The organism is Neoalteromonas arenosi (genome assembly GCF_030362855.1).
GTDB lineage: Bacteria > Pseudomonadota > Gammaproteobacteria > Enterobacterales > Alteromonadaceae > Alteromonas_E > Alteromonas_E arenosi.
Window position 1 is genome coordinate 1 of record NZ_JAUCBP010000011.1, and the last position, 57,671, is coordinate 57,671.

Annotated in this window: 56 protein-coding genes and 1 rRNA gene (1 of these 57 running past the window's edge); 22 read left to right on the top strand and 35 right to left on the bottom strand. The window is 45.3% G+C overall.

The features are described 5' to 3' along the window. Positions 1-347 (bottom strand): 16S ribosomal RNA (locus tag QTP81_RS12535); the annotation flags it as partial. 496 nt (positions 348-843) lie between these two features. Here QTP81_RS12535 and QTP81_RS12540 point away from each other — a divergent pair. Beyond that, positions 844-1,308 carry an RNA recognition motif domain-containing protein gene (locus tag QTP81_RS12540; protein WP_289365923.1) on the top strand — a complete coding sequence of 155 codons (465 nt, stop codon included), beginning with the start codon at positions 844-846 and terminating at the stop codon, positions 1,306-1,308. A gap of 56 nt (positions 1,309-1,364) precedes the next feature. On the opposite strand, the gene QTP81_RS12545 is transcribed toward QTP81_RS12540, so the two are convergent. Beyond that, positions 1,365-2,654, bottom strand: a complete 1,290-nt coding sequence (locus QTP81_RS12545) for a DUF5610 domain-containing protein (protein WP_289365925.1) — start codon at positions 2,652-2,654, stop codon at positions 1,365-1,367. Between the two features lie 128 nt (positions 2,655-2,782). On the opposite strand from QTP81_RS12545, the gene trmA reads away from it, so the two are divergent. Then, on the top strand, positions 2,783-3,871 hold the full coding sequence (gene trmA, locus QTP81_RS12550) for a tRNA (uridine(54)-C5)-methyltransferase TrmA (protein WP_289365927.1): 1,089 nt from the start codon (positions 2,783-2,785) through the stop codon (positions 3,869-3,871). Here the strand turns inward: trmA and fabR are convergent, their stop codons facing one another. Continuing rightward, entirely contained in the window at positions 3,872-4,465 is a 594-nt protein-coding gene (gene fabR / locus QTP81_RS12555; protein ID WP_289365930.1) for an HTH-type transcriptional repressor FabR, read from the bottom strand. Positions 4,466-4,608: 143 nt separating this feature from the next. Between fabR and QTP81_RS12560 the strand changes: the two genes are divergently transcribed. Beyond that, positions 4,609-5,748: an acyl-CoA desaturase gene (locus tag QTP81_RS12560; RefSeq protein ID WP_289365933.1), complete on the top strand. Its 1,140-nt coding sequence runs from the start codon at positions 4,609-4,611 to the stop codon at positions 5,746-5,748. Positions 5,749-5,821: 73 nt separating this feature from the next. On the opposite strand, the gene QTP81_RS12565 is transcribed toward QTP81_RS12560, so the two are convergent. Next, entirely contained in the window at positions 5,822-6,130 is a 309-nt protein-coding gene (locus QTP81_RS12565; RefSeq protein WP_289365935.1) for a pyridine nucleotide transhydrogenase, read from the bottom strand. Positions 6,131-6,313: 183 nt separating this feature from the next. Beyond that, positions 6,314-8,548 carry a bifunctional diguanylate cyclase/phosphodiesterase gene (locus QTP81_RS12570; protein ID WP_289365937.1) on the bottom strand — a complete coding sequence of 745 codons (2,235 nt, stop codon included), beginning with the start codon at positions 8,546-8,548 and terminating at the stop codon, positions 6,314-6,316. 98 nt (positions 8,549-8,646) lie between these two features. On the opposite strand from QTP81_RS12570, the gene QTP81_RS12575 reads away from it, so the two are divergent. Next, the gene (locus tag QTP81_RS12575; protein WP_289365938.1) at positions 8,647-9,561 is read left to right on the top strand and encodes a TIGR03899 family protein; all 915 of its coding nucleotides are present in this window, start codon (positions 8,647-8,649) and stop codon (positions 9,559-9,561) included. Here the strand turns inward: QTP81_RS12575 and QTP81_RS12580 are convergent, their stop codons facing one another. The 10 genes from QTP81_RS12580 to dusA all read right to left on the bottom strand — a co-directional run bounded on the left by QTP81_RS12580 (position 9,562) and on the right by dusA (position 18,594). Further along, positions 9,562-10,326, bottom strand: a complete 765-nt coding sequence (locus tag QTP81_RS12580) for a phosphoadenylyl-sulfate reductase (RefSeq protein ID WP_289365941.1) — start codon at positions 10,324-10,326, stop codon at positions 9,562-9,564. It lies immediately after the preceding gene. Beyond that, entirely contained in the window at positions 10,319-12,025 is a 1,707-nt protein-coding gene (gene cysI / locus QTP81_RS12585; protein ID WP_289365943.1) for an assimilatory sulfite reductase (NADPH) hemoprotein subunit, read from the bottom strand. The genes QTP81_RS12580 and cysI overlap by 8 nt, the downstream gene beginning before the upstream one ends. After that, on the bottom strand, positions 12,025-13,815 hold the full coding sequence (locus QTP81_RS12590) for an assimilatory sulfite reductase (NADPH) flavoprotein subunit (protein WP_289365945.1): 1,791 nt from the start codon (positions 13,813-13,815) through the stop codon (positions 12,025-12,027). Before QTP81_RS12590 ends, cysI begins: the two co-directional genes overlap by 1 nt. A 161-nt stretch (positions 13,816-13,976) precedes the next feature. Beyond that, positions 13,977-14,732 carry a TIGR04219 family outer membrane beta-barrel protein gene (locus tag QTP81_RS12595; RefSeq protein WP_289365947.1) on the bottom strand — a complete coding sequence of 252 codons (756 nt, stop codon included), beginning with the start codon at positions 14,730-14,732 and terminating at the stop codon, positions 13,977-13,979. Positions 14,733-14,740: 8 nt separating this feature from the next. Then, positions 14,741-15,733 carry a DUF2333 family protein gene (locus QTP81_RS12600; protein ID WP_289365949.1) on the bottom strand — a complete coding sequence of 331 codons (993 nt, stop codon included), beginning with the start codon at positions 15,731-15,733 and terminating at the stop codon, positions 14,741-14,743. Between the two features lie 101 nt (positions 15,734-15,834). Continuing rightward, positions 15,835-16,161, bottom strand: coding sequence for a hypothetical protein (locus QTP81_RS12605; protein WP_289365951.1), 327 nt, complete (start codon positions 16,159-16,161; stop codon positions 15,835-15,837). Between the two features lie 3 nt (positions 16,162-16,164). Next, positions 16,165-16,365, bottom strand: a complete 201-nt coding sequence (locus tag QTP81_RS12610) for a PspC domain-containing protein (RefSeq protein ID WP_289365954.1) — start codon at positions 16,363-16,365, stop codon at positions 16,165-16,167. 32 nt (positions 16,366-16,397) lie between these two features. Continuing rightward, complete coding sequence (gene pspA / locus QTP81_RS12615; protein ID WP_289365956.1) at positions 16,398-17,111, bottom strand: phage shock protein PspA; 714 nt, start codon at positions 17,109-17,111, stop codon at positions 16,398-16,400. 14 nt (positions 17,112-17,125) lie between these two features. Next, positions 17,126-17,407, bottom strand: a complete 282-nt coding sequence (locus QTP81_RS12620; protein ID WP_289365958.1) for a hypothetical protein — start codon at positions 17,405-17,407, stop codon at positions 17,126-17,128. A gap of 212 nt (positions 17,408-17,619) precedes the next feature. Then, complete coding sequence (dusA, locus tag QTP81_RS12625; protein ID WP_434532988.1) at positions 17,620-18,594, bottom strand: tRNA dihydrouridine(20/20a) synthase DusA; 975 nt, start codon at positions 18,592-18,594, stop codon at positions 17,620-17,622. A 285-nt stretch (positions 18,595-18,879) separates the two neighbouring features. Between dusA and QTP81_RS12630 the strand changes: the two genes are divergently transcribed. Continuing rightward, the gene (locus QTP81_RS12630; protein ID WP_289365962.1) at positions 18,880-20,331 is read left to right on the top strand and encodes a RimK family ATP-grasp domain-containing protein; all 1,452 of its coding nucleotides are present in this window, start codon (positions 18,880-18,882) and stop codon (positions 20,329-20,331) included. After that, the gene (locus QTP81_RS12635) at positions 20,321-21,472 is read left to right on the top strand and encodes a GNAT family N-acetyltransferase/peptidase C39 family protein (protein WP_289365966.1); all 1,152 of its coding nucleotides are present in this window, start codon (positions 20,321-20,323) and stop codon (positions 21,470-21,472) included. The genes QTP81_RS12630 and QTP81_RS12635 overlap by 11 nt, the downstream gene beginning before the upstream one ends. Here the strand turns inward: QTP81_RS12635 and fghA are convergent. Next, entirely contained in the window at positions 21,458-22,309 is an 852-nt protein-coding gene (gene fghA, locus QTP81_RS12640; protein WP_289365968.1) for an S-formylglutathione hydrolase, read from the bottom strand. The genes QTP81_RS12635 and fghA overlap by 15 nt on opposite strands. Positions 22,310-22,315: 6 nt before the next feature. Next, positions 22,316-23,446: an S-(hydroxymethyl)glutathione dehydrogenase/class III alcohol dehydrogenase gene (locus QTP81_RS12645; protein WP_289365969.1), complete on the bottom strand. Its 1,131-nt coding sequence runs from the start codon at positions 23,444-23,446 to the stop codon at positions 22,316-22,318. 104 nt (positions 23,447-23,550) lie between these two features. Between QTP81_RS12645 and yihG (QTP81_RS12650) the strand changes: the two genes are divergently transcribed. Genes yihG (QTP81_RS12650) through QTP81_RS12660 form a run of 3 tightly spaced genes read left to right on the top strand, consistent with a single transcriptional unit; the run spans position 23,551 to position 26,606 of the window. Further along, positions 23,551-24,450 (top strand): 1-acylglycerol-3-phosphate O-acyltransferase, YihG family, encoded by a 900-nt coding sequence (yihG, locus tag QTP81_RS12650; protein ID WP_289365971.1) that lies wholly within the window; start codon positions 23,551-23,553, stop codon positions 24,448-24,450. An 8-nt stretch (positions 24,451-24,458) separates the two neighbouring features. Beyond that, positions 24,459-25,349: a 1-acylglycerol-3-phosphate O-acyltransferase, YihG family gene (gene yihG / locus QTP81_RS12655; protein WP_289365973.1), complete on the top strand. Its 891-nt coding sequence runs from the start codon at positions 24,459-24,461 to the stop codon at positions 25,347-25,349. Between the two features lie 3 nt (positions 25,350-25,352). Beyond that, entirely contained in the window at positions 25,353-26,606 is a 1,254-nt protein-coding gene (locus QTP81_RS12660) for a mechanosensitive ion channel family protein (RefSeq protein ID WP_289365974.1), read from the top strand. Here the strand turns inward: QTP81_RS12660 and QTP81_RS12665 are convergent. Beyond that, positions 26,603-26,794, bottom strand: coding sequence for a hypothetical protein (locus QTP81_RS12665; protein ID WP_289365976.1), 192 nt, complete (start codon positions 26,792-26,794; stop codon positions 26,603-26,605). The genes QTP81_RS12660 and QTP81_RS12665 overlap by 4 nt on opposite strands. A gap of 263 nt (positions 26,795-27,057) precedes the next feature. Between QTP81_RS12665 and QTP81_RS12670 the strand changes: the two genes are divergently transcribed. Beyond that, positions 27,058-27,879 (top strand): DUF2884 family protein, encoded by an 822-nt coding sequence (locus QTP81_RS12670; protein ID WP_289365978.1) that lies wholly within the window; start codon positions 27,058-27,060, stop codon positions 27,877-27,879. Between the two features lie 61 nt (positions 27,880-27,940). Next, the gene (locus QTP81_RS12675; RefSeq protein ID WP_289365980.1) at positions 27,941-28,777 is read left to right on the top strand and encodes an SDR family oxidoreductase; all 837 of its coding nucleotides are present in this window, start codon (positions 27,941-27,943) and stop codon (positions 28,775-28,777) included. Here QTP81_RS12675 and QTP81_RS12680 read toward each other — a convergent pair. From QTP81_RS12680 to QTP81_RS12690, 3 genes are all read right to left on the bottom strand, one after another. After that, on the bottom strand, positions 28,766-30,187 hold the full coding sequence (locus QTP81_RS12680) for a sodium-dependent transporter (RefSeq protein ID WP_289365982.1): 1,422 nt from the start codon (positions 30,185-30,187) through the stop codon (positions 28,766-28,768). The two genes, QTP81_RS12675 and QTP81_RS12680, sit on opposite strands and share 12 nt — an antisense overlap. Before the next feature lie 150 nt (positions 30,188-30,337). After that, positions 30,338-31,072, bottom strand: coding sequence for an SDR family oxidoreductase (locus QTP81_RS12685; protein ID WP_289365983.1), 735 nt, complete (start codon positions 31,070-31,072; stop codon positions 30,338-30,340). After that, positions 31,072-31,470: a thiol-disulfide oxidoreductase DCC family protein gene (locus tag QTP81_RS12690; RefSeq protein ID WP_289365984.1), complete on the bottom strand. Its 399-nt coding sequence runs from the start codon at positions 31,468-31,470 to the stop codon at positions 31,072-31,074. Before QTP81_RS12690 ends, QTP81_RS12685 begins: the two co-directional genes overlap by 1 nt. A gap of 127 nt (positions 31,471-31,597) precedes the next feature. Between QTP81_RS12690 and msrA the strand changes: the two genes are divergently transcribed. After that, positions 31,598-32,134: a peptide-methionine (S)-S-oxide reductase MsrA gene (msrA, locus tag QTP81_RS12695; RefSeq protein WP_289365985.1), complete on the top strand. Its 537-nt coding sequence runs from the start codon at positions 31,598-31,600 to the stop codon at positions 32,132-32,134. On the opposite strand, the gene QTP81_RS12700 is transcribed toward msrA, so the two are convergent. Continuing rightward, on the bottom strand, positions 32,135-33,361 hold the full coding sequence (locus QTP81_RS12700) for a hypothetical protein (protein WP_289365989.1): 1,227 nt from the start codon (positions 33,359-33,361) through the stop codon (positions 32,135-32,137). A 151-nt stretch (positions 33,362-33,512) separates the two neighbouring features. Here QTP81_RS12700 and QTP81_RS12705 point away from each other — a divergent pair, with 151 nt between their 5' ends. The 4 genes from QTP81_RS12705 (at position 33,513) to QTP81_RS12720 (ending at position 37,326) form a co-directional block, all read left to right on the top strand. Continuing rightward, on the top strand, positions 33,513-35,438 hold the full coding sequence (locus QTP81_RS12705; RefSeq protein ID WP_289365990.1) for a metallophosphoesterase family protein: 1,926 nt from the start codon (positions 33,513-33,515) through the stop codon (positions 35,436-35,438). Positions 35,439-35,454: 16 nt separating this feature from the next. Next, positions 35,455-35,997, top strand: a complete 543-nt coding sequence (gene fldB, locus QTP81_RS12710) for a flavodoxin FldB (RefSeq protein ID WP_289365992.1) — start codon at positions 35,455-35,457, stop codon at positions 35,995-35,997. Between the two features lie 19 nt (positions 35,998-36,016). Beyond that, positions 36,017-36,799 (top strand): CLCA_X family protein, encoded by a 783-nt coding sequence (locus QTP81_RS12715; protein WP_289365994.1) that lies wholly within the window; start codon positions 36,017-36,019, stop codon positions 36,797-36,799. Between the two features lie 122 nt (positions 36,800-36,921). Next, complete coding sequence (locus QTP81_RS12720; RefSeq protein WP_289365995.1) at positions 36,922-37,326, top strand: ExbD/TolR family protein; 405 nt, start codon at positions 36,922-36,924, stop codon at positions 37,324-37,326. Between the two features lie 70 nt (positions 37,327-37,396). Here QTP81_RS12720 and QTP81_RS12725 read toward each other — a convergent pair whose 3' ends face one another. Genes QTP81_RS12725 through QTP81_RS12740 form a run of 4 tightly spaced genes read right to left on the bottom strand, consistent with a single transcriptional unit; the run spans position 37,397 to position 39,684 of the window. After that, entirely contained in the window at positions 37,397-37,927 is a 531-nt protein-coding gene (locus tag QTP81_RS12725) for a YgjV family protein (RefSeq protein WP_289365996.1), read from the bottom strand. Between the two features lie 9 nt (positions 37,928-37,936). Further along, the gene (locus QTP81_RS12730; RefSeq protein ID WP_289365997.1) at positions 37,937-38,302 is read right to left on the bottom strand and encodes a hypothetical protein; all 366 of its coding nucleotides are present in this window, start codon (positions 38,300-38,302) and stop codon (positions 37,937-37,939) included. A 13-nt stretch (positions 38,303-38,315) separates the two neighbouring features. Next, a complete protein-coding gene (locus tag QTP81_RS12735) occupies positions 38,316-39,038 on the bottom strand; it encodes a tRNA1(Val) (adenine(37)-N6)-methyltransferase (protein ID WP_289365998.1) in 723 nt (240 codons plus the stop codon). 16 nt (positions 39,039-39,054) lie between these two features. Next, positions 39,055-39,684, bottom strand: a complete 630-nt coding sequence (locus QTP81_RS12740) for an NAD(P)H-binding protein (RefSeq protein ID WP_289365999.1) — start codon at positions 39,682-39,684, stop codon at positions 39,055-39,057. Between the two features lie 60 nt (positions 39,685-39,744). Here QTP81_RS12740 and QTP81_RS12745 point away from each other — a divergent pair, with 60 nt between their 5' ends. Then, positions 39,745-41,964, top strand: coding sequence for a S9 family peptidase (locus QTP81_RS12745; protein ID WP_289366000.1), 2,220 nt, complete (start codon positions 39,745-39,747; stop codon positions 41,962-41,964). A gap of 52 nt (positions 41,965-42,016) precedes the next feature. Here the strand turns inward: QTP81_RS12745 and QTP81_RS12750 are convergent, their stop codons facing one another. Continuing rightward, positions 42,017-42,391, bottom strand: a complete 375-nt coding sequence (locus QTP81_RS12750; protein ID WP_289366001.1) for a PH domain-containing protein — start codon at positions 42,389-42,391, stop codon at positions 42,017-42,019. 123 nt (positions 42,392-42,514) lie between these two features. Here QTP81_RS12750 and QTP81_RS12755 point away from each other — a divergent pair, with 123 nt between their 5' ends. Both QTP81_RS12755 and QTP81_RS12760 read left to right on the top strand, forming a co-directional pair. Next, entirely contained in the window at positions 42,515-43,525 is a 1,011-nt protein-coding gene (locus QTP81_RS12755; protein WP_289366273.1) for a serine/threonine dehydratase, read from the top strand. A gap of 20 nt (positions 43,526-43,545) precedes the next feature. Next, complete coding sequence (locus QTP81_RS12760; RefSeq protein WP_289366002.1) at positions 43,546-45,201, top strand: amidohydrolase; 1,656 nt, start codon at positions 43,546-43,548, stop codon at positions 45,199-45,201. Here the strand turns inward: QTP81_RS12760 and QTP81_RS12765 are convergent. From QTP81_RS12765 to QTP81_RS12780, 4 genes are all read right to left on the bottom strand, one after another. After that, on the bottom strand, positions 45,198-45,986 hold the full coding sequence (locus tag QTP81_RS12765) for a substrate-binding periplasmic protein (protein WP_289366003.1): 789 nt from the start codon (positions 45,984-45,986) through the stop codon (positions 45,198-45,200). The genes QTP81_RS12760 and QTP81_RS12765 overlap by 4 nt on opposite strands. Before the next feature lie 15 nt (positions 45,987-46,001). Beyond that, the gene (locus QTP81_RS12770; RefSeq protein WP_289366005.1) at positions 46,002-46,856 is read right to left on the bottom strand and encodes an MBL fold metallo-hydrolase; all 855 of its coding nucleotides are present in this window, start codon (positions 46,854-46,856) and stop codon (positions 46,002-46,004) included. Positions 46,857-46,955: 99 nt separating this feature from the next. Then, positions 46,956-47,693 carry a LytR/AlgR family response regulator transcription factor gene (locus QTP81_RS12775; RefSeq protein WP_289366006.1) on the bottom strand — a complete coding sequence of 246 codons (738 nt, stop codon included), beginning with the start codon at positions 47,691-47,693 and terminating at the stop codon, positions 46,956-46,958. Between the two features lie 11 nt (positions 47,694-47,704). Further along, a complete protein-coding gene (locus QTP81_RS12780) occupies positions 47,705-48,622 on the bottom strand; it encodes a sensor histidine kinase (RefSeq protein ID WP_289366008.1) in 918 nt (305 codons plus the stop codon). Between the two features lie 435 nt (positions 48,623-49,057). Between QTP81_RS12780 and QTP81_RS12785 the strand changes: the two genes are divergently transcribed. From QTP81_RS12785 to QTP81_RS12795, 3 genes are all read left to right on the top strand, one after another. After that, on the top strand, positions 49,058-52,036 hold the full coding sequence (locus QTP81_RS12785; protein WP_289366010.1) for a TonB-dependent receptor plug domain-containing protein: 2,979 nt from the start codon (positions 49,058-49,060) through the stop codon (positions 52,034-52,036). Between the two features lie 351 nt (positions 52,037-52,387). Next, entirely contained in the window at positions 52,388-52,798 is a 411-nt protein-coding gene (locus QTP81_RS12790) for a hypothetical protein (protein ID WP_289366013.1), read from the top strand. Between the two features lie 315 nt (positions 52,799-53,113). Beyond that, positions 53,114-54,217, top strand: coding sequence for a sensor domain-containing diguanylate cyclase (locus tag QTP81_RS12795; RefSeq protein ID WP_289366014.1), 1,104 nt, complete (start codon positions 53,114-53,116; stop codon positions 54,215-54,217). A gap of 468 nt (positions 54,218-54,685) precedes the next feature. Here the strand turns inward: QTP81_RS12795 and QTP81_RS12800 are convergent, their stop codons facing one another. The 4 genes from QTP81_RS12800 to QTP81_RS12815 form a co-directional block, all read right to left on the bottom strand. Next, positions 54,686-55,357, bottom strand: coding sequence for a PEP-CTERM sorting domain-containing protein (locus QTP81_RS12800; protein WP_289366016.1), 672 nt, complete (start codon positions 55,355-55,357; stop codon positions 54,686-54,688). A 588-nt stretch (positions 55,358-55,945) separates the two neighbouring features. Next, complete coding sequence (locus QTP81_RS12805; RefSeq protein WP_289366018.1) at positions 55,946-56,161, bottom strand: DUF1653 domain-containing protein; 216 nt, start codon at positions 56,159-56,161, stop codon at positions 55,946-55,948. Beyond that, on the bottom strand, positions 56,158-57,339 hold the full coding sequence (locus QTP81_RS12810; RefSeq protein WP_289366019.1) for an MFS transporter: 1,182 nt from the start codon (positions 57,337-57,339) through the stop codon (positions 56,158-56,160). Before QTP81_RS12810 ends, QTP81_RS12805 begins: the two co-directional genes overlap by 4 nt. Continuing rightward, positions 57,336-57,671, bottom strand: the 3' end of a protein-coding gene (locus QTP81_RS12815; protein WP_289366021.1) for a M17 family metallopeptidase. Its footprint extends 1,230 nt past the window's final position; 336 of the gene's 1,566 nt are visible here — the last part of the coding sequence; its start codon lies off the right edge, out of view; its stop codon occupies positions 57,336-57,338. Before QTP81_RS12815 ends, QTP81_RS12810 begins: the two co-directional genes overlap by 4 nt.

Below are 57,671 nucleotides of genomic sequence, written 5' to 3' on the forward strand. Positions count from 1 at the left end.
GCTGCCTCCCGTAGGAGTCTGGACCGTGTCTCAGTTCCAGTGTGGCTGATCTTCCTCTCAGAACAGCTAGAGATCGTCGCCTTGGTGAGCCTTTACCTCACCAACTAGCTAATCTCACTTGGGCTTCTCTATAGGTGGGAGCCTAAGCCCCCTTTGGTCCGTAGACATTATGCGGTATTAGCCACCGTTTCCAGTGGTTATCCCCCTCCTAAAGGCAAATTCCCAAGCATTACTCACCCGTCCGCCACTCGTCAGCAACTAGCAAGCTAGTTCTGTTACCGTTCGACTTGCATGTGTTAGGCCTGCCGCCAGCGTTCAATCTGAGCCATGATCAAACTCTTCAATTGAATACTTGCGTTGCTCTTTTTAAAAAAAAGCAAAAAATAAATTGTCGTTGTGACACTCTTAACGAGTGCCCACACAGATTGTCTTGTTATAAATTGTTAAAGAACATTGCTTAGCACTTCGTGCTTTGCGTTGCTTGATGAGCGCCTTAGCGACTCTCCTCAAGCGGGATGCGAATAATACGCTGTTTATTCGCGGTGTCAAGCATCTTTTTTAAAAAGTTAGCAATTAAATTTGCCTGCTTAACGTTGTCCGATTCATTTGGCTTGAAGCCCCTCCGAATCGAGGTGCGCATTCTACTGAGAAGGAAAGTAACGTCAACCGTTTTTTTGTTTTTTTTACGGTTTAAACTTTATTTGTCGATAAATCAGTCATTTCTTGTAGATATCCTAATCTATACAGGCTCAAAACCCCTGCGGGGATTGCTTATGACGCTAACTGCAGTAGACTAGGGATTGCCTTTTATCGATACATACATAATAACAATAAGGTACACACATGAACGTAAAACTACTCAACTGCATGATTGTGGCAGCAGTCTTAGCAGTATTAGGCTATTTTTCTCTTACCTTTCTCGCAACAAATGAAGTTTCTCCTCTGCTATTAGCATTAGCGATCTTCCTTTCTGGTGTGATCACGCCAATAGTTGCTAATGCGATTAAACTCAACTCGAACAGTTCAAAAGCTAGTAATAGCTCAGCATCTGGTGAGGTTGCTACATTATATGTAGGCAACTTACCTTATCGTGCCAACGAAGAAGCAGTACGAGCCTATTTTCAGGACTATATCAATGTGCAATCTGTTCGATTGATGAAAGATAAGCGCACCGGCAAGCGCAAAGGGTATGGCTTTGTCGAAATCATCTCTTCAGATGTGAGTGAGGCGATCGATAAACTCAATGACTCGGTTTTTCAAGACCGTACTCTTAAAGTTCGTCACGCGAAGGAAAAAGTCGCGCACTAATCACATAAATTGACTTAAAAAGGCTGACAAATGTCAGCCTTTTTTATTGCTTACATTTATTCAGCTTCTGTTTTCGGTAAACCATCTAACAGTTTTTGATTAAATGTGTGGAAGCGATTAATTGCTTGGACCAAATCGGGTACTTGAACATCAGTCATTTCGTTAACAATACCGTTAATGATCTTGTTGTAGTCTTCGTTACTTTCTAACGTTTGTCGTGATTGTTCAAGAACAGCCAACATGCGTTCCAAATACTGGGCCAACGGTTTCACAGTTTTTGTCTGCTCATTCGCTTCTTCATCGGTGTCAGAATAGTTCTTTACATAGCCGTACGCCTTGACGGCTTCGGTTTGCTCTAGCCGATTTAACTGTAGTGCAAAGCCAACTAACTCTTCATCGTTGTAACCTAGCTTTAATGCTTGCTCAAAAGCTGCTTCCATATCACCACGGTAAAAGGTATCAGCGAGATCGTTGGCGTTACTAATTAAGTCAGTGATAGCCGCAAGCTCACCATCATCAATATCGCCAGTAACTGATACACTGTAGCCAGACAATTGCAACGTTCTAGCATTCAGTGATTGTGCGAATGTCGTTGTCGGAGTATCAGCGCTTTCATTACCGCCTTGTTGATCAGCGGCTAACGGCTGTGGCGTCTGAACGGACTGGCTAGTCACAGAGACCTGCTGCAAATCATTAAAGGTCAAGCGCACTTCATCGCCATCTCTGGTCCGTATAAGTAGCTCGCCACTTTGTTCAGATGTCGATTGCACGGCAGCCACTTCAGCAGTCAATGCATCAAGTATTGGCTTGCCGAGTAATTGGTTTTCTAATTCGCCGATTTGTTGATCGAGTAGCGAGCGACTATTGCTTATCCCTTCCGCTATCTCATCATTCATCAAGCCACCAATGTCTCGCTCAGCCAATTTAATGCCTTTTGCCACACCTTCGCGCGCTTGTTCAAACAGTGAATTTAACTGTTCTTGGTCTGCGCCTGAGTTAGCAGCGCCTTTGATAACCCCGCCGACAAAGCGCATTACATTCTCAGCCACTTTTTCAAAATCAAATAAAGTAGCTGGCTTATCTGTATCGAACTCAGTAGCTTGTTTCGCCCTCTCGCCATTAACCGCAACATTCTGTTGCATCGAGCCACTGTAGATCTTTAAACCGACAGTAGTTTGTGAACTAATTACACTGACTGATGCGCTCGACACGCTGGCAGCCTGATTCGCTTGAAAAGAAGCGGCCTGCTTTAGCCCTTCCGCTTGCAACTGCTTATTTAATGCTGCGCTTGGTTTAGGCTGCTGAGGCTGCTCGTTATGGAACGCCTTTATTTCGCCAAAATTCATGTTAGATACCTCACTATCCTCAACACCTTATCGGCGGCCAATAAATATAGTTTAGCGTTATTTGAATATTACTGCGTTGATTGCAACAAACCGCTACAATGCCGACTTTATTTATGTAGAGGACTCACATGCAACTCGATCCCGCCACTTATGACCAGCAGTTAGCCAGTAAAGTAGCTAATATGTCAGAGCTGTTCGCTGAATTCAGTGGGCCTACACTCAAAGTGTTTGATTCACCGCGCGCTCACTACCGGATGCGTGCTGAATTTAGAGTGTGGCACGATGGTGACGATCTCTACCATATAATGTTCGACCAAGAAACTAAGCAGAAAAAGCGTGTCGATCAGTTTTTACCCGCTAGCGAATCAATCAATAAGGCAATGACCAATTTGATGAAGCTGCTGCGTGATAATGCAGTATTGCGCAAAAAGCTGTTCCAAATTGATTATTTGAATTCGCTGTCCAACGAGCTCGTTATCAGTTTGCTGTATCATCGTCAGCTGGATGAAGAGTGGCAAAACGAAGCCGAAATATTGCGTGAAACGCTAAGTAGAGACTTGCCAGTCAGCATCATCGGACGAGCGCGCAAACAAAAAATAATCATTGGCAATGATTTCGTCATCGAACGATTGCCAATTAAAGGTAAAGAGTACGTCTTTAAACATATCGAAAATAGCTTCACTCAACCCAATGCCGAAGTGAATTGCAAAATGATTGAATGGACACTGGATGCAACAAAAAGCGCGTCTGGTGATTTAGTTGAGTTTTACTGTGGTGCCGGCAACTTTAGTTTGCCGCTAGCACAAAATTTTAATCGCGTTGTTGGCACCGAAATAGCTAAGCCATCTGTCGAAGCCGCGCAATACAATATTGCCGCTAATCAATTAAACAATGTTGAAATTGTGCGTCTTGCTGCCGAAGAATTCACCCAGGCTATGCGCGGTGAACGCAGTTTTACTCGTTTAGGTGCGATCGATTTAACCCACTACGATTTCAATACGGTCCTCGTTGACCCGCCAAGGAGCGGTCTAGATAGTGAAACACTCGCATTAATCGCGCAATTCGATACGATTATTTACATCAGTTGTAACCCAGTTACGCTGAAAGATAACCTTGAGCAACTCATCGAATCTCATCAAATTGATGATTTTGCACTATTTGATCAATTCCCTTACACCGATCATATTGAGTCGGGTGTGTTATTACGTAAAAAGTAGTTAGCGCTTTGACGTCGCACCAAGTTGAATAAAGCGCAGTTGCTGCTTGACGCGCTCGCCAATAACTTTACGCATTGCCGAGTCTACCTCAAGTGCTTCTGCGCCAGCACTAAATACTAGCTTCACCATGGCCTCGGCTTGGACATAAGCTAATTGATGTTGCACCGACTGAACTTCAATAATGTAATCCGTCAGTTCTTCGACAAAATGTTGGATCTCGCGCTGTACTGCAGTTCGATATGCAGCTGAAGTGCCGGTATGTTCACGCAATAACAAACGGAACACATTGGTATTTGCTGTTATAAATTCCATAAATGTGTTGACCGAAGTATCAATAACACCGCCGCCTGACTCTATGCGTCGCCGTGCCTGACGCATTAATTGACGCAGTGCCAAGCCCGCTTCATCGACAAGTGTTAGCCCAAGATCATCAATATCTTTGAAATGACGATAGAAACTCGTCGGCGCGATCCCCGCGGCACGCGCGACTTCGCGCAAACTCATAGCAGACAGGCTTTTGTTGTCATCCAGCAAACCAAATGCCGCATTAATGATGTTTTGCCTAGTTTTGAGCTTTTGTTCCTGTCTGTTCAAAAAAGATCGCCAAATAAAGTAATTAGTAAACAGTATTGTGGCGCATATCGGGCACGAAGCAAAGTTTAGGACCAACAATTTTGCTTGGCGCTTTAGGCCTTTCGCGTTAGAATCAGCGTACAGTTGTACGCCGAATTTTTACTATGAAAAAACCTCGTTTAATCCCATTAAATATTGCAGTGTTCGTCATCACCGGTGCAATTGCCTTTATTGGTGTGCCTTTGTGGGCAGTATTTGTAGGCTTCTCTGCGGCTGAAATAGCCGTCACTATTGCACTATTTTTCTTTACTGGCATGAGTATTACTGCAGGTTACCATCGCTTGTGGTCGCATAAGACATATGAAGCCCACCCTGTTATCAAAGTCATTTTAGCCATTGGCGGTGCAATGGCCGTGCAAAACAGTATATTGCACTGGAGTTCTGATCACCGCATTCACCACCGTCACGTCGACGACAATGACAAAGACCCATACTCGGCGAAAAAAGGATTTTGGTATTCACACATGGGATGGATGTTAAGGGAGTATCAAGCGCATCGTTACGATAATTACGAAAATTGTCGGGACCTGCAAAAAGATAAAGTGGTTATGTGGCAACACAACAATTACCTTACCATCGTTTTGCTGGCTAATTTCGGTATCACCGGCTTGATTGGCTACTTTACCGGTTCTGTACTGGGTATGATCCTGCTCGCCGGTGTATTTCGCCTTGTAGCAGTACACCATGTAACATTCTTTATTAACAGCTTGGCTCATATCTGGGGTAAGCAACCCTATACAGATGCCAATACCGCGAGAGACAATGGTGTTGTCGCCTTGTTTACTTTCGGCGAGGGGTATCACAATTATCACCATATCTTTGAGTATGATTACCGCAACGGCATTCGTTGGTGGCAGTACGACCCGTCTAAATGGCTGATTCGTGGTTTATCTATGCTCGGCTTAACTTGGAACTTACGTCGCACACCAGAAGAGCGAATTGAAAAAGCCAAAGCAAAAATGCAACTACAATCCGCACAAGAAAAGCTTGCTCATTTGCCCAACGCTGAAGAGCTGCTTAACCTAATGGAGCGTGAGTACAACTTATTGATGGAAAAGATGAGTGCCTACTACTTAACCAAGAAGCGCGTGATGGCAATTAAAAAGCGCCATTTAAAACGTTCCCTCGATGGCTTGGAATTAGACTTTAAATACAAAGAATTGAAACAGGCCTTTGCGGTACAAAAAGAAAAGTGGCTGACGATTCAAGCATTGCCGCTACAGCAATTAGGTGCGCAAGCGTAAAATTGCGCGCTTCCTACTGATACAAAAAAGCCCAGCATTGCTGGGCTTTTTTGTTGTTCTCTGACCGAAGCACTTAATTCTTCGGAATTTCTGTATTTTTTGCTAGTGTTGCGTCCTGATGCGCGACTACTTCAATTAACTGAAGCTCGGGGAAATAAGAAACGGTCGCCATAGCGTTGCCCGAATTCTCTTCTGCTGAGAGCACAATGTTTTGCTGTGCAGCAGTGAATGCCAAGTTATTGTTGATCGTATTAGCCATACACTGGCTGTTAATTTCAAACGTCTTTGCATCCATACAGTCGAAAGCTTGTGCTTTGTTCGCATCCGCATGCGCACCAGCTGAACCCAATACAAGGGCCGTGACAGCTAATAGTTTACGCATAGATACCTCCAAATATGGACGAAACTTCGATGCAAAGGGACAATTCCCATATGCACACTCGTCTCATGCAAGAGATATTAACAGTTTAGCACCAGACCTTCAATAACAATCACAGTTATGTGACAGAAATATTACAGTAATGCGATAATTTAATGACAGTTAGGGTTTCTTAGGGCGTACGGCCTAGTCTTTTTCGCGTAAGAACACCATCAATTCGTCAAATGGCATTGGCCTCGCGTAAAGGTAGCCTTGCGCTTCATCACAACCCAGTTTCAGCATATAGCTCGCTTGTTCGCGCTTTTCGACCCCTTCTGCAATAGTTGCCAAACCTAGCTTGTTTCCCAGTGTCACAATCGTTTCGGCAATAAAAGCATTGCCTCCGGGTTGAATATCACTGACAAAGGAGCGATCAACTTTAAGACGGTCTAGCGGTAATTGCTGTAAGTAACTCATTGACGAGAAACCTGTACCGAAGTCATCGATAGCGATTTGTACACCGTATTCTTTTAGCGCTCGTAGCGCATCGATCACAATCTGCGGCTCATCCATTACTACACTTTCCGTAATTTCCAGCTCAAGAGATGTGGGATCGACACCATTTTTCTCGATTGCAGACTTCACTTTTTTCACAAACGTACGGTCACGAAATTGCGGGATTGAAATATTCACAGCAACGCGCAAATGGCTAAAGCCAGCGTCGCAAAGCTCTCGGATGCGTGCGCATGACGCTTCCAGTACCCACTGCCCGATATCGACGATGAGACCAGAATACTCAGCAAGTGGTACAAAAACCGCGGGAGAAATATACTTCCCATCACCATCGGGCCATCGCAACAAACCTTCCATGCCGACAACTTTCTCACTGACCAAATCAACCTGAGGTTGGAACCAAAGCTCTAGCTTGCGATCAGCAAAGTCAGCCCGTAAGCGGCGGATCATATTCAAACGCCACGTGGTTTTTTCCTCAATTTCTGGCGCGAAGTACTCATAGTTATCAGTAAGATTTTTCTTCGCTCGATTCAGCGCAATATTGGATTGCTTCAATACTGTTATACCGCGGTTGCGTTCACTAAGTAGCTTGGTTAAACCTATCGTGACATTTATTGGTAGTGTATTATCACCAGCGACAAATGCATTCTGGAAAACCTCATTGATACGCTCTGGTGTAACGACGTTTTCATCACCAATTAAGCCAAATACATCAGCGCCTATGCGGCCTTTCTTAACTTTCTCGTCGAACTCTTCACTCAGGCGAGTAGAGACCGCACTCAATACCTGGTTACCCACTTCTTGGCCAAGACCATCGTTCACATCCGAGAAGTGATTAATATCGATAAGTGCGACATTAATGCCTGACTGAGACTCAATCTGGTGTGGCCTATCCAACATATTGATAAATTCATTGCGGTTAGGCAGGCGCGTCAACCAATCGCGGAATGCTGCATTGCGCAATTGATGGAAGAGGTTGACGTTTTCGTAACCGACTGAAACGCTTGATAAAAAGATTTCTAGCAATTGTCTATCGAGTTCACCGATCTCTTTACACATATTCACATAGACTGCAGCTTCAAACCCCGAGCTGTTGATGTACAAGACCGAGAAATTAGACTCGAATACGTGCTTTTGAAACTTCAAACAGCGATTAACGTGCTCAACAATGATGTCATCATGTAACTGCTCAATGCGTTCGTTGATATAGTTGGCGAAATCACCCGCTGCCCCAAGCACATAGACGCCGTCGTCGTCGTCTTCTTTATCGAGTACTGAGCCAGCGCGCGCACACACTACCCCTTCCGCTTCTAAACCGATCATCGAACTAATCTGGGTAACAATGCCTTCACAGAAGCCTTTGATGGAATGCTCTTCGAGTAAATTAGCCGCTGATTGGATAATCTTTTGTAAGCCTAAACGACTCTGGTTAATCGTGCGCAACTGTTGATATGAACGAATAGATGCAATAACCGTTGTCATTAACTTACCCCGTGTAAGTTCGGTTTTGGTTTTATAATCGTTGATATCGTAGGTCTTAATGATTTGTTCTTCTGGCGCATAACCCGGTTGGCCAGTGCGCAGAATAATGCGAGGTTCAACTAGCTTCATTTGCTCTCGCATGTGCTTGACAACATTTAAGCCAGCGTCGTCAGTTTCCATCACTACATCAAGCAAGATGATGGCAATTTCGCGCTCATATTCACCCAATATCTCAAGCGCTTGCTTGCCTGTATAGGCATGGAGGAAGTTCAGCTTGCGGTCGCCGACAACCAAGTCCGAGAGGGCTAAACGAGTGACTGTATGAATTTCTTCATCGTCATCAACGATGAGAATATTCCACACGCGCATATTCTCGCTAATCTGTTCTTCGGTGGTGTCTTCTTCCTTGAAAATTAATTCGTCGTTATCGTAGTCGTTGGGAACCATTTAATTGATAAAAATTGCCGAACGTATAAGCTATCCTAACGCCTACCGGTTAATTTGCAAACATATTGACGACCGATCTTGTATCTCTGTGTAATGAAATGAAAGTAACGCCTCAATCTAATGTAAAAGTAGCCACAGTCAAAACCACTGAGGCGAAACCTGAGCAAGCCGTGACTAGCCCCCCGGCAGAAGCGGCAAACACACCTAGAAAAGCAAAAAAAGCTGATAAAAATCAGCAGGTTTTGCGTAGGTTGTTTGCACAAATTGGAATCAGTGACTCGCATGCGATTGGTAACGACTTGGATTTAGTAAAGCACACCAGTAGACGGGAACAGATTCTCGCAGCCAATCGCTTGAGGAATTTGCAAAAGGTTTTTGATCACGCGCTAGAGGTCAACATCGATACCGAGCATGCCGAGGGTATAGATCCTGATTGGTTTTTTAGTTTTGCAAAATTTGCAGAAGAGATTCATTCGCCCGCCATGCAAAGCTTATGGGGTAAGATTATTGCCGTAGAACTTGCTCAACCAGGCAGTTTCTCGTTACGCACGCTCGCCTTGTTGAAGCAACTTACCCAGCGCGATGCAAAGTTGTTCAGTAAAGTGGCCAGCGTCGCTAGCCGTAAACAGCACGACGCGACGCCATTATTGCTTGTTGGCTACTATCAGAAACCCTCATTGTTTGGTTGGTTCACTGGACCCTCTAATCCACATTTAAATCTGGCTCATTTTGGCATTACATACCCAGACTTATTAGCACTGATCGATATGGGGCTAATTTTTGCCAGTGAAATCGAAACGGGTGAATTAGATCCAGACAGAACAGTCCATTGGCGCTGCGGCGATATCAAGTTTGACTTAACCCCGAAACGAGGCTCAACAGCGTTGATTTACTACAAATTTACCAGTGTTGGTAGTGAGTTATTTCGTTTGGTCAACAAGCAACGTCGCGCAGATTATACCGAACAACTGTGCGAGCTCTTGAGTAATGCCTTTACAGTTGTGCGCCATTAATCATATACCATCGCCGAACTCATGAAGACCACACTCGCGTTTTAGACCAAAGAAGCGCGTATCTTGCTCAGACATGCCCTCTTGCAGGCTTTGGGTTGTATGCCAGTCACCGATAGACACGTACCCTTCGTCCCATAGCGGGTGATAAGGTAAGCCGTGTTCCTTCAAGTAAAAATGCAAATCTTTATTAGTCCAATCTATGATCGGATAAACCTTTAACTGACCTCGCACTTTTTGCAATACCGGTAAGCCCTCACGTGTATCAGATTGCGAGCGACGCAACCCCGCAAACCAGATACCAGCATCAAGTTCCTGTAACGCGCGCTGCATTGGCTCCACTTTATTCATCCGATTGTATTGCTCGATGCCGTCAACACCTTTTTCCCATAGCTTACCAAAACGCGCCTCTTGCCATGCAGATGATATCTCTGCGCGATATACGTGTAAGTTCAATGATAAACGAGAAACTAACTCATCAATAAACTGATAGGTTTCTGGAAATAAATAACCGGTATCAGTTAGTACAACGGGAATATCGGGTTGCTGCTGCGTCAATAGATGCAACATCACCGCAGACTGTGCGCCAAAACTACTCGACACAATCGCTTTACCTGGCAAATACTCAAGTACCCAAGCGACACGCTGTTGTGCAGTCATTTTTTCTAACGCAGCGTTTACTAAAGCGATATCCTCGGCACTCGAATCCACGTTCACACGTGGTAGCTGCTTAACTTCATCGAGTGCTAAGGCATTTGTACTAGGCATAAAAATCCTTGGCGGAATCAACCACCGGCTTAACGATCCCCGCACGGATCACGAAATCACCAAAAGCCTCGTTTTCATTGCGCTCATTAGCCCAACGACCAATTAGCTCATCCATGTGCTGCATGATTTCTTCGTGCGAAATATTCTCTTTATACATCTTTGGTATACGCGTGCCTTCGCGGTTACCGCCGATGTGGAAGTTGTATTTCCCCGGTCCTTTGCCGACCAAACCGACTTCCGCTAGCATGGCTCGTCCACAACCGTTCGGACAACCGGTAACACGGTAAATGATACTGGCGTCAGCCATGCCGTGTTTTGCTAGTAAACCCTCAAGCTCAGTAACAGCATCAGGTAGATAACGCTCGGCTTCTGCCATAGCCAGTGGGCATGTCGGCAGAGCCACACAAGCCATTGAGTCTTGCCGCTGCACACTGACTGATGCTTGGATCAAACCATGCTCTACTGCTAGTGCTTCGATAGTCGCTTTTTGATCACTCGGTACGCCAGCGATAATTAAGTTCTGATTAGCGGTTAGGCGGAAATCGCCTTGATGTATTTTTGCAATCTCGGCACAACCCGTTTTCAAGGTCTTGCCTGGGTAATCAAGAATCCGACCATTTTCAATGAACACCGTTAGGTGGTGTTTACCATCGATGCCTTCCACCCAACCAAATCGGTCACCTCGGCCGGTAAACTCATAGGGACGGCTCTCACCAAACACGATACCAGCGCGTTTTTCCACTTCCTGTTTGAAAGTCTCAACACCCACTCGCTCCAACGTATACTTGGTCTTCGCGTTTTTACGGTTAACGCGGTTGCCCCAATCGCGCTGCGTTGTCACTACCGCTTCAGCCACAGCTAGTGTGTCTTTAAGTTCAATAAAGCCAAAATCATCTGCTTTACGCGGGAAGGTTGCAGTATCACCGTGTGTCATAGCTAGACCACCACCGACTAATACATTGAAACCAATTAACTGACCATTTTCGGCAATGGCGACAAAGTTAAGATCGTTAGCGTGCACATCAACGTCATTTTGTGGCGGTATAACCACCGTGGTTTTGAATTTCCGAGGTAAATAGGTATCGCCTAGTATAGGTTCTTCCGTCGTTTCAACCTTTTCACCGTCTAACCATATCTCAGCATAAGCCTTGGTTTTTGGTAATAAATGTTCACTGATTTTTGCTGCCCATTCCCATGCCTGTTGATGCACTTCTGATTCAATTGGATTAGAAGTACAGAGCACGTTTCGGTTCACGTCTCCCGCGGTAGCGATCGAGTCAATACCCGCTTTATTCAGCGTCTGATGCATCAATTTAATATTGGGTTTTAGTACACCATGGAACTGGAAAGTTTGACGTGTCGTCAAACGAATACTGCCATACAACGAGTAGTCTTGAGCAAACTTGTCGATAACCAACCATTGCTCAGGTGTAATCACTCCGCCCGGCAAGCGCGCGCGCAGCATTACGTTGTGCAACGGCTCTAATTTCTGCTTAGTTCGCTCGTTGCGGATATCACGATCATCTTGTTGATACATGCCATGGAAACGAATTAACTGAAAGTTATCCGCAGTAAAACCACCTGTTACATCGTCCTTTAGATCGGCCTCTATCGTTCCGCGCAGGTGTCGACTCTCCGCTTTTAAGCGCTCGTTGTCAGATAACTTCCCGGTAACAATTAGGTTGTTTTTATCGCTCATTAGTACACGTCCTTCTGGTAACGCTTAGTTTTTCTAAGGTTAACCAAGTATTCTTTCGCACCTGCGTCATCGCGCTTCCCATGTGTTTTTATCACCTCTAATAACGCTTCTTCTACGTCTTTAGCCATACGCATGGCATCGCCGCATACATAGACATGAGCACCAGACTCCAACCACGCAAACACGTCAGCACCATGCTCTATGATGCGGTGTTGTACATAAATTTTTTCCGCCTGATCACGTGAAAAGGCCAGACTAATGCGCGATAAAGCACCACTTTTAAGGTACGCCTGCCACTCAGTTTGATATAAGAAATCTTGGGTAAAGTTTGGATTGCCAAAAAATAGCCAGCTGTCGCCATCGGCACCCGTTGCCTCGCGTTCTTGCATAAACGCCCTAAACGGAGCGATCCCTGTGCCCGGTCCTATCATAATCACAGGCGTATTGCCGTCCTGAGGTAAACGGAAATTGTCGTTCTTTTCAATGAATACGCCAACCTCCTGGCCTTCCTCGAGCCGTGTAGTTAAATAACCTGACGCACCGCCCTGATGACGAACTTCGTTGAATTGATAATCAACATGCGCGACTGTCAGATGCACTTCGTCTTCTACTTCTGCTTGGCTTGACGCAATGGAATACAAACGCGGTGTCAGTGGACGCAATGCATCAATTAACTGCTGTGCGTCTAGAGCTGCTGGGAAATCACGGACAATATCGATGATTTGACGCTCAGCCAAATAGGCTCGAAGCTCAGCGGGTTGTCCTAGCAATTCTTGCAACTTAGGGAGTTCAGTTGCCGCAGCATAGGCCTTAATAAATCCGGGGTAGCTTAGCGTAAGCTCGAGCTTTTCTATCAAAGCAGTAGAAACTGTCATTGATTCGTCTTTCACTGAAACGACTGTTGTTGGATCGATCTGGGTCAGTGACAATAATTCTTCGACGAGCGCCGGGTCATTCTTAAACCATACACCAAGCGCATCACCAGGTTGATATTGTAATCCTGAATCTTCAAGGGAGAGTTCTATATGTTGGATATCTTTTACAGAATCGCGCCCAGTAATTTTCTGAGCAACCAACAAAGCTGAAGGAAACGGGTTTTGCTTGTTGTACTGACTAGCAACTGTTGGTGCGGCTTCTGTGATAGGCACCACATTATTGGCTGCGGCAGACATAGACGATTTTGCAAACGCAACGACTTTTTCAGCCCAATCATTGGCCGCAGCTTCATAATCGACGTCACAATCAACCCGCTCTGCTAACGCTGTTGCCCCTAAATTGGCTAAGCGCTGATCGAAGTCTTTACCGGTCTGGCAGAAAAACTCGTAACTGGTATCACCTAAGCCCAATACTGTATATTTCAGATTCGCCAGTTTTGGCGCTTTCTTACTCGCTAAAAACTCATGGAACTCAATCGCATCATCAGGCGCATCGCCTTCACCGTGAGTGCTAACAGCAATCGCCAAATGGGTTTCATTTTTAATCTGACGCGGTTTGTAATCAGCCATACTGACTAGTACTGCGTTTACACCCGCAGCTTGCAGGCGGCTGTGCAACTGTGTCGCAACTCCCTTAGCATTGCCTGTCTGAGAGCCATACATAACAGTAAACGTGTCACCTGAAGCGGTCTGCGAAGATTGCTCGCCAGTTGGCGCAGCAGAAGCTCCGGTTGCAGCTAGGCCCGCCAGATAACCACTGACCCATGTCAGCTGTTCACGATTTAACGGTGCAATGGCCTGTGTGATTAGGTTCCATTGTTCAGGGCTTAATACACCCGGGTGTTGAGCACTCAAACTAAAACTCCACTTAAATTTAACTCAGAGGCAGGTATAAGAACGCTAGCCTACAAAATTTATTGCAAAGGCTAGCGTTTAATTGTCAAAACAGGAAAGAATAAAAAACGATTTTTTATTACGTAATTGACTTATAGCGGCCGTTTGCCGGCCGCAAATGATTAGAAGTGAAACTCGATTCCGGCAAAGGCGCCATCAAACGACAAGTCAGTATAAATGTCATCAAGGTCCTCTAACTCAACGGTCGTATCGCGATAACCAACCTGTAAGGTCATGTCCAGAGCGAGGCTCTCTATGAAGCTATATGTTAATGCCACTTGGAAATCGCTCACCGTATTATCGTCAAATGACAGGTAACTGCCTTCAGCGTATACACCTAAACCTGTGAAAGGTAAGCCAAACGCAACACGTGAATACCCCATCGGCACAATACCAGTAAATGCTTGTTCTGCTGTTAAGCTCGATGCAGAGTCTGACACAAGTAAAGACCCATCAACGTATTTGCCGTTAACCCCTAGGTCTATGCTGACCAAATCGTTGTCAAAAATCTCGTAATACAGAATAAAGTCGGTTGTTGTTAATTGCACATCAGTAAACACGTCAGTGTCCGCGGTAAATAACTCTCCATCGAACGTAAACGACGACGTTAGTACCGTATTTCCGGACGTATCCATCGTTGTGTTGATAACTTTGAGATTTGGGATTAGTGGGATTGGGTGCTCAAGTGCTGCATAAAATGAGCTATTAGTTTCCGAGTCGAAACCAAACTGAGTGACGTTTGACTCATCAGAGAAACCACCACTGGTTGACATATCCCAGCCTTGAGCGCCGGCATATATACCTAACACTGTATCAGCATGAGCATTAAAGGTTGCACTTGTACAAAGTGCCAATGCTGCAATCTTAAATAATCGCATGGATTTCCTTAACCTTGATTGAGAAGTTCTGTTAATTCTATTAAAGCAGCATTTGCTCTGGAAATATAGTTCGCCATTACTAACGAATGATTAGCAAATATACCAAAGCCACCGCCATTGAGGATCATCGGTGCCCAAACGGGCTCTTGAGTCGCTTCTAATTCCCGAATGATCTGCTGCAAACTGACCGTTGCATTCTTTTTCGCTAAGACATCAGCGAAGTCTCGCTCGATAGCTTTGAGGAAGTGCAATAGAGCCCAGCTTGCCCCACGCGCTTCGTAAAAATTATCATCGATTTTGAACCAACTGGTTTTTGTTTGTAGTTTATTACTGGTAGGTGTTGATTGATGAGCTGCTGGATCACCAGCCAAATCGGTATTGTAAATTTCGGTTCCGACACTGGCACTTAATTTTTGTGACATACTGCCCAGACGCTTTTCAACCTGTTTCAACCAATCACGTAAATTATCGGCACGTGTGTAGAATTGACTATCATCAACTTGTCTATCGCCCAGCTCAGAGCGATAGGTCCGCAGTAAATCTAAAGCTTCGCCATACTGAGATTCAGCTGAGGGTAACAACCAGCTGAGATGGTCAATGTTGAGTTTTGGTTGGGCCGCAATTAACCGTGAGTTTTCTACCGACTGTGATTGGGAACGGCTAAAATCTTTGCGCATCGCCAATGCCAAGTCGCGCATCATTTCCAATGCTCCAAACTCCCATGCAGGCATATTGTCGACGAATACCGAAGGTGGCATCAAGTCATTGGCTAAGTAACCACCAGGTTTATGGAGTAGGGTATCACCAACTTCGATCAAAGCGGTGGTAGTAGTGTAGCCGGCAACCACCTCTTCATTGTGGGCCAGCGCATGATCAGCTGCGCGTTGATTGACATCGAAAACATCGGGTTCCTGACTCCAATACCAACCTAACAGGGTAAGAAGCAACACTAAAACCAGTGTTACAGCGGAAATAGATTTTGCATTTAACAACGATTTCATAGGTCCCTTAAACTAGCATTTTTAAAAACTGAACGTTTTCCTTTGTACATGACAAGGAGTGTAGTTGATCACTGGATTTAAGTCTGCTTTTTTCAACCCAACTAGCAGTTAGCTTGAGACCTGTCACGACAAACCAAGTAAAGTAGCACAGCAATTGTAATTGGCCATAATGCACTCAGTCCAATTGCAACAAAAGCAGTAGCGACGACGACCGCTGTCACAACAAAAACGGCGAGAATCCCAGTCGCTAGCACTGCCGCCAGTGCTAAAACGACCAGAGTTAATACAACGCCACCAAGAAACCACTCAACTACATCATGGTGGATACCATTTAGATCAAGGTGAATGTTCATTGGCGTGATTGGCACATAATCCATCACATAAAACACTGTCCAAACGACCAAGATTGTAATCAAGAGTTTCTTCATGGCTTAGCGCTCCTTAAGAATAAGACTCGCAATCAAATATGTCATTCCGCACAACATTGGAGCGATAAACATTCCAACAATCATTGCGACGCGAACATAGAACACATCAAAATCGAAATGGCGGGCTAAACCACCCGCTAACCCCGTGATAATTTTTTCATGTCGACTTCGGTGAAGCTTGTTGATATCAAATGTTTCTTTCATTATTGCCTCCGGCTGTAGAAGGTAATGCGGCCTTAGGCGGCCGCTTTAGCGTTTGATTTTGTCGCTTTGCTTGCAGGCTTTTTGAATTTTGCTTTCAATTTCGCCAGTTCAGCTTCAACGTTTTCATCCTTTTCAAGCTGAGCAAACTGCTGCTCTAAGTTCACTGTTTCTGAAGAGGCAGGCACAATATCAAATGCATCAACTTGTGCTTCCAGTGCCTCTACTCGGCTTTCATACTGTTCAAAACGTGTCACAGCGTCTTCTACAGCATTGCTGTTGACGCTTTGCTTAGCCTGTAAACGTACCGCCGAATTTTGTTTGCGAGCAACCAAGCTTTTCTGCTTAGTCCGCGCTTCGTTTAACTTACTCTGCAAACGCGCCGTATCTTCTTGGATGTTCTTGATTAAATCATCTAGTTGCGTCTTCTGCTCTTCTAGAGCCGTAACTTTACTTTCAACGCTATGCTTTTCGGTTAGTGCCGCACGCGCTAAATCATCGCGCTGCTTATCAACAGCCAACTGTGCCTTCTGCTGCCAGTTACTAGCCTGCTTCTGCAAGCCTGAAATTTGTCTATCGAGTTGCTTCTGTTCGGCCAAATTCTTAGCCGCGACAGAGCGGATCTCTACCAAAGTTTCTTCCATTTCCTGAATGATCAGTCGAATCACTTTCTCAGGGTCTTCCGCCTTGTCTAACATAGCGTTGATGTTGGCTTGCACGATATCTGAAATTCTTGAAAACATTCCCATGATTTACTCCTCAATTATTCTGATTTAGATTGTTCGTTAGTGGTTGCGTCTTTTGCCGCAAACTCAGTGACTGTGACCTTGGTCTGTACATCAGACGCTTTTTCAGTCAGTGCGTGAGAAGCATTAGCAACTGTTTCCGTTGCTTGATGCTGTAATTCATCAATTGTTAGCTCTACAGCACTATCCAACATACGACTTAAAATGTTCTGTAGTACTGATTCTTGGGCGTGCGCTACTGGTGCAGTTAATGCGGCACCAATAAGTGCGATAGTTGCGATAGTCTTAGTAGCTTTCATTGTCTTGTCCTTTTCAAACGAGTCACTGAGTGTGAGTTATCCAAGTTATAGCGAGAGCTGTGCCAACTCTGAGAAAAAAGCATAAGACATTGATAAATATGAACTTATAAAAATATAGAAAGAAATTTATTGAACGAACAGAAAGGATTAAATATTAATCAATGGTTAAAATGACCATCAATTTAGCCATTTTAACCAAGTGAGTAGTCAGATCAGTTATTACGTGCAGCAAAATGCTGTTTTGATTGTTCAATCGTGGCTTGGACGGCTTCATAGCCACGCAACAAGATGTCGCTTTGAGGGTTTCTGCCGGTACCGTTTTGACTGAGATAACGGCGCCAAACACGTCCACCAGGTTGGCCTTGAAATAAACCGAGCATGTGTCGTGCTACGTGCCACTCTCGTTCGCCCTTGGCAACCTGCTCACGAATATAATCCTGCATTTTGACCACAACCATTTCGCGCGTAGGCACGGCTTGCGAGTCAGAATAAAATACCTCATCAACACGCGCGAGCAAATAGGGGTTAGCGTATATTTCGCGCCCCAACATAACACCATCTACATAAGACAAGTGTTGTTTGGCCTCCTCAAACGTTTTTATTCCGCCATTGATACTGATAGAAAGGTCGGGGAACTCCTGCTTTAATGCATATACACGTGGATAACTCAGCGGCGGTATATCGCGATTTTCCTTTGGACTTAGTCCTTGCAGCCAAGCCTTGCGCGCGTGAATAATAAAGGTATCACAGCCTGCATCAGCAACTTCACTCACGAAGCGCGTCAAATCTTCGTACTCATCCATGTCATCGATACCGATGCGACATTTAACCGTTACTGGGATATCTACTTCCGCCTGCATCGCTTTAATACAATCAGCGACAACCGTCGGCTCGGCCATCAAGCATGCACCAAAGCGACCGTTTTTAACCCGATCAGATGGACACCCAACATTAATATTTACCTCGTCATAACCAAGCGCTTGGGCTTTGGCACTGCACTGTGCCATTGCCGCAGGATCGGAGCCCCCTAATTGCAGTGCTACCGGATGCTCTTCAGTGTTAAAGCTAAGATAATCACCCTTGCCGAAAATAATCGCACCGGTTGTTACCATTTCGGTATACAACAAAGCGTGGCGACTCATAGTCCGATAAAAATAGCGACAGTGTTTATCTGTCCAATCGAGCATGGGCGCAACGGAAAAAGTGCGATTAAGGCCTTGGTGTTTTGCGTTCAACGTGTTTCTATCTCAATGATTCTGGTGAATGGTAATGGGTCAAATTCTCGCTGCCGCGAATGATAACACTGCCATTGCTCTAGCGCACTAGCCTGTTGGCTTTGGATCGATAGAAGCTTGATATGGTTTACTTATCCAAACGATTAAAAACTTGATTCGAAATACTCGTCCAAGTGACTTGCGTTATTACGTATTTCCTCTATATTCCGCTCAATTTTTATCCACACTGGAACGTCAGTGCCCAACCCGATTATTGTTGTTGATCACGTTATACCTAACTTGCCAATGACAACTACCCACGAAACCTTTCGTGCATATTTGGATGAATATCCGAAGAAAAATGAAGCAAGTACCTTAGTTATTAATCTGTGTGCCACCCGCCGCTATTTAGACAATGGTTACTATTGTTCGTTGTTAGCCGAAGCTCGACGGCATAAGGTGCTGCCTACCGTTAATACCATTAATGAGTTAACCAGCAATAAAGGCGCGACACCAAAAGCGCTGTTGATCCCCAGTAAGATTTGGAAGAAGACTGACGTCAAAACGCTGGAAACTTGTAATATCTTTTTAGGCCAGTCGAGTAGTCCTCATCGCGCCAAGCTTGCTGCGCATATTTTTTCAATCTTCCCTGCGCCACTATTGTTAGCTGAACTTAAAATTCATAACGGTCAACTTGTTGCCACGGTGCGTTTGCAATCAATAGACGATTTGAACGATTCACAGCGGCGCTTTTTTGCTGAGGCGCTGGAAAAATTCGTAGCATCGACTTGGCGAGCGAAGAAGAAATCCCAACCATTGCGTTGGGACATGGCTATCTTACATAACCCTGCAGAGGCCACACCGCCAAGCGATGAGAAAGCGCTAAAGGCGCTTGTTAAAGCAGCAGCCAAACACAACATACATGCGGTATTGATCACTCCCGATCAGGCCGACACTATCGATAACTTCGACGCATTGTTTATTCGCGAAACTACAGCTATTGATCATCATACCTACCGCTTAGCGCGTTATGCTGAGCAGGCTGGTTTGGTGGTTATCGATGATGCCACATCAATTTTACGCAGTTGTAATAAGGTTTATTTACAAGACGCGTTCAGCTATTCCAAAGTGCCAACACCAAAGAGTCTATTTATTGCCGATGCGCAACATAATACCCTACTTCAAGTGGTTCAAGCCCTTGGCTTCCCAATGGTGTTGAAGCTGCCAGAAAGTGCATTTTCCTTAGGTGTCCATAAAGTTAAAGATATGGCCGAGCTGCAAAAGTATGCTGATGATATGTTGGCGCAGTCAGCCTTGATCTTAGCGCAAGAATATATACCCACTGATTTCGATTGGCGCATTGGTATGCTTGCTGGCCGTCCGCTATATGCCTGTCGCTATTTTATGGCGCGCAATCACTGGCAGATTTACAACCACAATTCCAAACGCTTCAGCTCTGGCGGTTTCGAAACGCTTGCTGTTGAGGATGTTCCTCAACCGGTATTGGATGCAGCAGTCAAAGCAGCAAAGGTAGTGGGTAACGGCCTATACGGTGTTGATATCAAACAGGTTGAGCAACGTGTTTACGTCATTGAAGTCAATGACAACCCGAGTTTAGACGCAAAAATTGAAGATAAGTATTTAGGTAAACAGTTATACGAAGCGATTATGGCTGAGTTTGCCCTGCGGTTAGAAGCCCATGGTCACTAACTCATCAATATTAGCGGAAACATCCATACGCAGCGCGCAAAAAACCGATTTGGATCAACTGGTTGCGATTGAGAATGCCGCCTTTAACAATGACCGGATATCACGCAAGCGATTTGTGCATTGGCTAAAAGCAGAAAATTGCGTTTTCTTAGTTGCACAACGAGAACAACGAATCGTTGGTTACGGTTTGGTGCTATTACGCAAAGGTACTCGACTGGCTCGATTGTATTCAATCGCGATTGAACAACACTGCGCCGGACAAGGTATTGGCAAAGCTCTATTGTTAGCGCTTGAACATGAAACACTCAAGACTGGCCGCTTGTACATGCGCCTTGAAGTCGCAAGCAATAATACAGCTGCCCAAAGATTGTATTTGAGCATTGGTTACAAGCCCTTTGGTAGCTATGCCGACTATTACGACAACCACATAGATGCGATAAGGATGCAGAAAAGCATTCGTCAGGCAGCTGAGCGTGACAAGCTGCCATGGTATCCATGGTACCGGCAAACGACACCTTTCACTTGTGGTCCAGCGTCATTAATCATGGCAATGCAACACCTTGAACGCCGTGTGGAAGCAAGCCAAACCCTGGAGTTGGCGCTGTGGCGCGAAGCAACCACTATTTACATGACCTCTGGACACGGCGGATGTCACCCATATGGTTTGGCCTTGGCAGCGATACATCGTGGTTTTGATGCTGCCATTCTGGTTTCACAAACGCACGGTTTATTTGCTGATGGCGTGCGCGACGAACACAAAAAGCAAGTAATGCATATCGTCGAACAAGACTTCGCCGCACAATTAAGTAAAAAGCAGGTACACATAGACATTGGGACTGCTAACAGCGATTGGATTGAGGCACAATTAAAAGATGGGAACGCGGTGTTAACCCTCATCAGCACCTATCATATGACAGGTTATAAAACGCCACATTGGGTATGTATTACGCACTGTGATCAAGACTGCTTTTATTTGCACGATCCCGATATGGATGAAGATTCCGACAATCCATTTGAATTTCAGCATATTCCTGTGGGTATAGATGACTTGGTTGCTATGTGTGGCTACGGCAAGCGTAAACTCCACGCGTTTGTGGTGCTCAGCCGTAGCGCTAACGCTCTGCCATCAACAGTTAAATAAATGCTCTGCGTGAAAAGCTAAGTGTTTATCTATAAAGGTACTGATGAAGTAATAACTGTGGTCATACCCAGTGTGTAATCCGTAATCGATTTTAACATCTTTGTCTTGCGCGACTTTGAGGAAAGCCTCAGGGTGCAGCTGATTGGACAAAAACTCATCTTCACTGCCCTGATCAATGCGGATCGGGAGTGTTGAACCACCGCGTTTTAACAGCGCTGTGGCATCGTACTCCAGCCACGCTTGTTGATTGTTTCCCAAATAGCCAGTAAAAGCTTTTTGTCCCCATGAACATTCCGTCGGATTGCAAATCGGACTAAACGCTGAGATTGAGCAATATTTTTCTTGATTGCGCAGACCAATGACTAGCGCACCATGCCCCCCCATAGAGTGTCCGCAAATGGCTCGCCGTTGATTGACTGGAAAATTGCTCTCAATCAGCGCCGGTAGTTCACTCACTACATAGTCATACATTTGGTAGTTCAGCGCGTAGGTGGGAGACGTTGCATTGACATAAAACCCTGCGCCTAAGCCAAAGTCATAACTGCCATCCGGATCATCAGCCACACCGTATCCACGAGGACTGGTGTCTGGCATTACGATTGCCACATTTAAATCTGCGGCAGCGCGAAATGCACCGGCCTTTTGCGCAAAGTTCTGATCGTTGCAGGTTAAACCCGAGAGCCAGTAAAGCACTGGAACAGGATGAGAAGAGACATGACTAACTGCCAAAGGCGGCAGAAACACACTTGCTGTCATATTACAGTTATTAGTCTTCGATGCATGTTCAATACGCACCAACTCACCTTCAAACACGCGCTGTTTCGCTACTATTTCCATACGCTGTTAAGCCTCCGAAAAGTTAACGACGCTGCGAATACTCTTACCTTCATGCATCAGATCAAACGCGTCATTAATATCTTCAAGTTGCATTTTATGGGTCACAAATTCATGCAAAGGGATTTCGCCGTTGAGGTATTGTTCTACGATTTGCGGTAATTGACTGCGGCCTTTTACACCGCCGAACGCAGTGCCCCGCCATACTCTGCCAGTAACGAGTTGGAATGGCCGAGTAGAAATTTCCTGGCCTGCTCCCGCAACTCCAATAATCACAGATTCTCCCCAACCTTTATGGCAACACTCAAGTGCACTGCGCATCACGTTAACATTACCGATACATTCAAATGAGTAATCAACACCACCGTCGGTTAACTCCACAATCACGTCCTGTATGGGTTGGTCGTAATCTTTTGGATTAATCACATCGGTCGCACCGAGCTTCTGTGCCAACGCGAATTTCGATTCGTTAATGTCAATAGCAATGATACGGCTAGCTTTGGCCATCACCGCGCCAATCACTGCAGATAAACCAATACCACCGAGTCCGAAAATAGCCACTGTTGCACCCGGTTCGACACTCGCGGTATTAAGGACGGCCCCCATACCCGTTGTGACGCCACAGCCGAGCAGACACACTTCTTCGAGCGGCGCTTCGGGATTTATCTTCGCTAACGATATTTCAGGTAATACTGTATATTCAGAGAATGTTGAACAGCCCATGTAGTGATAAATGGGTTCGCCATTAATCGAAAACCGCGACGTTCCGTCAGGCATTACGCCTTGGCCTTGTGTGGTTCGAATTTTTTGACACAAATTGGTTTTCCCCGATTGGCAAAACTTACATTCACCACATTCGGGTGTGTACAGTGGAATCACGTGGTCGCCTACCGCAACGCTAGTTACCCCTTCTCCCACTGACTCCACAATCCCACCACCCTCGTGACCGAGTATGCAAGGGAATTTACCTTCTGGATCATCGCCTGATAAAGTATAAGCGTCAGTGTGGCAAACGCCGGAAGAGACAATTTTAATTCTAACCTCACCGGCTTGCGGTGGCATTACATCGACGGTTTCGATACACAAAGGTTCGCCGGCGCGCCATGCGACCGCGGCTTTGCAGGAAATAATGTTAGACATGTGTAGGCTCCGTTTTTGTTTTTATTTACGACTATTATTCGGATTTTGTCGAATTTCGTTTACAATGCGCGCAATTTTGCAACGGTTCAAGAGTTATATTTAGGATGCTAAAACAGTTGGGCTATAACATTGTCGGCAGCCTGGCGGTCATTGGTTATTTTATCAATACCGTATTCTGGTTTATACCGATTATGTGTTTATCTGTGTTGAAGCTATTGCCCATTCCGATTTGGCAGCGTGGGGTTTCATACCTGCTTGATGGCTGTGCAACAAATTGGATCAGCGTTAATCGTTTAAATCAAGTCGTGTTCAGTCGCACCCAATTCGATGTTCAGGGTGTAGACCAGCTAAGCAAAAATGATTGGTATCTAGTAATTGCGAATCATCAAAGTTGGGTCGACATCCTGGTGTTACAACGTATTTTTAACCGTCGTATTCCCTTTCTAAAATTCTTCCTGAAGAAAGAGCTAATCTGGGTTCCATTTTTAGGCTTGGCATGGTGGGCACTGGATTTCCCATTCATGCGTCGCTACAGCAAGTCATTTTTGGCTAAGAATCCACACTTAAAGGGCAAAGATCTTGAAACGACGCGTCAAGCATGTGAAAAATTCAGTACCAAACCTGTCAGTGTTATGAATTTTATCGAAGGCACCCGCTTCACGCCGAATAAGCATCAGCGCCAAACTTCTCCCTTTACCCACTTGCTCAAGCCACGTGCAGGCGGAATGGCCTTTGTGTTAAGCGCGATGGGCGATCAACTGCACAAGTTAGTCAACGTCACTATTCACTACCCAGCCGGTATTCCTACTTATTGGGATTTTGTTTGCGGTAAGGTCAAAGAAATCACCGTGCGTGTAGATGTAACCCCTATTAGTGATTTATTTACTCAGCAGATATTCAATCAAACATACTTCGATGACCCACAGCAACGCGCCAAGTTTCAGCAATGGCTAAATAACCTTTGGGCCGAAAAAGATCAACAACTCAACGAGTTAAAACAGTAGACTTTAATATGCGAGTAGTACTAGCCCCATTTATCTTCCTCATTCACTTGCCATTGCAATTAATCAATTTGGCGTTTTGGGGCTTGCTGATCATCACTTTTGGTCTGATTAAGCTAATTGCGCCCAAGTGGTTGTGCAATCAACTATTAAACCCGTTGATGAACTGTTTCTTATTGTGGTTTGGCCAAGTCAGTGTGTGGTTTATCCGCGTATTTAATAATGTGCGTTTAGAATACAATATTGCTGGTGAATTAAGTACCGAGCATTGGTATCTGATCATGGCCAATCACATCAGTTATCTCGATATTATCTTGATGATTCAGTTCGCCCATGGACGCATCCCGCCCCCGAAGTTTTTTCTAAAAAAAGAACTGATTTGGATGCCATTTGTCGGTTTGGGGGCATGGGCACTCGATATGCCTTTTATGCGCCGCTACTCGCAAGCTTTTGTCGCCAAACACCCGCATTTGCGCGGCAAAGATATTGAAACGACACGAAAGTCGTGTGAGAAGTTTAAAGACCAACCTACCACGGTAATCAACTTCGTTGAAGGCACTCGCTTTACACCTGAAAAGCACGCCAGCAAGCAGAGTCGATTCGAGTGTTTACTGCCACCAAAAGCAGGCGGTATTGCTTTTACCCTAGCAGCTATGGGAGAGTTGTTTACTAATATTCTCGATGTTTCTCTAGCGTACCCTGACAATACACGCCACCCAATGCTAGAAATGCTAGCTGGGCAGATGCGTCGCATTGTGATCGATGTGCAAGTTTTACCCGTTGATAATGACGTTATTGGCGATTACTTTGAGAACGCAAGTTTTAAGGCGCGTTTTCAACAGTGGTTAAACGGTGTATGGGCAGCCAAAGACGAGCGATTAAAACAAATATTGGGAAGTTAACACATGATTGATGATACCGGCTTACGCGAACTCGTATTGGAATACGTTAAGTTTGTTGCGCCTCAAGCAACCATGGAAAGCTTGTCTTACACGCTTGGCGTATTTGGGATCATCATAGTAGCGGGTATCATTTCACTGTATGTGACGCGCTTTATTGTTAGTGAACGCGTCACTCGGTTTGTGTTAAAAACGCGTAGCCTATGGGATGACGAGCTGCATAAGCATCACTTTTTTAGGCGCTGTGGGCACATAGTCCCAGCGATTGTTATTAGCCTAGTCGCCGCGCTACTGTTACCTGAGGAGTCTAAAGCATTAGCTATCATAGAACGAGTTTCTATGTTGTATTTAGCCGTTGCTTCACTATTAATTATCAGCGCTCTACTCAACACCGTTGAAGACCTGTATAACGCATCTGCACTCGCCAAGCGCGCCCCGATAACCGGTTTCATTCAAGTCACCAAACTGCTTGTCACTATTGTTGTTATTGTTCTGGTGATCAGTGTCTTGATTAATAAAAGCCCGCTGATCTTACTGTCAGGTATGACCGCAGTTGCGGCGGTTTTGCTACTGATTTTTCGCGACACAATTCTGGGGTTTGTGGCAGGCATACAAATCGCTGCGAATCGGATGTTTAATACCGGCGATTGGATTGCGATGCCTAAATATGATGTCGATGGTGAGATTCTATTGATTGGCTTGACCAATGTGAAGGTACAGAATTGGGACAAAACGATTTCTACCTTACCGACCTACTCATTAACGACTGAAGCGGTAAAAAACTGGCGTGGTATGAGCGAATCGGGTGGACGGCGAATCAAACGGGCTATCCACATTGATCTGCGAAGTGTTAGGTTCTGCGATCAAGAGATGCTCGACAGCTTTGCCAATATTCGTCACATTAAAGGATACATTAGCGATAAACTCGCGACGCTGCGCGAATATCATCAAAGTCAGCAGATTGATGAGACCGACCTTCTCAACAGTCGACGACTGACCAACTTGGGAACATTTAGGGCCTACTTACAAGGTTATTTACGCAACCATCCCGATGTTAATAAGGAAATGACGATGATGGTGCGTCAGCTACCACCGACCGAGTTGGGTATTCCGCTGGAAATTTACTGTTTTAGCGCGAATAAAGACTGGGTAGCCTACGAGGGTATTCAGGCAGATATATTTGATCACGCGCTCGCCATGTTGCCGCTGTTTCAGCTCAAGCCTTATCAACGCGACAACATCGCAAGGTTAGAAAATTAAGCCAGCAAGTAGCCGAATAAGCCGCAAACAGCGAGTGACGCTACTCCAAGATAACAGTACTCAATACGCTCTTTTAGGGCTTCTGCACCGCTTTTATCTGACATAATCCCCATAATGATACTGCTCAAACCCAATACCAAAGCGACTACTGCGATCCCAAATAGGATCGGGCTAATCCACAAAGCCATAGTTATACCTCCAAAATGAAACTGCGCGCATTATGCCTGAAGCTGTCGTGCTTTGGTATGCTACTTTGGTCTTTTTGCTGTCTTTATTGACCTTGGTCAATACCACTAACTATTGGCCTATTCCACAATGTTTATGCCATATCCGTATTATGTTCAAGTCATTAAAAACTACAACCTATTGTAATTTATAGTATTTTTAATTTTGGCCTGCATATTGATTATCCAAAGCATAGGTGACTCGTTTATTTTCAAAGGATAACATCATGCACAAACAAGCCATTTTCACTGCCGCTTTGACTGCTGTCGCAATCAATGTAACTGCAATTCAACCAGTGCAAGCACACACTAGCATTTCGGATAACTGCAGCATTAATTTTACGGGTGAACTTGAGTTCCATCACGATGTATTAACCATCACTCTTGAAGATGGTCGCGAAGTTGCGTTTACTGAAAATGGCGATGTAACGGTAAACGGCGTTTATCTTGACCTAAATCATGAGCAGCAAGGCTATGCGCAAGATTACTATACACATATCACTGACTCAGTTCCTATGACCGTTAACATTGCCGTGGACGCATTGGAAATCGCGAGTACGGCAGTAACGGAAGCATTTGGTGAACTACTCGGCTATGACGACGATTTAACTCAAGAGTTCGGTGTGTTTTTTGATGAAATCAGCACTAACATCAATAATCAATTCTATGCTGAAGACGGTAGCTTCCACATCGAGTCCAGCCGCTTTGACAATGGCAATTGGACAGATACTCAATGGGAGGAAGAATTCGATCAAAAAGTAGAAGAGCTTATTTCCAAGTCGATGGGTCGCTTGTTGATCGCAATCGGTACAGAAATGTTATGGAGTGACAGCTCAGATAGCAACGGGTTCGAGGCGCGTATGGAATCGCTTGGCGATTCCATTGAGCAGCGTGTAGAAATGCAAACAGCAGAGCTAGAAGTGCAGGCTGATGAATTGTGCATGACATTAAGCAAAGCCGATATTGCTGAAGAGGCTTTACGAAACGATATAAGCCTATTACAGAGTTTGAATATCATCACCGTTGAGCACAACAAGTTCAGTATGTAAGACTGACTGAAACCCTTTATAATGCCTCGCACTCGCGGGGCATTTTGGGTTTTAATGAACGATGATGAAAGGAACAAAAGTAGCGATTATTGGCTGTGGTTGGTTGGGACTACCCACTGCAAGGGCGTTACTCAATGACGGTTATCAAGTCATAGGTTCGAGCCGAAGTGAAACCAAATTAGACCAGCTTGAGCAGTTTGGCATTACTCCGGTAAGGGTTGATATCTATCAGCCGGAAAGTTACCGAAATACGGCAATTACAGAATGCTCAACTTGGCTTATCAATATAGCTGCGGGTCGGCGCAACACCGATTTCCCAGTCTACATTCAGCGAGTCAAAGCGCTGATTGATTATGCGACACAATGCAAAGTCGCACATTTAATATTTGTCAGTACGACCGCTGTCTATGGCAATGCCAATGGCACACTGAACGAAACCTCACCATTGCAACCGGTAACCGCCTCCGGTAAAGCACATGCCGAAATTGAAAGCTATATCCAAGCGCAGCTGAGTAACACGCATAGCATATTGCGTTTGGCAGGTTTGGTCAGTCTAGACCGTCACCCGGTGCGCTCATTGAGTAAGAGGGCGGGGCCGATTAGCGGTGGTGATCAAGTAGTTAATTTGATTCATAGAGACGATGTGATCAGCGCCTTAGAGATTTTGTGTGAGATAGGCCCGCAAAGCGATAAACCTTTACTCTTGGCATCACCGGAGCACCCGACTCGACGCGAATATTATACTTGGGCAGCAACTCAATTAGGTATTCAGCCCCCTGAGTTTGAGGCCAATAAGGGTGCAGATGCTAACAGCAAGCAAGTCGATGGTAGCGATAGTCTAAAGCGTATCGGGCTGACATTGCGTTATGCCAGCCCCTATGACATGTTAGCTAAATAGTGAAACGCCGAAGTACTTAACAGCGACAGTGTTAACAAAAATCACAAGTAATATAACCGGAATAAAAGTACCCACTGATATATCTACGTAACGCTCAAAGAATGAACCTTTGTACTTCGGTGCACCTTGATCTAATTCAGCATTAAAATTGTGTTTTTTCCAGCGGTAGATAACGAAAATACAAATCAACAAACCATTTAACGGCAATATGGTGTCGTAGAAGACATCGTAAACCACATCAAAGAATGACTTGGTTGAGTCTGCGTATGAGGTAAACTCGGTGAAAAACTTCACCATGCCAAATGATAGCGCGCAAAATACCGCTAATAACGCTAATAATAATCCTAAAATACCCAGTGCGGCTTTGCGTGATACGCCCTTTTCATCAATCAGTGCCGCCACTGGCACCTCAAAAATTGAGACGATTGAAGTAATAGCCGCAAAGAAAACTAACAGGAAGAATACGCTGGCGACAATACTCGCGCCGACATAACCTAAGGTCGCTTGCAAGGCCAAAAAGATTTTCGGCAAGAAAGTGAAAATCATACTGATCGATGAATCACTTAATTTAGAGGGGTCGATGTCTGGGTCGAACGAGAAAATAGCCGGTAGGATCATCAAACCGGCCACAAAGGCTACTGCTGTATCGGTCAAGGCTACTAACTTGGCAGAACCCGGGATATCGGCACGGCGGTTAATGTAACTACCATAGGTGATCATGATCCCCATCCCTAGCGATAAGGAAAAGAATGCCTGTGAAAGCGCACCATTGACCACCGCCGCATCAATCTTGCTAAAGTCCGGTATAAGGTAATACTCAACTCCCGCCATTGCGTTTTCGCGCGTCAACACGAACACAACTAAAGCCAGTAACATTACGAACAATGCCGGCATCATGAGTTTTGCCGCTTTTTCAATCCCTTGGCGAACACCGCCTTGTAGGATACAATACACAATGGCAAGAACCGCCACCATGTAAATAAAGATAGTTTCACTCGTTATAAACTGACCAAAAGTATTCGGGTCGGCGAGCTGTTCTAAGTTACCGCTTGCAGATTCGAACAAATATCCAAAGATCCACACCGTAATAACCAGATAAAACACGGCGATCATAAATGGGGTGATGATGGATAGCCAACCGGCGATTTTCCACTGCCAAGCACCGCCAGTGAGTTTTGAGTATGCGCCTAGTGGATCCTTACCCGCATGACGTCCCACTGACATCTCAGCTAGCATCACAGGCAAACAGATTAGAAATACAAACAATGCGTACATTAATAAGAATGCACCGCCACCGTTTTTAGCCGCACCAACCGGAAACCCAACTAAGTTACCAATACCTACTGCAGAGCCTGCCGCGGCGAGAATAAACCCAATACGTGAGCCAAACTCCTCTCTAGAACCGGCCATATCCCTTTCCTCTTGTCGTTTTATTATTGTTATGCGCCCGCTTTATTGAGCAGGCTATTATTTCTGCGCTCATGGTATCAGTAGTTGAAGGCACTGCCTAGAGGCGCCCCTGACCGATAAGACCAGTCAGCTAAATTAGGCGCCTGTTATCTACCAGGGGATGGGTTCACCCTGCCAATCGATGTAGTGAGGACCTCGCTCTACGGTCAATTCAGGCAATATAGTTAGTAGCTGCTTGGCAGTGAACGCGGGGGTAAACAGTTTTTCAGGCTTGACGTTGGCTTGGAATGGCTCTGACAGTGGCGTATCAACGGTACCGGGGTGGTAACTAACCAATACCGCTTGTTTCAAACGTCGTTGTAGTTCTACAGCCGCGGTCTTGACTAGCATATTAAGTGCTGCCTTACTCATCCTGTAACTATACCAACCACCTAGGCGGTTATCGCTAATACTGCCGACTCGGGCACTAAACACAACCCACTCCGCACGCTGTTTGACCAATAACTGTGGTGCATACTTCAACCAATTGGCATTGCTGGCAGTGTTTACCGTAAACACCTGCATTAAAGCGTTAATGTCGATATCTTCAAGGCGCTTTTCCGGGTGGAATTGCTCCGAGTGTAATACACCAATGGTGCTTATCACACGGTTGAATAAAACGCCCTGCTCGCGCCACTGACTCACCTGCTCTGCCACGGCGTCAGCATCTGTGCTGTCCAGCTCAATCCAGTCAGCAAGGCTCACGTCAGTGATTGCATCACTGCGTTGTGACCGAGAAACGACATAGAGATGTGCGCTCGGATCATTCGCACTGGTTTGGCGGATAAGTTCGGTGGCAATTGCACTACCGCCACCAATAATTAGTATATTGTCAGTTTCACTCATTAATTCTTCTCATTTATCTGGCAACTGCCCGAATCGCAGCGCTCTTTACCTGTAAGCCAATAACTTATGCGATGACGATGCTTAGCAAATACGATGTATAGTCGATCAGCTAGCGGCTTAATCAGTGGCCAGCGCAAAGGCGCGTACAGCCAACCCTTGCCCACTAATCTCCATGCGGTATAGGTCACATCGAGACCCGTTAACATCTGGCCATTACTCCAGCGACCATGGATCCGAGCAGCACATGCCTCGCTATCGAGTTCCGGGTATTCGACAGCAAAACTGGGGTGATTAATGTCCACAAACGCAAGTTTGTTTTCGGTATTGCGTTTCATCAAATGGCGCATTTCTGTCATACACAATGGACATCCACCGTCGTAAAACACCGTAAACTGCATGCCGACTAAATCTCCTTTCAGGATGAACAAATTAATAGTTATTACGTAGAACCAATACAACTGGATGACTTGTAAATTTGCGTTACGCTACCCACATGTAAGGCAGAACGAATTTGAGACGAAAAGTATGGCGAATATAGAACAAGCAACACTGGCTGGCGGGTGCTTTTGGTGCCTTGAGTCGGCGTTTAATAGCATAAATGGGGTTGAAAGTGCGTTTTCTGGCTACGCTGGTGGCCATGTGGACAACCCAACCTATGAGCAGGTATGCGGCGGTGAAACTGGTCACGCAGAGGTAGTGAGGGTCAACTTCGATAGCGACGTAATAAGCTATCGCAGTATTCTGGAAATATTCTTTGCCTTACACGATCCGACTCAACTTAATCGCCAAGGTAACGATGTCGGAAGCCAGTATCGCAGTGCCGTATTTTATCACTCGGCTGAACAACAAGAGCAGGCGCAAGCCATCATAGCCGAAATCGAAGCACAACAGATTTGGCCTAACCCAGTGGTCACCGAAGTTGTGCCCTTGTCGAATTATTCACAGGCTGAGGATTATCACCAAGATTACTTCAACAACAATCCGCAAAACACCTATTGCAATATGGTGGTCGCGCCCAAACTGGCGAAGTTTAAAAAAACCTTTGCCGACAATTTAAAGTAGTTAGTCGCTCTGCGTTATGGCGGAGGCTTCCTTCGCCTGAAAATACGGGCGCAGCCACTCTGGTTGTAAAGTGAGCTTGAACATTAATGGCGCCATTGCCTCGTAGCGTTGTCGATTAGATTCACATTGAATGTTCTTATGATAATTGCGCTTCCAAGGATCGTTGATAAGCCATACATCAGCACCCACAACTGCAACACCTTCCAATGACGCGTTATCCATCTTCTCAAATGGTTTACACTGAGGATCATCACTTAAACTCGGAGCTAAAAATACTAAATCGATTATTTGCGTCGGTTGTTGCTTAGCAAGATCAATAAACCACAATTGTTCATCATTGCGCGCCGCGGCGATCAATAAACCTGGATGACTACCCGCTAAAGGCAAGTAGTCCATCCCGTTGATCGGGTGGTTACCCGCTGTGAAAGAGGGCACATCCAATTGCGGGTCAGTGACTGCTGCAAAATCGGTCGTTTGCCAAAACTGTGCATCAATAACGACAGAAAAAATTCGCGGCTGGCCTCTCGAATCTTTTTCTAAACCTAGATACAGGGTGCGCTCAGGTCCAAACGCCATCCCTTCAATACCATCATTCGGAAAGTCGCCAACCGCATACTCTAGTGGGTACTGAATAGGTCTCACGTGGGTTACACGCAGATTATCTTCCGACTTTACCACTTTCACTAATAAGGTCGGATACGCCGTCGAACCCGTGTTTTCATAACGCTGCTGACAGCGCGTTGACATCGCCCCGCTGCGTGTTGCGTCTTCCGTCACAAGAATAAAGACGTTGGGATCATCTGGGTCTACCACCAGCGCTTCATAATCGGGTTCGTCGGATAAATACTGTGCAAAACAGCTACGTCGAACACGTGACGCTAACGTCATCGGTCCATACACGTCAGTTATGGTCATAGACACTGGGTCAATTGCATGGATACGACGGCGTTGAATGGGCAATGCACTTGCATCTGAGACAGTTAGCAGTTGGTTATTGTGAAACACGAGGCCTGAGGTTTGTGGGTCTGGCATCACTGCACCGTTTATATCCACAATCCATTGTCCCTCAAGTTCTACTAAAGGGTTATTACTACCGCCGTCAGCTTCATTCGTCATTTGCTCGGCAGGCGAACATGCGGTAAGTAGCGAAATCAATGTAACAAAGATCAAACCACGCGCACACACAGTGCGGGATTGACTCGCTAGAAAGGTAACTACTTTTTTCACCGCTTTTAAATTCCTGTCATAACTGAATTTCCCGCGCGTATCATAATCACAAATCGAAGAATGTGCAGCACCATTCGTTCAGATTTAGATATTTTGCGATTTACATAACCACTGATAGACTTTCGCAACAGTCGTTGAAAATGAGTTTAACTTGTCGAGTATTAACACCGTTTCCAATCCCAATATTGACCAAGTACCACAAGTTCTTGCCGGCCCCATGTTACGCCGCACTGACAATGAGCAAATGGTACTTTGGCTCGCTACAAAACGGCCTTTGCAATTCACGGTTAAATTGCGCCGCGCTAATCAAGGCGAGGACTGGCAAACATTTGATAAAGACGCCAACTTATCTCAGCACACCGTCACCATAGGTGAGCACGCACATGTGCACTTATTGCATATACAGCAAGCAGATTTACTCGAAGCAGGTAGTCGCTATCAGTATCAAATTACGAGTAACGATAAAGACCTAAATGGTGAGTTAATTCCCACAGACATGTACTTTGAAGGGAGCGATTGCTTCTCGTTCACCTACAATTCTACGTTAACTAATGTGATTCACGGTTCATGTCGCAAGCCTCATTTTGCCGGCGATGATGCGCTTCCCCAGGTCGATGCACTGTTGCGCAGTGATGATCCCAATGTTCGGCCTGATTTGCTGATCATGAGTGGTGACCAAGTCTATGTAGATGATGTGGCAGGACCAACACTGAATGCCATTCGACAGGTAATAAAGCTATTAGGATTGTTCGAAGAGACACTCGAAGATGCCACCCTCACGCATAGTAGCGAGCTACATGACTCGCCAATGGGCTACTACAAACGCGAACAAATTTTACCTAAGACTGACACCAATAGTGTGCTCGCAGGTCTGTTTTTCAAAGCGAAACGCAAACCCATTTTTACGTCAGTGAATGCCAAAAACCACCTCATTGCAGCCAGTGAAATCTTTGCCATGTATTTTCTGGTGTGGTCACCGGTCTTGTGGCGCTTTGTTGATTTAACCAGGCCCGCATCGGTCGATCTAACCTTTGAGCAGCTGTACGCCACAGAGCTCGAGCATATCGAACAGTTTGTCAGTAGTTTACCCGCTACGGCGCGAATGTTTGCACAAGTGCCCACCTACATGATTTTTGACGATCACGACGTCACTGATGATTGGAATCTCACCCGCGCTTGGGAAGAAGCTGTGTACAACCATCCATTATCCAAACGCATGGTCGGCAATGCCTTGTTAGGCTATTGGCTGTGTCAAGGTTGGGCCAATGCACCCGAGGTATTCACCACTCTACAAGAGCAAGTACAGCGCAGTTTTTCCAAGCAAGGGATCAATGAGCATGACGAGTTGGTCGAAATGTTGTTTGAGTGGGACGAGTGGCAATATCACTTAGAAACGTCGCCACCTGTGTATGTAATGGATACCCGCACCCAGCGTTGGCGCAGTGAGTCAAATCCAGATAAGCCATCGGGATTATTGGACTGGGAAGCGCTGTGTGAGTTTCAGCAAACCATTTTAGGTAAACCTTCAGTAATCGTTATCTCGGCGGCACCTATTTACGGCTTAAAATTTATTGAAGCCGTACAAAAAGTATTTACCTTTTTCGGGGCTGCGCTGATGGTCGATGCGGAGAACTGGATGGCACATAAAGGCACCGCCGAGGTCATTCTAAATATATTTCGGCATTATAAAACACCGCCACTGTTTGTGATCTTGAGCGGCGATGTACACTACTCTTTCGTATACGATGTCACTACTCGATTTAGGCGCCACAGTCCCAAAATCCTGCAATTTACCAGTAGTGGTTTTAAAAACGCATTCCCTCCAGGGTTATTAAAATGGTTCGAGCGCTGCAATCGCTTGTTTTATTCCAAACGGTCACCACTTAACTGGTTTACGCGACGACGCAACATGCGTATTGACGAACGTGATCCAGAACCCAACCACAGGGATATCACCATGGGTAACGTGGTGAATGCTCCAGCGATTGGTTTGTTAGTACTCGACGATAAGGGCGAGCCCACTGATTGCAGTGTGATACTGGCCGACGGCAAGCGCATCCAATTCATTCAAGACTAATTAACAACTGAGAGTTATGAGCGAAGAGACCTTTAAAATCGGATTGTTCTATGGTTCAACGACGTGCTACACCGAAATGGCCGCGGAAAAAATCCAGCAGCAAATGAACGAGTTATTCGGCTTCGAGTGTGTCGACTTATACAACATTAAAGATACCGGTTTACATCAAACCGCTGAATACGATGTACTTATTTTAGGGATCTCTACGTGGGATTTTGGTGAAATTCAAGAAGACTGGGAATCCCAGTGGCAAGATATTCGCGGTCTGCATCTTGAAGGCAAAATTGTTGCACTTTATGGCTTAGGTGATCAAATGGGCTATGCAGACTGGTTTCAAGATGCCCTAGGGATGTTGCACGATGAAGTGCTCGCTAGACAAGCTAGCGTTATCGGCTACTGGCCGAACGACGGTTATGAATTTACTGCGAGTAAAGCACTGACTGACGATCAATCTCACTTTGTCGGTTTATCTTTGGATGATGAAAATCAGTACGATCTTACCGATGTTCGGATTGCTCAGTGGTGCCAACAGTTGCTTGAGGAACTGAGCGACGCCTGAACAATGAAGGTTTCCTTTAATGAGTCGCCTGCATAAACCCTATTTTCGCAACGGTGATAATCATCGAGCAGGTGCCGATGTGTCGTTTAGCGATGTACGTAAAGTATTTGGATTTCGCAGTATCGAGATAGGGCGTTGGGTAACCAAAGAAGAACAGCAGCTAGCCGCTAATCTGTTCTTTGATGCGCTCTGTGACCTAGCCGATATCTTACAGGTACCGACACCTGTCATATCGTTAAATGGCAATTTATCCCTCGCCTTCGGCAAGGGGGGAAATAAATACGCCAGTGCCCATTACAATGCCAGTATTCGACAACTAGCACTGGCTAAAAACGCTGGTGGTGGAGCACTTGCCCACGAATGGTTTCACGCGTTCGATCACTACATTGCCAGTAAAGCTTTTGTGCAACCCAAGCGCTTAGATTTTGCCTCTTCACTGTGGTTAGCAGAGGCTCGGGCTCGGGAACACCCACTCAATGAGCGTCTTTTCAGTATTTTTGAAAGTATGTTCTTGGCTGAAGATTTAGTCTCAATGAGCCCGCTTATGCAGCGCAGTGTTCATATCGACAAAGCCATGGGCGGCTATTACTTCGCTCAGCCTCCCGAAGTAGCAGCACGCGCTTTTGAGGCAGTGCTGCAAAATCACACAATAAAGAATCAGTTTTTAGTTTCGGGCACTAAACAGTCTAATGAAGCGCAGCTAGGCGCATACCCTGATAAGGCAGAACAACAGGCACTCAACCAACGCCTTGGTGATTATTTCAGTTTGCTCGGTCGTGCGGTCGACGCCAAACACGCCTAAACGTTTCCCCGTTCGTCCCAAGATCCGGCTGTTTTTGCGAAAAGATCGCACCAAGGACTATTCATTTTGAATTCAAACGTTATACTAGAGCGTCTAGTAAACGTAACAAGAATGCTAAAGATATGAAAAGAAAAAAGCATACCTCTGGTGATGACGACGCCCAGATCGATATGACACCGATGCTCGATATCGTGTTCATTATGTTGATCTTCTTTATCGTGACTACGTCGTTCGTTAAAGAGAAGGGTTTAGAGGTTAATCGTCCTAAAGACAACCAAAATGTTACAAAACCGAGTAAAGCTCTCTCAATTCAGATTGATGAGTTTGGCAAAATTCGTATGAACGGCCGTGATGTTGATATCCGCCGTGTTGTAGCAAACATTCAAACCTACTTAGCGGAAAACATTACTGACGCCGCAGCTATCCAGGCGCATGCAGATACTGAGCATGGCATTGTGGTTGAAGTAATGAACCAAGCCAAAGAAGCAGGTATTGAAAAAGTATCGGTATTGGTAAAAGGCCAATAGCGATAAATTGGATTAAAAAAACCGAGCGCTGCTCGGTTTTTTTATACCCGTAACTTAAACGCAGATTTCGCTACTGCTGAATTTTAGGGTAATTAGCGGTACTGGCCGTGCGACGCTCCTGCCACAATTTGAGACCAATGCTGAACAAGTTGCTCACGTTAAACACACTGCCAAAGATACTACCGACCGAAATTGCATAAATCAGGCCTAAGACTTCAGCCAGCACAAACCAGCGCCGGATCTGATTCGCGTCTTGTAAAACAATAGAGCCAACGGTAAAAATTAACGAGCTTGCATAAGCAACCAAGATCATCAAGCCGTGATGCATAACAAAGAGTTCGTACAACAAAAAGCCGATGTTTAACGCAACAAATGCGTATAAAACGCCGACCTGGCGATAACGCATCGCGATTAGATTGCGAATACATGCCAATAAGCAACCAATCCCTGCAGCCATCGCGCCCAACATAAAAAAGTGAGCACTTACACTCGCCAAAGCTAAAGCAGAAATAAAGCGATAACGATTGATATCGTTTTGCCGGTAACCAATAAAGTTGAGTATGACCGCGAGTGCACCAAAGGCCTCGGCGACAATTAACATAGTTTCCCCTTAATGATTGGAGGGACTGAAGGTCGATTTGCCACGCATCAATTCGCGAGCGACGCGGTTAACCCCATTGATGTGATCGGCAGGTCGCGCTAATAAGCGAAACTGACTGCCCTGGTAATCAGCCAGCACCACTGCATATGCGGGCATCTGTTCTAACTCAAGTCCCAGAGGCTCAAAAAGCGGCACATCATACTTACCTAGTTGCAAGATTTGTAGGTTTTGTTGCTGAAATTTTACCGTTTTATAAGCGACGGGGTTGGGGATCTGCGCATAGACTTCAAACATGGGTACATTAAATGGCACCCCCATCCACACATATTCTAAAACATCAATATAATCAGTTAGCGCTTTCACACTATCAGTCATACCTATTCACCGCTTAAAAGTGCAAATAATACGCGCGACACAATGCGCGATACTCTTCAGTATATACGTTGGGCGCAGCATAAATGTTTAATTTGTCGATATTCGGTGTTGTTTGTGTCAAACCATAAGCTAAACACAAGCGTGAAACGGGCTTTTCAGGCAATGATCGGATCTCTAGCTGGCGTTGCACACACAAGCCATGTTGTTCACTTACGCGCCGCGCAGCACCGGCCTGCTCGGTAGGTAGAACGATAAACGCTAAGCCCTTAGTTGAAAGCTTAGCGCGGATCACTGCAAATAATGAGCTGAGTGTTAACGCTGTCTCGCTTCGTGCGACTTTGCGCGGGTTGCTAAATCCTTGCTGTGAACGCGTTTCTCCGTGCGGCACGGAAAAGTACGGCGGATTGGATACGATGACATCAAAAGTTGATTGCAATGTATTATTCGACACCACTATATCACTGTTGACGACTTCAATACTGTCAGGCCATGGACTAGCAGCAACGTTTTGGTTTGCCTGTCGTGCTGCATCAGCGTCAATTTCGACAGCTGTGATACGCAATTTCCCAGCGGCCCATTGACTGAGCATCAGCGCCAATAAGCCACTTCCCGCTCCGATATCTAAGCCGTTTAGATACTGCTCACTGGTAGGATACTCATCTAAACAACGAGCAGCCCAACTGCCCAATAGAATGCTGTCGGTGCCAACTTTCATCGCACACGCTGAATCATCCACGCTGAATTGTTTGAACCTAAAAATGTTGCAGTCCTATCATCTGTTGTGCGACATCGGCCGCCTCAATCGGACGATACTTTTTCAATGGCCCTAGCATTAACGGCGCAATCACCTTGCCTACTTTTATCCCTAGTTGCTCTGCTGTGCGCACGTCTTCGCGGTCGCCTACTAGCAGCGATGGTCGCACAGCAGCTGCATGCTTCAGCTGCGGCATAGTGAGAATGGCATTTTCTAATTCGCCTTTGACGCGCAAGTAAAAATTACTACTTTTAGCATCTGCCCCAACTGATGAGATCCACACAAAACCTGAGGCGCGCTGCGCTCTTGCTAATTGCGCAGCGACATGGACAAACTCAAAATCCACCCGACGAAACGCTTTTTGGCTACCGGCTTGTTTTATCGTGGTGCCCAAACAACAGTACACATGATCAACGGTAAAGTAGCCTTGGTAATCTTGTAATTGTTCGAAATCGATGACGACTGGCACCAACTTTTTTAAGGGGTCGTGGAACATGCTTACGCTTAGCGGCTTCCGCACCAACACCGTAATTTGATGATAGCGTTCATCATTGAGTAACTGCTGAGTTAACGACTTGCCAACTAACCCTGTAGCACCGAGAACTGTCGCAGATTTGGTCGTTGTCACTTTGTATCCTCTACTTGATGCTCTACACTATCGCAGTCTATAAGCAATCATATGATAATAATGAAAAAACTCTTCGCACTTTTACTGTTTTTTAGCGCAAATGGTTTTGCTGAGCAGCCACTAACCATTGAACGTATATTTTCGTCGCCATCATTAGATGGTACTGCACCGCGTAACTTGGCAATCTCCCCGGACGGCCAGCGCGTTACCTTCTTGCGCGGTAAACAAGACGATTACGAGCGTTTAGATTTATGGGAATACCATATCGCCAGTGGCGAAACGCGCATGTTAGTTAACTCTGATGACCTGCATCAAGGTGATGAGCAGTTATCCGATGAAGAAAAAGCACGCCGTGAACGCATGCGCTTGTCAGGTACAGGCATTGTTAGCTACAGCTGGTCTGCTGATGGCAGAGCCTTGCTATTTCCGTTAGCAGGTGACGTGTTTTACTACACCTTGGCCACTGATGATAAACCGGCAAAGGTAAGCCGTTTGCTTGAAACGCCTGAGTTTGAAACGGATATTCAGCTGTCGCCGAAAAGTCGCTTTATTTCCTACATTCGCGAGCAAAACCTCTACATCCTAGAAATTGCGACCGGTAAAGAAACCGCGATAACACGTGAAGGTGGTGGCGACATTAAATTTGGTATGGCCGAGTTTGTGGCGCAAGAAGAAATGAGCCGTTTGACTGGTTATTGGTGGTCACCAGACGAACAACACATCGCATTTACGCGCGTTGACGAAGGCCCGGTTGATGTGATCACGCGCTCAGAGATCTATGCTGACTCGATCAGTATGATTGAGCAAAAATACCCCAAAGCCGGTACCGACAATGTTGAAGTTACTCTCGCCGTGCAAAATATCGCCAGCGGTGACAGACAATGGGTTGACTTAGGTGACAATAAAGATATCTACCTTGCCCGCGGTCAATGGGCAACAGACAATCGCAATTTCACCTATCAAATTCAATCGCGCAATCAACAAATATTGACTCTGTTTGCCTACGATATCAGCCAAAAAAGTAATCGCGTGCTGATTGAAGAAACCTCTGATACCTGGGTGAACTTGCATGATGCATTGCACTTTTTAGCTGATCAGCAACACTTTATTTGGGCATCGGAGCGCGATGGCTTTAAGCACCTTTATCTCTACAATATCGATAAAGGCTTAGTGCGCCAATTGACCCAAGGTGAATGGGTAGTAACCTCGCTCGATGCAGTCAATGAAGCTGAGCAACGCGTCTATTTTAGCGGCCGGAAAGACACGCCAATAGAAAATCATTTGTATACCGTCAGCTTAAATGGCGGCGAGATCGCTCGCGTTAGCCAACGCGACGGGTTCCACAACGTGACTTTTAGTCATAACGGTGAGATCTACGTCGACAACTTTTCAACCATTAATACGCCACCACAAGTCAGTGTGCATCGCGCCAATGGCAAGCAGCTAACTTGGTTAGCGGAAAATGCAATTGATGACTCACATCCGTTAGCGGCTTATCAAGCTCAATGGGTAAAACCGACCTTTGGCACTTTGCAAACCACTGATAACGCAACGCTACATTATCGCTTGTACACACCGAAGAAAATCGAAGGTAAGCATCCTGTCATCGTATTTGTGTACGGTGGCCCTGGTGTACAAGTGGTGACTAACAGTTGGTACGGCAACCGTGGCTTGATGATGCAACATTGGGTCAACAAAGGTTACGTAGTCTTTTCTGTCGACAATCGCGGTTCAAAATACCGCGGTAAAGCCTTTGAAGATCCGCTGTATCTAAAGATGGGTGATATCGAAGTAACCGACCAGATTGAAGGCGTTAAGTTCTTACACACCTTACCGTATGTCGACAAAGACCGTATTGGTGTTCATGGCCACAGTTATGGCGGTTACATGACGATTATGAGTATGTTTAAAGGTGCGGACTACTTTGCTGCAGGTGTTTCAGGCGCGCCGGTAACCGATTGGCGTTTATACGATACACACTATACCGAGCGCTATATGGGTGACCCTCGCGTAGTCGATGAGGCCTACACAGCAGCGTCTGTATTCCCACATGCAGAAAACCTTAAAGGACCCATGTTGATTTATCACGGAATGGCAGATGACAACGTACTATTCACCCACGCGACTATGCTCTATAAGCACTTACAAGACTTAGCATTGCCTTTTGAAGTGATGGACTACCCGGGTAAGAAGCACAGCATTCGTGGTAAAAATACGCAGATCCACTTGTTTACCACGATCACCAACTTCTTTGATCGGAACCTGCATCCACCCAAGTAGGGATGAACAAAAAAAGGCTGACAATTGTCAGCCTTTTTTGCATGCGTTTGAATTAGCCGAACATCGCATTCGCCAACGACTTTTGTAAACCAATCGCGGTTTCTTTGTTGAGCTCAACCTTAAGCGGATTAGATTGACCTGATATCCAAATAGTCAGCTCAGCATCCATGTCAAAATGGCCTGCTGTTTCAACGTTAAACTGGGTAATTGCTCGGTAAGGAACGCTGTGATACTCAACCTTCTTACCTGTCATACCTTGCTTATCGATGAAAATAAGGCGAGCGTTAGTAAAGACAAACATGTCACGCACGAGCTTAAATGCCTGAGTAACGCGCTCTGAATCAGCCAATACTGGCGCGAGCTCTTCCTGAACTTCTCCTGCATCAACCTCAGAAGCATTACCCATTAATTTATCTAGCAATCCCATTGTTATCTCCTGTCTCTTTTTATTGCCGCAAAGGCGATTACGTATCACTTTACTGGGTTATTACGTAATTAACAATTTGAATAAGCGATGCTACATTAGAGCCACTTTTTGACTGAGGTACATATGGACTTCTCAGATATCAAAGCGGCTCATACGCGCATCAAGCCGATGATCAAGCGCACGCCTATCGTTTCTTCTAAACGCCTTAATCAATGGCTCAGTGGCAATTTAGCTGCCGGTAATCAGCACGAAGTATTTTTTAAAGCGGAATGTTTGCAAACCACCGGGGCGTTTAAGCTGCGCGGTGCGAGTAATTTTATTGCAAAGTTATTAGAAAGTGGTGAAAATCCGCGCCAATTCGTTGCTAACAGTTCGGGTAATCATGCCCAAGCGGTCGCCTATGCCGCACGTAAATTTGGCGTTCCAGCGACTATCTATGCAGCAGATACCATCTCTCCGATTAAAGCTGCGGCAACCCAGAGTTACGGCGCAGAGCTCAAGACTTTTGCAAAACGCACGTTAGCCGATGCAGCGGTTGCCGAAGCCAGTCAGGCTGACGGCGTAGTATGGATCCCGCCGTTTAATCATCCCGATATAATCGCGGGACAAGGGACTGCTGCACTGGAGGCAATTGAAGAGCTTGAGAGCGTAGATGCAGTTTTTGCTCCTTGTGGCGGTGGTGGATTAGTAAGCGGCAGCTTAGTGACTACCCGCGCTTTGGCCCCCAAAGCTCAAGTTATCGGTGCTGAGCCATTAGCCGCGAATGACGCAGCAGAATCACTGCGCCAAGGAACTATACAATACTTAACCGACACCCCGAAAACTCTGGCGGATGGAGCCGCCACGCCAAGCGTTGGCGAACACACCTTCCCGTTTTTACAACAACTTGACGGCTTCTATGAAGTGTCTGAACAACAAATTTGCTATTGGACTCAATGGTTACATCACTTGCTAAAACTGCATATTGAACCAACCTGTTGTATGACAATGAGCGCAGTTGCTCAGTGGCTATCAAACCAAACACGACCGCAACGGGTATTAGTAATCTTATCAGGTGGTAATATCAGTTCGCAGAGTATGCAAACGATTCATGCAACCGATTACTTAGCCCAACCGCCGAGCCTAATCGAATAACAACAATTACCGGAATATTTATGAGTCTAATCAAGCGCATCACCCTACTCGTTCTGTTCGCCATAACCGCATCTGTGAATGCGAAAAGCCTGCATATATACAATGTCAAAGGATACACTTTTACGCCTCAACGCGAGCTCGTAACCTTCACGAACATGGTCATTGATTCCGGTAAGGTTGTGAGTATCGGTGATGATTCTCTCGGCCATGCATTCCCCACTGCACAACAGTTGGATGGCGAGGGACAAACACTATTGCCTGGCTTAATCGACGCGCACGGCCATTTATTGGGTTTAGGAGCAAGCCTGTTATTTATTGATGTGCGCGAGGCTACAAGCGCCCAGCACGCCGCGAAGATGGCGGCTGATTACTATCAACGCAATCCAGATTTAACCTGGGTACAAGGCGGGCGATGGAACCAAGTGTTGTGGCCAGATAAGGAGTTTCCCAATGCTGCCATCCTTGACGAGACATTACCCAATGTCCCTGTATGGCTTGAACGTATAGACGGTCATGCCGGTTGGGCTAACAGTGCAGCCCTGAAAATTGCCGGTATTACTAAAGAAACGGTTTCGCCAGAAGGTGGAAAAATTCTCACCGACGAGCTCGGTAACCCAACGGGGATATTAATTGATACCGCGATGTCTCTCGTGGAGAAGCACCTTCCAGAACAAAACCGTCAGTTAATGCAACAGCAGTTGAACGCCGCCGGCGAACACCTACTCAGTCTGGGCATTACAAGTATGCACGATGCCGGTATCGATAAACGCACCTACGACTTCTATCGCGAATTAGCTGCTGACGGAGAGTTGCCACTGCGCGTATATGCAATGTTAGCGGCAACGGCTCCTGAGCTACCGCAAATGCTGGCTGCTGGCAAAGTCACTACTGCCGATGAAATGCTATTAATCCGCAGTGTTAAAGCATATGGAGACGGTGCTTTGGGAAGTCGTGGCGCAGCATTGTTAGCGGCCTATAATGACGATCCGCGCAACAAAGGATTGTTAGTGACAGCACAAGATAAACTCCCCGGTTTATTCAACCAGGTCATTGGCAGTGGCTTTGCCCTTCACTTCCACGCCATTGGCGATCGTGCGAACCGCTTGGCATTGGATCAATTTGCTGCGACCTTCGCAACCATTGGTGGCCAAGAGTTGCGTCACCGCATGGAACACGCACAGGTTATTGCTGTTGATGACATTATTCGATTTAAAGAGTTGGATATTATTCCATCGATGCAACCAACACATGCGACAAGTGATATGAACATGGCGCGTGATCGCATTGGCCCGAAACGCTTGCGCGGTGCTTATGCGTGGCGAACCTTTTTAAAGCAAGGTTCAATTCTCGCCTTTGGCTCTGATTTTCCGGTTGAGCTAGCCAATCCGTTTTACGGTCTGCACGCTGCAGTAACTCGACAAGACCGCAATAACCAGCCAGTCAAAGGCTGGATCCCAGAACAAGCGTTGAGCCTTACTGAGTCGTTACGCGCTTTCACTATTGATGCGGCTTATGCGGCTGCTCAAGAACAAACTATCGGATCTTTAACTAAGGGCTACTGGGCGGATTTTATTTTAGTTGATAAGGATATCTTCGCTATTCCAGCGGAAGATTTATGGACAGTCACGGTCAACCAAACGTTTATTGCCGGTGAGAAAGTTTACCAGCGCGATTAGAAATCAGTATCGGGCAACAGCAAATGTTGTGGCCGATACAAATTGACCAAGTCATTAAACTCTTTGCTGCGCTTAAATTCTGCTAACGCAGTATTGAGTTTAGTGACGATAGCGTCGTCAACGTTGACGTTGGTTGCTAAGTAGTTGCCTTTTAACTCGGGGGTTCGCAGCGGAGCGATGGCAATTACGTCATCTGGCGTGGCGTCAAATTGAGCTAATGAACTCGATAGGGTAAAGCCTGAAGCAATCATCAAGTCTAAACGCCCGAGTAAAAACAAGCGTGTAGGGTCGTCTTTATTTTCAGTTTGTAAAAGGTTATCACCAATTACGAAGCCCCTTGCAACTAGCACAGACTCGTAAATATCATTGCGCATCACGCCTATAGAGTAATTTAATACATCCGTTTCCGACTCCACTACAATGTCGGTCCGACTGCTTAATTTAAAATAGTAAGTGTCGCTGCTAACGAGTGGACCGATCCAGTTAAAAAAAGGTTCTCGGGCGTTATTTCGCGAGGCGCTAAGCACCGCCCCTTTAGGATCTTTAAACACTGTGGACATTGCGCGCGTCCACGGCATGGGAATAAATGCACAAGTGAGCTCAGCCATCTCGCAAGCGCGTTTTGCTGCGACACCATTGATACCATCAATCTCACCGTCATTCATAAAGTTGTAAGGACGATAATTATCCTCAAAGTAAATATTGAGATCGACGTCGTCCTGAGCATAGCTGGGACTCAAACAGAAAAGGGAAAAGGTGACCAAGACACCTAATACGCGGCCCATATCACCTTCCTCAGGTTACTTGTACAAAGTTCGGATCCAACGCTCCTCGGTAATAAAGCGCCACGCCCAACTGTCCCATTTTTCATTTAACCCAATCTCAACAATTTGATCTTCTGTTTCGCCGGCTACTTTTAATGCTTGCACATAATTATAGGTCTCTTGGATCATATCGCGAAACCGAATGAGATCTTGTCGAGTAGCCTCACTGCCATGCCCAGGTATAACACGAGTGTTATCGTCGATCATGCCAATCATTTGAGTGACCGCTGCAATATAGCCATTTACGTTGCCGCCAGCACCTAAATCAATATAGGGAAACCAATCCTTAAAAAACAAATCGCCGGTATGTAATACATTGGGTTGCTCAAACCAAACGATACTGTCTCCGTCGGTATGACTCGCGGGGAAGTGGATTACGTGAATCGTTTCACTATTGAAGTGAAACTTTACCCCGTCTTGGTATGTCACCACCGGAAGTGCATCAGGGTCAACATCTTCACCAGACGCAAGGCGTATGCGCACGTTCTCATGGGCAAAAATAGTCGCATCTTGTGTACCATGGAAAAACGCATTGGAGCCCGTGTGATCACCGTGATAATGGGTGTTGATCACGTAGCGAGGTTTGTCACTACCGAGTTGCTGCAGTGCGGCAGCGATTTTTTCAGCCAGCGGTGCATATTGATCGTCAACCATCAAGATTCCATCTTCACCCGATGACACCCCGATATTACCACCCGCGCCGATAATCATGTGAACAGAGCCATTGAGATGCTGAACTTGCATTTCAACATCAGCGAAGCGGTCGTTGGCCACGACCGAAGTCGAACCTAATAGTAATAAGGTAACAAAACAGCGTTTGATGGGTGTCATTAGTATTCTCTGCAGGGTGTGTGTAATTACACTATGCGCCTACCGCTGCAAAGGGTCAATTCACGACTTATGCAAATGGTATTATTTTTCTACCAAATACTATCCGGTCAATGCTTCAATCTTGTCGCGATTACGCCGCGACAAAGTCAGTAAATCGCCCGATTCAAGGATAACGGTATAGTCGCCCTTATCGTTTGGCCGCAGCTCAATCACAAATGAACGGCGCACAATCGACGAGCGATGAATACGAATAAAAACATCTGGGTCTAGCTGCTGCTCTAAGGCTGTCATGGTCTCTCTATGCAAAACCGTTTTGCCATCATCAAGATGCAGCTCCACATAATTGCCCGCGCCGGTTATATAATTGACGTGCTTTACATCGATTAATCGAATGCGGCCAGGGTCACGCACGACAAGACGAGACTTACACCCTGCCCTTTCGCTGATAGGAGGTTTTGGCCCATTTTGGACCGGCTGTAGTGGTTGTAATTTAGCTAACACTTTTTGCCACGCTTGCGCAAAACGGGCATCGCTGTAGGGCTTTAATAAATAGTCTACAGCATTGACCTCAAATGCCGGTAAGGCGAATTCATCATAAGCGGTGACAAAAACCTTCAGAACCGTTTCCGGTAATTGTTTAGCTAACTGCAAACCTGAAATGCCCGGCATTTGCATATCTAAAAAGGCCACATCGACATTTTCTTTTGCCAATAGCTGTAAAGCGTGATCACCATTTTCTGCTTGTAAGCATTGGACTGCCTCGGCAGTATCATTGAGTAAATACGCAATACACTCTCGCGCAAGGGGCTCATCATCAACAATTAGTACCTTGATCATTGTTTACTCCTTTAGTCCGTATGCTGCGGCAGACGCATCAACGTGCGAAACAACCCATTTTCCAACGGCGTCAACTCCAGCTGGAAGTCTTTGTACAATTTTTTTAAGCGCTCTCGGGTATTGTGTACACCAATACCGAATCCCTCATGAGAGTTATGTGCGCCCACGTTGTTGACTAAATCAATTTCCAACATACCGTGGCGCAAATGAATACTCAGACTTACCGCGTTGTTCTTACCATTGGACTGTGAGCCGTGTTGTACCGCGTTCTCCACCAAGGGATGCAGCAGCATGTTGGGAATATGGACATTCATACACGAATTATCGATATCCGTCGTGATTTCTAATTTGTCAGCGAAACGCATTTTTTGGATCAATAAATAACTGTGGATAAATTGCATTTCTTCGCGCACTGAAACCGTTTGACTCTGCTTGTTCGCCAGTGAAATACGCAACATATTACTTAGCTCCGACAGCGCTAGCGTTGCATCATCTAGCTTTTTCAATCGCACTAGGCTAGTAACGGTATTTAGTGTGTTGAACAAAAAGTGAGGGTTAAGCTGAGAGCGCAAAACCTTTAACTGTTCGGTGATCAACTCCTGCTTTACTTGATTTAACGTGAAGCGCTCGCGCATGGCCTGATGATAAAAATGTGCACCAACGGCGGCAGTCACAATACCTATGTAGATCACAATATCGATTATGCCGGTTGATAAAATTACGTTGTACAAACGTTGTTGAAAACCGCTGAAACTTTCACCGCGAATAACCACTTGCATGGCTAAACTAATTGTCCAATAAACAAATAACACCCCAAGCGATGCCAACAAGTAACTCGCCAGTCGGCGCTTGGAACTTTCTTTAAAGGGCAAAGTCAATAAGTTGTGAACAATGAAGAATACGATGGGGGTGACCCAAATAAAATTCAAAAACCAAGGCGCCAGCATTACGAAATAATTGGCCCAGGTTAATTCAAGATCTGCGGCACGTGCATTAGCCGCCTGTGCATAAGAGAAGAATGTGAGGAAACTAAACCACAGCGCAGAGTTAAAACTCCAAAAAAAAGGGCTTTTGAATAGTTTGTAATAGTCGCTCGTTACTGAACTGAAAATAATCCTCCCCCCCAGCAGTACGAAAAATTTTATTCGTTAATGCTAATAATACGCCATCTCCCGAAATTTAAATCCCCATTTATCCATTTAAATAGACTGTTCATCACACTAAACCCGCGTTTAGTGGATGTGGACTGGTTGTCATATTCGAGCAGGCATAGCGTATATCGACGATAACAAATCGGTTATCTGAAACACACAATACTCCGCAAGTAGCACTTGTTTTGCTTGTGGAGTGTAGGAGACCTCTTTATGTTTGCTAACTCTAAAATTGCTTGTGCCGTCAAAGCCGCCTGTTGGGCTGGGGCTGCCAGTACCCTACTGGTCGCCAATTTAGCGACAGCACAGCAAACAACTGAAAACACCCCAGATGACTCTGCTGATGTAGAAGTCATTGCGGTAACTGGCTCACGGATCCGAGCACCCGGTGTAGAATCATCCAGTCCAATCATTTCAATCGGCGAAGAAGAAATTGGCTACTTACAAACACCCGAATTTGAACGCATCATCCGTAGCTTGCCGGCAACCATACCGGCTGACGGTAGCAACGTAAACAACGGTACCGCAGGTGCGGCCACGATAGATTTACGTGGTTTAGGCCCGCAGCGTAACTTGGTACTGATGGATGGCCGCAGGATGGTGCCATTTAACTTTAACGGTGCGGTCGATACCGCAACCATTCCAACGGCACTGATTGAGCGCGTTGATGTGGTCACCGGTGGTGCATCGGCAGTATATGGTTCAGATGCGATTGCAGGCGCGGTAAACGTTATACTAAAAGACGATTTCGAAGGTGTCGCCTTTGATATGAATCACAACCAAACTGGCGAAAGTGATGGCGACCAAGACAGTATCTCGTTAACTGTAGGATCTAACTTAGCGGATGATCGCGGTAACGCCGTGCTCAGCGTCAGTTGGATGGAACGCGATGCAGTTCGCTTGGGGCAACGTCCATTGGGACAACTCGGCATTAACTCTAACTCGGGTGCGGGCCTCGCAGAGTTTCTAGCCGGTCAACCTCCTGCAGACCCCATTGCTGGCTGTGGAGGCCCCAACGTGGTTGATTTTGTTAACGGCAGTGGTTCAACAACGGCTATTCCAACGCGGTTTGAATTAATTGGTACCGGTGTTACTGGGCAGTTCCGCGATGACCGTACGCTTGGCGAACAGTGTAGCCGGTTTAACTTTAACCCATTTAACTATTATCAAACGCCTGCGCAGCGATATTCTGCTACAGCCCTCGCAAATTATGAGATAAATGAATATGCCAATGTTTATGCCCGTTTCAATTACTCGAATACGTCTGTTACCCAACAAGTAGCGCCTTCGGGCACCTTTGGCGCGAGCTTCAACTTGCCGCTTTACAATCCGCTGATTAGCGCACAAGCGCTGGCTTTTATGATTGATGGTGCCAATGCTGCCGTCGCAGATGGCTCGTTGGTTGATGGTGGTAGTTGGACCGACGCGAACGCTAATGGCCTTGTCGATAGTGAAGACAGTTTAACCGTACGGTTACGTCGACGTACCTTGGAACTGGGTGAGCGTACTGAGCGTTATGATTCAGATATCTGGCAAATTAACGTTGGTGTGAACGGTGCGTTCTTCGGCGATTGGGAATATGACGCATCATTCCAATACGGCGAATCCAATCGGACTACCGTACGCGATGGTTACACCAATTTACCTAACATTCAAAATGCATTAGACACTCGAGATGGGGTTACTTGTGCCGTTGGCGGTAACTGTGTGCCAATCGACTTATTTGGTGGCTTTGGCACCATTACCGAAGAAATGGGCGCTTACGCGCGTGCGATCGCATTGCAACAACAAAAGTATGAGCAAACCATCGGTACATTGTTCTTTACGGGTCCTGTTGATGCGATTGAACTGCCCACAGCGGCAAGCCCGCTCGCAATGAGCTTTGGTTATGAATACCGCAAAGAAGAAGGTTTACTAGAGCCTGATGAGTGTTTGAAAGAGTCACCGGCGAGCTGTCAAGGTGGCGCTGGTGGTAACTTGTTACCCATTCGCGGCGGTTACACCGTAAATGACTTTTTCTTCGAAGGTATTTTACCGATTTTTGATGGTCAAAGTTTTGCCGACCGTTTGGATTTGGAGTTCGGCTATCGTACGTCAGACTATGACTCCATCGGTACAACAGATTCTTGGAAAGTCGGTTTTAATTGGCGTCCGGTTGAGTCATTAATGTTCCGCGTGATGCAACAGCGCGCAAACCGCGCTCCTAATGTGGGTGAGCTATCGTCGCCAGTAACGTCAGGGTTGAGTAATGCGACCCAAGATCCTTGTTCAGTTGCAAATGCTGCTAACATTGACGATCGCTTGCGCCAGCTGTGTATCTCAACGGGAATGTCTGCCGCTCAGGTGGGCGTGATCCCAGATATTATCGCCGGTCAAATTAATACCTTTGCGGGTAGCAACCCCGTTGATCCACCTGGGCCGGAAGAAGCGGATACATCAACTGCCGGTTTTGTCTGGACACCTGAGTTTGAAGCGTTTGACAGCTTTGTCATCTCAGCTGATTACTACAAAATCGATATTAAAGACATTATTGGTAACTTTAGTGCTCAAGAAGTACTCGACTCTTGTTACATTACGGGCCTTGAGTCTGAATGTGCCAAGATCAACCGGGTTGGCGGTGACTTAACCGGCTCAGCGGCGGGTGTGAATCTATTCACCACTAACCTAAACTTCCTGGAAGCTGAAGGTGTCGAGATTGCCTTTAATATGTCATTTGACTTGGATGATATGGGTAGCTTGCGTTTGTCGGGTAACATCAACAAGTACTTGTCACAAGAGTCACAAAGTTCAGTAACAGTGCCAGTGCTGGATTGTAAAGGATACTACGGCACTAGCTGTGACCCTCTATCTGACTTGCGCTGGATCCAACGCACAACGTGGACTTATGACGATTTAACCCTATCAGTTCAATGGCGTCATATCAGTTCTGTTGATGTAGAGCCACCTGAGAGTTCATTGCGGTTTGAAGCATTTAGAAGTATCGATGCTTATGACTACATCGATCTATTCGGTAGCTATCAATTGACCGATTACATTACCCTTACCGCAGGTGTTGATAACTTGTTTGATGATGATCCACCCGCGCTTGGTAACCAAATCGGTGATACTAGCTCAAACTCTGGTAACACCTTCCCAAGTAACTACGATACTTTGGGTCGAATCTACAAAGCAGGGATTAACTTCCGCTTCTAGAGAAAACAGAGTTTAAACCCAAGCCGGCCTGCAATTGCAGATCGGCTTTTTTTTATCGGGGACTAGGGCAAAAAGACAAATCTGTGTTCATTCACAAATTAAGAAGAGCATAGTGGGTTTAATTTTTGCTAAGCTGGTATTAATGAATAAGCATTGGAAGGGTTATGGCTTTTAGATATGCATTCATGCCATCAGAAAATACTACTGTGAGGAAGTATGTTGAAGGTTATACGTTAATGGCTTCAGCATCTAACAGAGAATACAAATGCTATGACGTTGAAACTTTGCCTACCGTGCTGAGCGACTTTGGCGTATTTCACCCCCCCAAATTTCTCAATTACAGTAACTAACATGCAGCGAATTTTTGATATGTACAAAACACCAAACCACGGAATATATTCATTGAGCATCAAGCAGTCTCTTGTCACGAATGACTACTCCGAATCTTTTAATATTGGTGGTGTCGAAGCTCTTATTGCTGATTTACTGGAGGTCACAAAAGACTTAGATGCTTGGGTGTTATTACAGCGGCCAGAATCTAATGTAGGGGTTACTCAAGACGCACTTATCCCAATGATGCAAGGTTATCTAAAACTTCAGCAGGCAGGATGTAAGGCTGTTGGCATAGTAGAAAACAGCCTTTTTGTACATTCGGGTACACCCCATAATCCAGCTGAGTTGACTATGCCGATTAATATCCATAAAGACGAACACTACCTACGCGAATGGTTAGAGAAGATTTTAAAGAAAATAAAGATTTAGACTTCACAACCCTTGCTGTGTAGTCACTCGTTAAAACAGCGCCAATACTCCCAAGATGACAAGAGACAAAACTCTCTCTATCATTCTCGAATGGTCGGGAGAAGACAACGAGCAGACATTTGGCAATGTGCATTTTTTGCACATTGGTCGGTCTACTAAAGACAATAAGCAGACGTCCATATAAATGATTATTAGCTAAGCTTTCTAACGAATCTTTTGTGCCCAGAACTTATGAATAATTCAATTTTTCAGAAGAGCATACTCTGCTAACATTCTTTGTGTTAATCAGATGCTTTATTGCTGGAAGGGGAAACTGTGAGTAAATATGAAGGCTGCTCAAAAAATGAGTTAATTTCTCAATTAATCTCCCTTGAACACGAGCTTGAAAAACTTAGAAAGACAGCAGCAATGAACGAAACTCTGCTTAGAATTTCTGAGTTGGCCCATGACCATTCATTAAGTATTGATGAATTCTACAAATCAGTATGTAAAGTTTTGAGCTCAGTAATTGATACAAGTAATTTCTACATTGCTAGATTGAAAAGAAATGGCGAAACACTCAGTTTCGATTTCTACAAAGACACTTATGGTATTCAATTTGAATATGAGCATGATTTTCCAATAAGACCATATGGAAAAGGCCTTACCGAGATGGTCATTGATGGGGGGGAAACTCTCCTTCTTAGTCAAAAGGATATTGAAGAAATAACTTCGGCTGGTTCAATCACACGCAGACGCAAGACAACTGCCCACTCATGGCTTGGTTCACCATTGACCTTCAACAACGAAAAACTGGGTGCTATTGTTGTTCAAAGTTACAAATTCAATTACACATTCTCGAAAGAAGACAAAAACCTTTTTACCTTTGTGTCCCAGCACATTGCGTCGGCAATTGCTCGCTATGAACAAAAGCAAGCACTAGAAATAAACGCAAAAACAGACTCATTGACAGGGTTATTGAATCGCTCTGCGTTTTTAGATGCTTTAGAGGGTGTAATAAATGCTCGTTCGGGCTTATATCAATCATGTGTCCTATTTATTGATTTAGATGGATTTAAAGCAGTGAACGACACATATGGACACGAGATTGGAGATGAGGTTCTAGTCTTAGTTTCAAAGGTCATAACCGCAGAGATTAGAGATATAGATTGTGTAGGCCGGTTCGGCGGAGATGAGTTTGTAGTTCTAATGAGTAGGCTTCAGCGAAAAAGTGATGCCAAGAACGCAGCAGAAAGAATACTAGAAGCTCTAAATAAACCAATTCTGGTTAGTAATAAGTTAATACATATTGGAGCAAGTATTGGTATTGCTTATGAAAACAAGCGGCACATTGCTGCAGAAGAGTTAATCAAAGATGCAGATTTGGCAATGTATAGAGCCAAAAAGCGTGGTAAACGCCAGTATTCAATTGCAAAGTAAAAATATTTTGTATTGAACGATACTGCTCATTTAATGCTATGAGTTTAAGGACACCATTTTCCGATAAGTATTTTCAGTTCCACTAAAGACAATTTGCAGTCGTTCAGTCTTGAGTAAAGTTCAAGGCAACGAATGACCAAAATTCTCACTAAGACGACGTTCAGTCTGCCTAAGTGATAGGTTGCTGCAAACTATTGCAGATTAGTCATTAAGCCAAATGATGAGTTATAAAAACTGAAAACACCAGAAGTCAGTGTGCTTTATGCTTAAGCTCGCGTTGGCTGCTGTGAGTAGCATTTATTTTTAGAGAATCCTGGATATGCCTTGTTTTGCTATAACATTCTAATCGTTTGAGCTGAGTACCCAGGAAAAAACAAGCATTATGTGATACTTTCATCAAAAGTTAACATTTAAACGGATAAGGCCTTATTACAAGACCTTGTCTTTGCCAACTAATAATATTGCGTTCTAATTCTTTTTTCGTCTTATCATCAAGGCTAAGATCCCGATTCCTAACAATACTATCAAAGAGGGTTCTGAGACACTTACACTTGATTCCATGTTTTGAACAGGGATATCTCGTACTAACGCTACACCGTACGTTACAACAGAATCGGATGTTGAATACCAATCAGCGGGAAACAATTGACTTATTCCTGATTTTGTAGAAGATGACGAAGCTCCGATTGCATAAGTCAACCGAATGCTAGCGACATTGTAAATCCCATTCTGATCTTTATCGGAACCATAAAACGCGGAAGTTATTGTCTGACCGACACTCCGATTGTCCGATATTCCGAAAAGATTAAAAAAACCAACATATGTCGTGTCGTCGATGATATTGGCATCATATTTTACAGCACGAGTTAGTTCGTTGGACTGTGTTAGACCAAACCAATGAGAGAACAATCCATTCATTTGGTCATTGGAAGCTAGTGACCAACCTTCATAGGTCTCCAGAGCCTGATTGATAGATAAACCAGTAGTGACATCCCACTTCATCCACTGAAGACCACCACCGGTTACCACGTTAGATTCTGAATCCCGCGTATAGTCGTTAAAGCTTATTAAGGCTCCATGAACTTTAAAAGAAGATAATAAAACAAAGGTGATACATACTAAAAAGTAACTGCGCATCATTGATACTCCAATATTAAATTAATGACCCATAGCAAACTTCATGCCAATCAAAAGATATTAATAATATCAATGAGTTAAGTGGAGTAAGACTATCTGGTCATACCAGGTGTAAAGTATGTCGACAGCATATGTTTTAGTGCTGTTTAAGAGGTATTAAAAAATTGTAAATTTAACTTGAAGCCGAATTTAACGTTGCATGAGGATGGGGTATAAATGCTAGAGATTCTAACTATTTAACCGTTTCTAATAATAATTAAACGTAATAGAACAACTGCGTTAAAAAACCTGACATTAGTGGGATAACACAAAGTTTTTCAACAGAAAGCGACTGATATTAATTACTCGTTTTTCTATTTGTTGTATATCACTATTTTGAAAGACTGCATCTGCCCATTTTCCTGTTGCTCACTGTTTTAGGTGCATGTCTCGAATAAATGAATTCCGAAAACTTATTAACTCACATCAGCTCAAAAAACGAATGTCTGCTTATAATGCCCATCTTTGCCGTTGACTACCAATCAAACCTGAACGGCTGAAATACGTACGAAGCTGTCTACCCGCCAGTTGTTAAGCGATAGCGGTATTTTATTATTCACCGCCGATGTACTTGAACCGTGGAACTTGCTCGCCGTCGGTTTCAACGGTCTCGGTAAACATCGTTAACGGCCGTACCCACAAGTCAAAATCCCCGTAAAGGGTGCGGTAAACCACCAACTTAGATTCATCTTCCGAATGTGTGGCAACGCCAAGCACTTCGTAGTCATTACCTTTGTAATGACGATACTTACCTGTTGGGATTGTCATACTGAATTCCTGCGTAAACGAAGTGATTGTGACAATAATATCAACGTATGCAAACCAATTAGAGCGGCGCTGATGATCATTAGCATTGACCAACCTGTCAACGCCAGAATCGCACCGGCTCCCAGAGCTGCAAATGCCTGAGCGCTAAATACCATAAAGTCATGCATGCCTTGTGCGGCAAATTTCTCGTTGGGGGAATGGCTTTTTCCCAGTAAGACAGTACCGGCGAGAAATAATAAGTTCCACCCCAAACCTAGTAGAACCAAAGCTACCCAATAGCTCGCCCATTCAGCGCCATAAAATCCGATTAGCATGGTCGCTATGTAAATACTCAATCCGCAGAAAATAACACCTTTGATCCCTAAACGGTTGATCAACCAGGCACTAAAAAAGGATGGCAAATACATAGCAATGATATGACTTTGAATCACCCACTTGGTCTGTTCCAAACTAAAGCTTTGATGCACATGCATATGCACAGGCGTTGCCGTCATAATAAAGCTCATTAGCGCAAAACCGATGACTGATGTAGAGACTGCAATAATAAAGTACGGTTGACGAATGATTTGCCAGCGTCCCCTCGCAGGTTCAGCATTGGATACTTGCTCCAACGGTTGTTCGGCTGTTAATTGAAATAATAGTGCACATAGCAAACTGGCAGCAGACACGAGTAAAAAGCTGCCCACATACGCTTGTGAAAACATTGCCTGCCCGAGAGTTACGAGTTCTGGACCTAGCACAGCTGCTACCAAGCCTCCAAGTAAGACCGTCGACATCGCCCGTGGTGCTAAGTCAAATGGCACCGCCTCAATCGCGGCAAAACGAATTTGCTGAAATCCCGCGATACACAGCCCAAGCATGAAAATCGCCGCTAAAAATAGCCCAAAATTGCCAATATAAGTTGCTAGCCCAGCAGCCATAGCGGCCGCAGCTGCTACAACTGCTGAACCGGTAAATCCTTTTTTACGCCCAAAGCGCCGCATCAGCTGGGTCACAGGCAACACACCACAAGCTGTGCCAACAATCATCATGGCAACAGGCAGAGTTGCTAAGGATGGATAAGGAGCGAGTTGTGCGCCGACGATTCCGCCGGCCAATACAACTGTAGCACCAGCACTCATTGCCAGTGCTTGGATCAGAGCGAGTAACCAGACGCGCGCTGGTAACTGCCGGATCACTGAGGCTTATCTACGTATGTCGCAACCATCGCGGCTACAGGCGCTGCGGTAGGCTTACCATGCTGCCAATCCAATTTTTCGACCCCACTACCAGCAATATCGACATGCGTATAGGCAATTGGAAACTCACTATTCTCGTCGTGCTGATCAATGCCCGATGCAATATTCAAAAACGCCATTGGAAATTGATGACCTCGCATGGTTGATACTGATGGCGCATTGTTCGACGACAGGACATCATCGGCTTTGGTACGAGCCTTGATAAAATCATAGTCTTCGCGACGGCTCGATGATAATTCACCGCAGTCGCCCCACATCGCGCCTTTTTTAAT

Bases quoted from the DNA above. Each gene is read 5' to 3' on its own strand.
- QTP81_RS12610 (WP_289365954.1), bottom strand. From the start codon at position 16,365: ATGAAAGAAACATTTGATATCAACAAGCTTCACCGAAGTCGACATGAA.
- QTP81_RS12725 (WP_289365996.1), bottom strand. From the start codon at position 37,927: ATGTTAATTGTCGCCGAGGCCTTTGGTGCACTCGCGGTCATACTCAAC.
- QTP81_RS12690 (WP_289365984.1), bottom strand. From the start codon at position 31,470: ATGCAGTTTACGGTGTTTTACGACGGTGGATGTCCATTGTGTATGACA.
- QTP81_RS12730 (WP_289365997.1), bottom strand. From the start codon at position 38,302: ATGACTGATAGTGTGAAAGCGCTAACTGATTATATTGATGTTTTAGAA.
- QTP81_RS12745 (WP_289366000.1), top strand. From the start codon at position 39,745: ATGAAAAAACTCTTCGCACTTTTACTGTTTTTTAGCGCAAATGGTTTT.
- QTP81_RS12670 (WP_289365978.1), top strand. From the start codon at position 27,058: ATGCACAAACAAGCCATTTTCACTGCCGCTTTGACTGCTGTCGCAATC.
- QTP81_RS12765 (WP_289366003.1), bottom strand. From the start codon at position 45,986: ATGGGCCGCGTATTAGGTGTCTTGGTCACCTTTTCCCTTTTCTGTTTG.
- QTP81_RS12805 (WP_289366018.1), bottom strand. From the start codon at position 56,161: ATGACAATCCCAACAGGTAAGTATCGTCATTACAAAGGTAATGACTAC.
- fldB (WP_289365992.1), top strand. From the start codon at position 35,455: ATGAGCGAAGAGACCTTTAAAATCGGATTGTTCTATGGTTCAACGACG.
- pspA (WP_289365956.1), bottom strand. From the start codon at position 17,111: ATGGGAATGTTTTCAAGAATTTCAGATATCGTGCAAGCCAACATCAAC.
- QTP81_RS12715 (WP_289365994.1), top strand. From the start codon at position 36,017: ATGAGTCGCCTGCATAAACCCTATTTTCGCAACGGTGATAATCATCGA.
- QTP81_RS12680 (WP_289365982.1), bottom strand. From the start codon at position 30,187: ATGGCCGGTTCTAGAGAGGAGTTTGGCTCACGTATTGGGTTTATTCTC.
- QTP81_RS12605 (WP_289365951.1), bottom strand. From the start codon at position 16,161: ATGAAGAAACTCTTGATTACAATCTTGGTCGTTTGGACAGTGTTTTAT.
- QTP81_RS12595 (WP_289365947.1), bottom strand. From the start codon at position 14,732: ATGCGATTATTTAAGATTGCAGCATTGGCACTTTGTACAAGTGCAACC.
- QTP81_RS12750 (WP_289366001.1), bottom strand. From the start codon at position 42,391: ATGGGATTGCTAGATAAATTAATGGGTAATGCTTCTGAGGTTGATGCA.
- QTP81_RS12660 (WP_289365974.1), top strand. From the start codon at position 25,353: ATGATTGATGATACCGGCTTACGCGAACTCGTATTGGAATACGTTAAG.
- QTP81_RS12775 (WP_289366006.1), bottom strand. From the start codon at position 47,693: ATGATCAAGGTACTAATTGTTGATGATGAGCCCCTTGCGCGAGAGTGT.
- yihG (WP_289365973.1), top strand. From the start codon at position 24,459: ATGCGAGTAGTACTAGCCCCATTTATCTTCCTCATTCACTTGCCATTG.
- QTP81_RS12685 (WP_289365983.1), bottom strand. From the start codon at position 31,072: ATGAGTGAAACTGACAATATACTAATTATTGGTGGCGGTAGTGCAATT.
- msrA (WP_289365985.1), top strand. From the start codon at position 31,598: ATGGCGAATATAGAACAAGCAACACTGGCTGGCGGGTGCTTTTGGTGC.
- QTP81_RS12570 (WP_289365937.1), bottom strand. From the start codon at position 8,548: ATGGTTCCCAACGACTACGATAACGACGAATTAATTTTCAAGGAAGAA.
- QTP81_RS12665 (WP_289365976.1), bottom strand. From the start codon at position 26,794: ATGGCTTTGTGGATTAGCCCGATCCTATTTGGGATCGCAGTAGTCGCT.
- QTP81_RS12580 (WP_289365941.1), bottom strand. From the start codon at position 10,326: ATGCCTAGTACAAATGCCTTAGCACTCGATGAAGTTAAGCAGCTACCA.
- QTP81_RS12620 (WP_289365958.1), bottom strand. From the start codon at position 17,407: ATGAAAGCTACTAAGACTATCGCAACTATCGCACTTATTGGTGCCGCA.
- fghA (WP_289365968.1), bottom strand. From the start codon at position 22,309: ATGGAAATAGTAGCGAAACAGCGCGTGTTTGAAGGTGAGTTGGTGCGT.
- QTP81_RS12540 (WP_289365923.1), top strand. From the start codon at position 844: ATGAACGTAAAACTACTCAACTGCATGATTGTGGCAGCAGTCTTAGCA.
- QTP81_RS12675 (WP_289365980.1), top strand. From the start codon at position 27,941: ATGATGAAAGGAACAAAAGTAGCGATTATTGGCTGTGGTTGGTTGGGA.
- QTP81_RS12600 (WP_289365949.1), bottom strand. From the start codon at position 15,733: ATGAAATCGTTGTTAAATGCAAAATCTATTTCCGCTGTAACACTGGTT.
- QTP81_RS12785 (WP_289366010.1), top strand. From the start codon at position 49,058: ATGTTTGCTAACTCTAAAATTGCTTGTGCCGTCAAAGCCGCCTGTTGG.
- QTP81_RS12790 (WP_289366013.1), top strand. From the start codon at position 52,388: ATGCAGCGAATTTTTGATATGTACAAAACACCAAACCACGGAATATAT.
- QTP81_RS12760 (WP_289366002.1), top strand. From the start codon at position 43,546: ATGAGTCTAATCAAGCGCATCACCCTACTCGTTCTGTTCGCCATAACC.
- QTP81_RS12545 (WP_289365925.1), bottom strand. From the start codon at position 2,654: ATGAATTTTGGCGAAATAAAGGCGTTCCATAACGAGCAGCCTCAGCAG.
- QTP81_RS12575 (WP_289365938.1), top strand. From the start codon at position 8,647: ATGAAAGTAACGCCTCAATCTAATGTAAAAGTAGCCACAGTCAAAACC.
- QTP81_RS12720 (WP_289365995.1), top strand. From the start codon at position 36,922: ATGAAAAGAAAAAAGCATACCTCTGGTGATGACGACGCCCAGATCGAT.
- yihG (WP_289365971.1), top strand. From the start codon at position 23,551: ATGCTAAAACAGTTGGGCTATAACATTGTCGGCAGCCTGGCGGTCATT.
- QTP81_RS12565 (WP_289365935.1), bottom strand. From the start codon at position 6,130: ATGCGTAAACTATTAGCTGTCACGGCCCTTGTATTGGGTTCAGCTGGT.
- dusA (WP_434532988.1), bottom strand. From the start codon at position 18,594: ATGCTCGATTGGACAGATAAACACTGTCGCTATTTTTATCGGACTATG.
- cysI (WP_289365943.1), bottom strand. From the start codon at position 12,025: ATGAGCGATAAAAACAACCTAATTGTTACCGGGAAGTTATCTGACAAC.
- QTP81_RS12770 (WP_289366005.1), bottom strand. From the start codon at position 46,856: ATGACACCCATCAAACGCTGTTTTGTTACCTTATTACTATTAGGTTCG.
- QTP81_RS12755 (WP_289366273.1), top strand. From the start codon at position 42,515: ATGGACTTCTCAGATATCAAAGCGGCTCATACGCGCATCAAGCCGATG.
- QTP81_RS12800 (WP_289366016.1), bottom strand. From the start codon at position 55,357: ATGATGCGCAGTTACTTTTTAGTATGTATCACCTTTGTTTTATTATCT.
- trmA (WP_289365927.1), top strand. From the start codon at position 2,783: ATGCAACTCGATCCCGCCACTTATGACCAGCAGTTAGCCAGTAAAGTA.
- QTP81_RS12560 (WP_289365933.1), top strand. From the start codon at position 4,609: ATGAAAAAACCTCGTTTAATCCCATTAAATATTGCAGTGTTCGTCATC.
- QTP81_RS12635 (WP_289365966.1), top strand. From the start codon at position 20,321: ATGGTCACTAACTCATCAATATTAGCGGAAACATCCATACGCAGCGCG.
- QTP81_RS12645 (WP_289365969.1), bottom strand. From the start codon at position 23,446: ATGTCTAACATTATTTCCTGCAAAGCCGCGGTCGCATGGCGCGCCGGC.